The 44,057-nt window shown below is 74.1% G+C and carries 35 protein-coding genes; 26 read left to right on the forward strand and 9 right to left on the reverse strand.

All coding sequences use genetic code 11. From position 1 onward, the window contains the following. Positions 1–56: 56 nt before the first annotated feature. Positions 57–2,690 (reverse strand): ATP-dependent helicase HrpB, encoded by a 2,634-nt coding sequence (gene hrpB / locus QC029_RS24025; protein ID WP_279557858.1) that lies wholly within the window; start codon positions 2,688–2,690, stop codon positions 57–59. Between the two features lie 50 nt (positions 2,691–2,740). After that, a complete protein-coding gene (locus tag QC029_RS24030; protein ID WP_279557859.1) occupies positions 2,741–3,556 on the reverse strand; it encodes a class I SAM-dependent methyltransferase in 816 nt (271 codons plus the stop codon). Positions 3,557–3,947: 391 nt separating this feature from the next. On the opposite strand from QC029_RS24030, the gene rpsA reads away from it, so the two are divergent. The 8 genes from rpsA (at position 3,948) to QC029_RS24070 (ending at position 11,864) form a co-directional block, all read left to right on the forward strand. After that, a complete protein-coding gene (gene rpsA, locus QC029_RS24035; protein WP_279557860.1) occupies positions 3,948–5,456 on the forward strand; it encodes a 30S ribosomal protein S1 in 1,509 nt (502 codons plus the stop codon). Between the two features lie 282 nt (positions 5,457–5,738). Continuing rightward, positions 5,739–6,710, forward strand: coding sequence for a PAC2 family protein (locus QC029_RS24040; RefSeq protein ID WP_279557861.1), 972 nt, complete (start codon positions 5,739–5,741; stop codon positions 6,708–6,710). A 120-nt stretch (positions 6,711–6,830) separates the two neighbouring features. Then, complete coding sequence (gene coaE, locus QC029_RS24045) at positions 6,831–7,436, forward strand: dephospho-CoA kinase (protein ID WP_279557862.1); 606 nt, start codon at positions 6,831–6,833, stop codon at positions 7,434–7,436. A gap of 252 nt (positions 7,437–7,688) precedes the next feature. Continuing rightward, complete coding sequence (locus QC029_RS24050) at positions 7,689–8,060, forward strand: tetratricopeptide repeat protein (RefSeq protein ID WP_279557863.1); 372 nt, start codon at positions 7,689–7,691, stop codon at positions 8,058–8,060. A 41-nt stretch (positions 8,061–8,101) separates the two neighbouring features. Next, positions 8,102–8,347, forward strand: coding sequence for a hypothetical protein (locus tag QC029_RS24055; RefSeq protein ID WP_279557864.1), 246 nt, complete (start codon positions 8,102–8,104; stop codon positions 8,345–8,347). A 626-nt stretch (positions 8,348–8,973) separates the two neighbouring features. Next, complete coding sequence (locus QC029_RS24060) at positions 8,974–9,738, forward strand: HNH endonuclease family protein (protein ID WP_279557865.1); 765 nt, start codon at positions 8,974–8,976, stop codon at positions 9,736–9,738. Between the two features lie 235 nt (positions 9,739–9,973). Next, positions 9,974–11,218 carry a peptidoglycan DD-metalloendopeptidase family protein gene (locus QC029_RS24065; protein WP_279557866.1) on the forward strand — a complete coding sequence of 415 codons (1,245 nt, stop codon included), beginning with the start codon at positions 9,974–9,976 and terminating at the stop codon, positions 11,216–11,218. Positions 11,219–11,417: 199 nt separating this feature from the next. Then, complete coding sequence (locus tag QC029_RS24070) at positions 11,418–11,864, forward strand: hypothetical protein (RefSeq protein WP_279557867.1); 447 nt, start codon at positions 11,418–11,420, stop codon at positions 11,862–11,864. A 592-nt stretch (positions 11,865–12,456) separates the two neighbouring features. Here the strand turns inward: QC029_RS24070 and QC029_RS24075 are convergent. Continuing rightward, positions 12,457–13,134, reverse strand: a complete 678-nt coding sequence (locus QC029_RS24075; protein ID WP_279557868.1) for an AIM24 family protein — start codon at positions 13,132–13,134, stop codon at positions 12,457–12,459. Positions 13,135–13,243: 109 nt separating this feature from the next. On the opposite strand from QC029_RS24075, the gene QC029_RS24080 reads away from it, so the two are divergent. Continuing rightward, positions 13,244–13,708: a type II toxin-antitoxin system PemK/MazF family toxin gene (locus QC029_RS24080; RefSeq protein ID WP_279557869.1), complete on the forward strand. Its 465-nt coding sequence runs from the start codon at positions 13,244–13,246 to the stop codon at positions 13,706–13,708. Between the two features lie 81 nt (positions 13,709–13,789). After that, positions 13,790–14,506, forward strand: a complete 717-nt coding sequence (locus QC029_RS24085; RefSeq protein ID WP_279557887.1) for a PIG-L deacetylase family protein — start codon at positions 13,790–13,792, stop codon at positions 14,504–14,506. Between the two features lie 71 nt (positions 14,507–14,577). On the opposite strand, the gene QC029_RS24090 is transcribed toward QC029_RS24085, so the two are convergent. The 3 genes from QC029_RS24090 to QC029_RS24100 form a co-directional block, all read right to left on the reverse strand. Further along, positions 14,578–15,819: an MFS transporter gene (locus QC029_RS24090; RefSeq protein ID WP_279557888.1), complete on the reverse strand. Its 1,242-nt coding sequence runs from the start codon at positions 15,817–15,819 to the stop codon at positions 14,578–14,580. A 235-nt stretch (positions 15,820–16,054) separates the two neighbouring features. Continuing rightward, positions 16,055–16,615 carry a methylated-DNA--[protein]-cysteine S-methyltransferase gene (locus QC029_RS24095; RefSeq protein WP_279557870.1) on the reverse strand — a complete coding sequence of 187 codons (561 nt, stop codon included), beginning with the start codon at positions 16,613–16,615 and terminating at the stop codon, positions 16,055–16,057. Between the two features lie 55 nt (positions 16,616–16,670). Then, a complete protein-coding gene (locus QC029_RS24100; RefSeq protein WP_279557871.1) occupies positions 16,671–17,732 on the reverse strand; it encodes a glycerophosphodiester phosphodiesterase family protein in 1,062 nt (353 codons plus the stop codon). 140 nt (positions 17,733–17,872) lie between these two features. Between QC029_RS24100 and uvrB the strand changes: the two genes are divergently transcribed. The 4 genes from uvrB (at position 17,873) to QC029_RS24120 (ending at position 24,051) form a co-directional block, all read left to right on the forward strand. Further along, positions 17,873–20,029: an excinuclease ABC subunit UvrB gene (gene uvrB, locus QC029_RS24105; RefSeq protein ID WP_279557872.1), complete on the forward strand. Its 2,157-nt coding sequence runs from the start codon at positions 17,873–17,875 to the stop codon at positions 20,027–20,029. Between the two features lie 153 nt (positions 20,030–20,182). Continuing rightward, the gene (locus QC029_RS24110) at positions 20,183–20,761 is read left to right on the forward strand and encodes a TerD family protein (RefSeq protein WP_279555508.1); all 579 of its coding nucleotides are present in this window, start codon (positions 20,183–20,185) and stop codon (positions 20,759–20,761) included. 147 nt (positions 20,762–20,908) lie between these two features. Then, positions 20,909–22,846 carry a TerD family protein gene (locus QC029_RS24115; protein WP_279557873.1) on the forward strand — a complete coding sequence of 646 codons (1,938 nt, stop codon included), beginning with the start codon at positions 20,909–20,911 and terminating at the stop codon, positions 22,844–22,846. Positions 22,847–23,064: 218 nt separating this feature from the next. After that, the gene (locus tag QC029_RS24120) at positions 23,065–24,051 is read left to right on the forward strand and encodes a TerC family protein (RefSeq protein ID WP_279557874.1); all 987 of its coding nucleotides are present in this window, start codon (positions 23,065–23,067) and stop codon (positions 24,049–24,051) included. A 65-nt stretch (positions 24,052–24,116) separates the two neighbouring features. Here QC029_RS24120 and QC029_RS24125 read toward each other — a convergent pair whose 3' ends face one another. From QC029_RS24125 to uvrA, 3 genes are all read right to left on the reverse strand, one after another. Continuing rightward, positions 24,117–27,398: a phosphodiester glycosidase family protein gene (locus tag QC029_RS24125; RefSeq protein ID WP_279557889.1), complete on the reverse strand. Its 3,282-nt coding sequence runs from the start codon at positions 27,396–27,398 to the stop codon at positions 24,117–24,119. Positions 27,399–27,771: 373 nt separating this feature from the next. After that, positions 27,772–28,200 carry a Rieske (2Fe-2S) protein gene (locus tag QC029_RS24130; protein WP_279557875.1) on the reverse strand — a complete coding sequence of 143 codons (429 nt, stop codon included), beginning with the start codon at positions 28,198–28,200 and terminating at the stop codon, positions 27,772–27,774. A gap of 23 nt (positions 28,201–28,223) precedes the next feature. Further along, positions 28,224–31,070, reverse strand: a complete 2,847-nt coding sequence (gene uvrA, locus QC029_RS24135) for an excinuclease ABC subunit UvrA (protein ID WP_279557876.1) — start codon at positions 31,068–31,070, stop codon at positions 28,224–28,226. Positions 31,071–31,258: 188 nt separating this feature from the next. On the opposite strand from uvrA, the gene QC029_RS24140 reads away from it, so the two are divergent. The 12 genes from QC029_RS24140 (at position 31,259) to pgi (ending at position 43,963) form a co-directional block, all read left to right on the forward strand. After that, a complete protein-coding gene (locus QC029_RS24140) occupies positions 31,259–32,008 on the forward strand; it encodes a maleylpyruvate isomerase family mycothiol-dependent enzyme (protein ID WP_279557877.1) in 750 nt (249 codons plus the stop codon). A gap of 49 nt (positions 32,009–32,057) precedes the next feature. Continuing rightward, positions 32,058–32,714 carry an MBL fold metallo-hydrolase gene (locus tag QC029_RS24145; RefSeq protein ID WP_279557878.1) on the forward strand — a complete coding sequence of 219 codons (657 nt, stop codon included), beginning with the start codon at positions 32,058–32,060 and terminating at the stop codon, positions 32,712–32,714. 89 nt (positions 32,715–32,803) lie between these two features. Beyond that, positions 32,804–34,867, forward strand: coding sequence for an excinuclease ABC subunit UvrC (gene uvrC / locus QC029_RS24150; RefSeq protein WP_279557879.1), 2,064 nt, complete (start codon positions 32,804–32,806; stop codon positions 34,865–34,867). A gap of 51 nt (positions 34,868–34,918) precedes the next feature. Beyond that, the gene (rapZ, locus tag QC029_RS24155; protein ID WP_279557880.1) at positions 34,919–35,875 is read left to right on the forward strand and encodes an RNase adapter RapZ; all 957 of its coding nucleotides are present in this window, start codon (positions 34,919–34,921) and stop codon (positions 35,873–35,875) included. 17 nt (positions 35,876–35,892) lie between these two features. Then, positions 35,893–36,891: a uridine diphosphate-N-acetylglucosamine-binding protein YvcK gene (gene yvcK, locus QC029_RS24160; protein ID WP_279557890.1), complete on the forward strand. Its 999-nt coding sequence runs from the start codon at positions 35,893–35,895 to the stop codon at positions 36,889–36,891. Next, positions 36,882–37,859 (forward strand): DNA-binding protein WhiA, encoded by a 978-nt coding sequence (whiA, locus tag QC029_RS24165; protein WP_279557881.1) that lies wholly within the window; start codon positions 36,882–36,884, stop codon positions 37,857–37,859. Before yvcK ends, whiA begins: the two co-directional genes overlap by 10 nt. A 279-nt stretch (positions 37,860–38,138) precedes the next feature. Beyond that, positions 38,139–39,143, forward strand: a complete 1,005-nt coding sequence (gene gap / locus QC029_RS24170; RefSeq protein ID WP_279557882.1) for a type I glyceraldehyde-3-phosphate dehydrogenase — start codon at positions 38,139–38,141, stop codon at positions 39,141–39,143. Between the two features lie 112 nt (positions 39,144–39,255). Next, positions 39,256–40,458 (forward strand): phosphoglycerate kinase, encoded by a 1,203-nt coding sequence (gene pgk / locus QC029_RS24175; RefSeq protein ID WP_279557883.1) that lies wholly within the window; start codon positions 39,256–39,258, stop codon positions 40,456–40,458. Between the two features lie 7 nt (positions 40,459–40,465). Next, positions 40,466–41,242: a triose-phosphate isomerase gene (gene tpiA / locus QC029_RS24180; RefSeq protein WP_279557884.1), complete on the forward strand. Its 777-nt coding sequence runs from the start codon at positions 40,466–40,468 to the stop codon at positions 41,240–41,242. Between the two features lie 150 nt (positions 41,243–41,392). Further along, entirely contained in the window at positions 41,393–41,629 is a 237-nt protein-coding gene (gene secG / locus QC029_RS24185) for a preprotein translocase subunit SecG (protein ID WP_279557885.1), read from the forward strand. 199 nt (positions 41,630–41,828) lie between these two features. After that, on the forward strand, positions 41,829–42,164 hold the full coding sequence (locus QC029_RS24190) for an RNA polymerase-binding protein RbpA (RefSeq protein WP_076971064.1): 336 nt from the start codon (positions 41,829–41,831) through the stop codon (positions 42,162–42,164). Between the two features lie 134 nt (positions 42,165–42,298). Next, entirely contained in the window at positions 42,299–43,963 is a 1,665-nt protein-coding gene (gene pgi, locus QC029_RS24195) for a glucose-6-phosphate isomerase (RefSeq protein WP_279557886.1), read from the forward strand. The last annotated feature ends 94 nt before the right edge of the window (positions 43,964–44,057 follow it).

Raw genomic sequence — 44,057 nt, forward strand, 5'->3', positions numbered from 1 at the left:
GACCCGGCGTACCCGCCGGGTCCGGGTCCGCCGGGACCGCCTGCCGGGGAGGAGCGTCAGCGCCCCCGTCCGGACGCCCCGCGCGCCGCGGCGGACGTACGCCCGGTCGGCTCCGCGGTCGCCGGGTCCTCGGGCCAGGGATGCCTGGGGTAGCGGCCGCGCAGCTCCGCCCGCACCGAGCGGTAGCCCTCGCGCCAGAACGACGCCAGGTCCGCGGTCACGGCGGCCGGACGCCCCGCGGGCGACAGCAGGTGCACCAGCAGCGGCACCCGGCCGCCCGCCAGCCGGGGCGCCTCCTGCCACCCGAACAGCTCCTGGAGCTTGACCGCCAGCACCGGTCGCTCCCCGCCGTAGTCCACCCGTATCCGCGAGCCGGAGGGCACCTCGATCCGCTCCGGCGCCAGCTCCTCCAGCCGGGCGGCCTCCCCGGTCGCCCACGGCAGCAGGGCGCTCAGCAGCCGCCCAGCGTCCGCGCGCTCCAGGTCGGCCCGCTGCCGGGCCGGCCCCGGCAGCCCGCCCAGCCACTCGTCCGCCCGCGCCAGCAGCGCCTCGTCGGACACGTCCGGCCACGGCCCGCCCAGCTCCCGGTGGAGGAAGGCCAGCCGCTGCCGCAGCGACACCGCCTCCCGCGTCCAGCGCAGCAGCCCCACGCCCTCGCGCCGCAGCCCCTCCAGCAGGGCCGCCCGCACCGCTGCGGGATCGGGGTCCCGGATCGGGCGGGAGGACAGCTCGACGGCGCCCAGCCGCTCCACGCGCCGGGCCACGACGTCGCGCCGCTCGGCCGACCACAGGACCTCCTCGGCGTCCGCGTACAGCGCCCCCGCCGCCTCCCGCACCGTGTCCTCGTCGGTCACCGCGGCCAGCCGCACCCGCGCGGAGGCCGCCCCCACCGGCCGGTCCGCGACGGCGACCGCCAGCCAGGGGGCGTCGCGCAGCCCGGAGCCGGGGGCGAGCTCGGCCCGGGTGCCGGAGACCATCAGATACGCGCGCTCACCGCGCGAGCGCGCCACCCGCTCGGGGAAGGCCAGCGCCACCACCAGGCCGGCGGCCGCCTCGTCGGACACACCGGACGCACCGGGCACACCGCCGGACGCTCCGGACGCGTCCGCGGGGCCCTTCCGCCCGCGAAGGCCGCCGGGGAGGCTCCCGGACAGCGCGCCCTCCAGACGGCGCGCCTCCCGGCGCCAGCGGGCGGCGTAGGCGTCCCCGCCCCGGCGCGCGGCGCGCCACACCGCCGCCACCTCGTCGCCGTACTCCCGGGGCGGCTCCTCGCTCAGCAGCGCCACGACCTCCGCCGCCCGCCGCGCGCCCACCAGGGGCGCTCCGTCCAGCAGGGCCCGCGCCAGCCGGGGGTGCAGGCCGAGCGCGGCCATCGCCTCCCCGCGCCCGGTCGCCCGCCCGGCGCCGTCCACGGCGCCGATCGCGCGCAGCACCTTGCGGGCCGCGGCCATCGCCCCCTCGGGCGGCGGGTCGGGCAGCGACAGCCCGCGCGCCTCCGGATCGCCCCAGCAGGCCGCGCGCAGCGCGAAGGCGGTGAGGTCCGCGACGGCGATCTCGGGGGAGGGGAAGCGCGGCAGCCGCTCGTGCCCGGCCTCGGGCCAGCAGCGGTACACCACTCCCGGCGCCTCGCGTCCGGCCCGTCCGGCGCGCTGCCGGGCCGACGCCTTCGAGGCCCGTACGGTCGTCAGCGCGCTCAGGCCCCGGGCGTGGTCGGTGCGCGGCTCGCGGGCCAGTCCCGCGTCCACCACCACCCGCACCCCGGGCACGGTCAGGCTGGACTCGGCGACCGACGTCGCCAGCACCACCCTGCGCCGTCCGCCGCCACCGGCCAGCACCGCGTCCTGGACGGCCGCCGGGGCCCGCCCGTGTACCTGGAGCACCTCGGCGCCCGCGCCCGCCCCGCCGTCCAGCAGTGCGGCCACCCGCGCGATCTCCCCGACCCCGGGCAGGAAGCACAGCACGTCGCCGTCCTCCTCCCGCAGGGCCCGGCGCACCACGTCCGCGACGTGCTCCAGCAGGGCCGGGTCCACCCGCGTCCCGTGGGCGGGACGCACCGACCGGGGGCCGGGGGGCGGCGCCCACACCACCCGCACCGGATGGGCCGCTCCGGGCGCCTCCACCACGGGCGCGTCCAGCAGCCGGGCCCAGGCCCCGGCGTCGGTGGTGGCCGAGGCGGCGACCAGCCGCAGCTCCGGCCGCAGCGCGGCGCGCACGTCCAGCAGGAAGGCGGCGGCGGTGTCCGCGTCCAGATGGCGCTCGTGGCACTCGTCCAGCACCACCGCGTCCACCCCGGCCAGCTCCGCGTCGCGCTGGAGCCGCTGGAGCAGCACCCCGGTGGTCACCACCTCCACCGCGCACCCGGGGCCGACCGCGCGCTCCCCGCGCACGGTGAAACCGACCCGCCCGCCCACGTCCTCGCCCAGCAGCCAGGCCATCCGCCGCGCCGCGGCCCGCGCCGCGATGCGGCGCGGCTCGGCGACCACCACGCGCCGCACGGGGGCCCCGCCGGTCCCGCCGTCCTCGCCTGCCGGCCCGACCAGCCCGGCCAGGGCCAGCGGGACCAGGGTGGTCTTGCCCGTGCCCGGCGGGGCGCACAGCACGGCCGCCCCGCGCCTCTCCAGCGCGTCGGCCAGAGCGGGCAGGGCGGAGCGTACGGGGAGCTGGTGGAGGACGTCGGTCCGCAGGGCCATGCCCCCATCCTCGCAGCGACCCGGAGGGCCTCCGGGCCGTGCCGGCCGCGTCAGTCGCGCTCGCAGACGAAGATCGCCGTGCCCGGGATCAGCCGGCCGCGCAGCGGCGACCAGCCGCCCCACTCCTGCCGGTTCCACCCGGGCCACTCCGGCTCCACCAGGTCCACCAGGCGGAACCCCGCGGCGACGAGGTCGCGCACGCGGTCGCCGAGGGTGCGGTGGTGCTCGACGTAGACGGCGCGCCCCCGCTCGTCCTGCTCCACGTACGGCGTGCGGTCGAAGTAGGAGGCGGCCACCGTCAGCCCCTCCGGTCCCGGCTCGTCGGGGAAGGCCCAGCGGATCGGGTGCGTCACCGAGAACACCCAGCGACCGCCCGGCCGCAGGACGCGGTGCACCTCGCGCAGCACCCGCACCGGATCGGCGACGAAGGGCAGCGCCCCGTACGCGGAGCAGGCCAGGTCGAAGGAGCCGTCGGCGAAGGGCAGCGCCCCGGCGTCGGCCTGGACCAGGGGGAACGCCGGGGAGGAACCGCCGCCGATGCGCAGCGCGTGCTGGAGCTGCCGGTGCGAGATGTCCAGGGCCACCGGGCGCGCCCCCCGCGCCGCCAGCCAGCGCGAGCACTGCGCCGCCCCCGCGCCGACCTCCAGCACCGAGCGGCCGGCCAGCCCCTCCGCCGGGCCCAGCAGGCCGGCCCGCTCCTCGTCCAGGCCCTCCGGGCCCCACACGAAGCGGTCGTCGCCGAGGAAGCCGCCGTGCTCGCGCTGGTAGTCGTCGGCGTTCCGGTCCCACCAGCCGCGGCTGGCGCGGCTGCTCTCCGTGCCGTCCGCGTCGCGGCGGGCGACCTCTGGTTCGCTCTCTTGGTTCATGCTGCCCGTCGTCGTAGCCTTCGGTTCCGGCGCGCGGCCGGAGGAAACGGGGAGGGACCCCCGGGAGAGCCCCGGCGGAGGGGGAGGACGGGACGTGACTCCGGCGACTTGTGCCGGATATGGGATTCAAGTCCCGTGTGTCCTTGTTCGTGCATTGACCCTGCCCGGCCGCCCCCGTATGCTACAAGTTGCGCTGCGGGCCTGCGCGCCTCGGACGGAGCAGGTCGCGCTCGCATCTGTTGTATGTCCCCTCGGTTGTCGAGGTGCTCGTGGTTTCCTCGGAGATCTTCGGTGAAGCACCTCTCAGGCTGTCCGGCTTCGGCAGTGCGATACGGGCTCTCGGCGTAGCAGTACCTACGACTTCAATGTCCGTACCGGAGCCCTTTTCCACATGACGAGCAGCACCGAGACCACCGTGACCACCCCGCAGGTTGCGGTTAACGACATCGGTTCCGAGGAAGCCTTCCTCGCCGCGATCGACGAGACGATCAAGTACTTCAACGACGGCGACATCGTCGACGGCGTCATCGTGAAGGTCGACCGGGACGAGGTCCTGCTCGACATCGGTTACAAGACCGAAGGCGTCATCCCTTCCCGAGAGCTGTCGATCAAGCACGACGTCGACCCGAACGAGGTCGTCGCCGTCGGTGACGAGATCGAGGCCCTGGTCCTCCAGAAGGAGGACAAGGAGGGCCGCCTGATCCTCTCGAAGAAGCGCGCCCAGTACGAGCGTGCCTGGGGCACCATCGAGAAGATCAAGGAAGAGGACGGCATCGTCACCGGTACCGTCATCGAGGTCGTCAAGGGTGGTCTCATCCTCGACATCGGCCTCCGCGGCTTCCTTCCGGCCTCCCTGGTCGAGATGCGTCGTGTCCGCGACCTCCAGCCGTACGTCGGCAAGGAGCTCGAGGCCAAGATCATCGAGCTGGACAAGAACCGCAACAACGTGGTCCTCTCCCGCCGCGCCTGGCTGGAGCAGACCCAGTCCGAGGTCCGCCAGACCTTCCTCACCACCCTCCAGAAGGGCCAGGTGCGGTCCGGCGTCGTCTCCTCGATCGTCAACTTCGGCGCCTTCGTGGACCTGGGCGGCGTGGACGGTCTGGTCCACGTCTCCGAGCTGTCCTGGAAGCACATCGACCACCCCTCCGAGGTCGTCGAGGTCGGCCAGGAGGTCACGGTCGAGGTCCTGGACGTCGACATGGACCGCGAGCGCGTCTCCCTGTCGCTCAAGGCGACCCAGGAAGACCCGTGGCAGCAGTTCGCCCGGACCCACCAGATCGGCCAGGTCGTGCCCGGCAAGGTCACCAAGCTGGTGCCGTTCGGTGCGTTCGTCCGCGTCGACGAGGGCATCGAGGGCCTGGTCCACATCTCCGAGCTGGCCGAGCGCCACGTGGAGATCCCGGAGCAGGTCGTCCAGGTCAACGACGAGATCTTCGTCAAGGTCATCGACATCGACCTGGAGCGCCGCCGCATCAGCCTCTCGCTGAAGCAGGCCAACGAGTCCTTCGGCGCCGACCCGATGGCGGTCGAGTTCGACCCGACCCTGTACGGCATGGCCGCGTCCTACGACGACCAGGGCAACTACATCTACCCCGAGGGCTTCGACCCGGAGGCCAACGACTGGCTGCCGGGCTACGAGAAGCAGCGCGAGGAGTGGGAGCGCCAGTACGCCGAGGCGCAGCAGCGCTTCGAGCAGCACCAGGCGCAGGTCCTCAAGTCCCGCGAGGCGGACGCCCAGGCCGAGGCCGAGGGTGCCGGTGCGGGCGGCGGCCAGCAGGGCGGCGGCGCCGGTGGCGGCGGCGGCTCGTACTCCTCGGAGTCGAGCGACAACTCCGGCGCCCTGGCGTCGGACGAGGCCCTGGCGGCCCTCCGCGAGAAGCTCGCGGGCGGCCAGAGCTGACCCGTCGGTGACCTGCCGGCCGCTCCGGCCGGCACACGGTGACCCGCGGTAGCGCGCAGACGCAGGGCCCCCTCCCCGTCCGGGGAGGGGGCCCTGCGGCGTTCCCCGGCCCCCCGGGGAAGGCCGAGGGGGCCGCCCCCGGTGCCCGGCGCGGCGCCGGACGTGGCACCATGCGTGATCACGGAGGTCTTCCGGTCACCCGACCCCTCACCCGACCACGGGAATGCGTGCACGGCGACGGACGTTGCCGACAGACGGAAGCGACACGGAGGAGCGGTAGCAGTGCTGGACCCACAGGGTTTGTACGCATGGGATCCGTCCGGCCTCGAGGAGGCCGAGGCGGCCGTCGGCGAGCCGGGCGGCGCCGGGCCCGTCATGCTCTACCACTTCGAGGGCTTCATCGACGCCGGCGAGACCGGCGGCCAGATCGTCGAGCGGCTGCTGGACCGTCAGCCGCACACGACCGTCGCCCGCTTCGACGCGGACCGCCTCATCGACTACCGCGCCCGCCGCCCGGTGATGACCTTCCGGCGCGACCACTGGGCGTCCTACGACACCCCCCGGCTGGAGCTGAGGCTGCTGCGGGACGCCACCGGCGCCCCCTTCCTGCTGCTGTCCGGCCCCGAACCGGACGTGGAGTGGGAGCGGTTCACGGCAGCCGTGCGCGAGATCGTCGAGCGGCTGGGGGTGAGGCTGTCCGTCGGTTTCCACGGCATCCCCATGGGCGTCCCGCACACCCGCCCCGTCGGCCTGACCCCGCACGGCAACCGCCTGGACCTCACCCCCGTGCGGCAGACCCCCTTCGACGAGGCCCAGGTGCCCGGCAGCGCCGCCGCGCTGCTGGAGCTGCGGCTGGCCGGGGCCGGTCACGACGTGCTGGGCTTCGCCGCGCACGTCCCGCACTACGTGGCCCGCTCCACCTACCCCGAGGCCGCCCTGACCGTCGTGGAGACGATCACCGCGGCCACCGGCCTGGTGCTGCCGGAGGTCACCCACGCGCTGCGCACGGACGCGCACCGCGTACAGGACGAGATCGAGCGGCAGCTCGCGGAGGGCGACGGCGAACTGGTCGCGGTCGTCCGGGGACTGGAGCAGCAGTACGACGCCATGGCCGGGGCCGAGACCCGCGGCAGCCTGGTCGCCGAGCCCACCGAACTGCCCTCCGCCGACGAGCTGGGCGAGGTCTTCGAACGCTTCCTCGCCGAGCGCGAGGGCGGGGACGGCGCCGGGGACACCGGCGGCCCCCGCCCCTGACCCGCCCCGCCCGCCGCGCTTGGGTAGGGTGACGGCAGCCGCGGCGGGCGACCCCGCGCGCGGCGCGCGGCCCCGCCGTACGGCGCGGGGCGCGGGTACCGGACGTGTGGAGGCGCGGCCATGCTCTCCGTGGGGCTGACGGGCGGAATCGGCGCGGGCAAGAGCGAGGTCTCGCGGCTGCTGGGCGGGTACGGCGCCGTGATCGTCGACGCCGACAGGATCGCCCGCGAGGTCGTGGAGCCCGGCACCGAGGGGCTGGCCGCGGTGGTCGCCAAGTTCGGCCGGGAGGTCCTCGCGCCGGACGGCTCCCTGGACCGGGCCCGGCTCGGCTCCATCGTCTTCGGCGACCCGGAGAGGCTGAAGGCCCTCAACGCGATCGTCCACCCGCTGGTCGGGGCGCGCTCCGCCGAACTCCAGCAGGCGGCGGGCGACGACGCGGTCGTCGTCCACGACGTACCGCTGCTGGCCGAGAACGGCCTGGCCCCCCTCTACGACGTGGTGGTCGTCGTCGACGCCTCCGCCGAGACCCGGCTCGACCGCCTGGTGCGGCTGCGCGGCATGGCCGAGGAGGAGGCCCGCGGCAGGATGGCCGCCCAGGCGACGCGCGAGCAGCGGCTGGCGGTCGCGGACGTCGTGATCGACAACGACGGCCCCCTGGAGAAGCTGGAGCCCCAGGTCGCCGAGGTCTGGCGGCGGTTGCGCGAACGCGCCGACGGACGCGCCTGAACCGCCGGCGGCGGACCCCGGCGCCCGCGGCGGACCGCGCGTGCTTGACCGGTGTCCGCGCCGGGAAGACTCCCCCGCACCAGGGCGCGAGGGAATACGCCCGCGCGACGGCGCGTTGCCGTGGCGGTACACCACGACGTCCGTGACGTCCCGCAGACGTCCCGTGACGCCCCCGGAACCACCATTCGTACCCGAGGACCCGTGGTCCCGCGTCCGCGTGACGCGGCCGATCCCGGTCGAGGAGGCGTCGACGTGCACGAGGCCACGCCCGAGACCCATGTCATCCAGTACCGCGCGGCGGAGCAGCTGCTGGCCGCCCGTGACCCCAGGGGGGCGCTGAAGCTCCTGGAGTCCGTGGTCGAGACCTTTCCGGAGAAGACCTCCGTCCGCCTGCTGCGCGCCCGCGCCTTCTTCCTCAGCGCCCAGCTGCGCGCCGCCGAGGAGGAGTTCCAGGTCGTCCTGGAGCGCGAGCCGGACAACTCCTTCGCGCACTTCGCGCTCGGCCGCACCCTGGAGCGCGCGGGCCGCGACGACGAGGCGCTGCGCCACTTCCGCCTGGCGGCGGCGCTGGATCCCCGGCCGGACTTCTGGGAGGCCGCCCGCTTCGGCGACCGCGCCGCCTGACGCGGCCCGCCCGCCGGGGACGCCGACCGTACGAGCCGGTCATGAAGAACGCCCCGTCCACCCACTGGCCGGGCACCGGGTCGTGCGGGAGCTGGGCTCCGGCGGCGGCGACGTCCACCTCGATCCCGCCGATCGTGCGCACCCGCAGGCGGTGGAAGACCTCGCCGCTGATCTCGCTCTCGGTGCGCTCGGCGGCCACCACGCACCCCGCGAACAGCGCGTGCGCCGTCGGCGCCCACTCCCGGCCGGCGTCGTCGGGGCGGAACAGCCCGGCGGGGATGAGGTAGTCCGGCGCGAACTTCGGCTCGCGCTCCTCCTGCGCCGCGTCGTACGCCTCCTGATCCGGGTACAGGTCGATCCGCTCGGCGAGCGCGCTCAGCCGCAGGCGGCCCTCGGTGGGCGCGCCGTCCCTCCCGCGGCCCAGCGCGCGCAGCTCCACGCGGTCGGTCAGCTCCACCGGCAGCGGGCACAGCATCTCCCCGCCCTCGCCGTCCAGCAGTTCCACGTGCGCGGTCCCGTCCGGCGCCAGGGCGACGCCGCGCACCGGGACCGGCGCGCCCCGCGGCACCAGGGCGGGCAGGACGTACGCCAGCGCCCCCTCCGCGTCGATCTCCAGTTCGACGCGCGCACCGCCCTCGCCGGTCCACACCACCCGCACCGCGCCCCCGCCGACGGGTTCCGCCCGCCCGAGGCCGTACAGTCGCCGCAGCAGCTCGCCGTACTCCTCCCGGTCGCCGATCTCGAGACCGATGGCTCCGAAGTGACTGGTCATGACACGCACCCCCGTGGGAATGATCGATTCGACAGCCCCCACCGTCCTCCGCCCGCCCGGGGAGGGCAATCGGATTTCGCGCGGGGCGCCGGGGAACGATGGACGGTGGACCCGCCCCGACCCCGACCCCCTGGACCGCCCGTGACACTCCGAGACTCCCGCCCGGTTCCCGCCGCCGCCCTCGCGCTGACCGCCGCCCTGCTCCTGGCGGGCTGCGAAGCCGCCGAGACCGGGGATCCGCCGACCGGTCCGGAGCCCGCCGCGTCCGGCGGACGGGCCGTCAGCCCGCTGGAGAACGAGGAGGGGACCGGTCCCGGGCTGGCTCCCGTCTCCTCCGGGGCGGACCGGGAGAAGGCGCGCGGGATCATCGAGGAGGTCGTGACCAAGGGGCGCGGACCCAGGACCGGTTACGACCGGGACGAGTTCGGATACGCCTGGATGGACACCGCCGACGGCGTGCCGCTGGCGCGCAACGGCTGCGACACGCGCAACGACCTCCTCGCCCGCGACGGCCGGCGGCTGCGCTTCCGCTCCGGGTCCGACTGCGTGGTCGTCTCCATGACGCTGGCCGACCCGTACACGGGCGAGGAGATCGCCTGGAAGAAGCGGGACGCCGCTGAGGTGCAGATAGACCATGTGGTGCCGCTGTCGTACGCCTGGCAGATGGGCGCCTCCCGCTGGCCGGAGGACAAGCGCGAGCGGTTCGCCAACGACCCCCTCAACCTGCTGCCCGTGGACGGTTCGGCCAACAGCGCCAAGGGCGACTCCGGCCCCGCGGCCTGGCTGCCCCCCAGCAAGCGGATCCGCTGCGCCTACGCGGTGCGCTTCGCGCAGGTCGCCCTGGAGTACGGGATGCCGGTGACGGCGGCGGACAAGCGGGTGATGCTGCGGCAGTGCGGGGGCTGAGCCGGGCGCGGAGTCCGCGGACCCGCCGGCCGGGTCCGCGCGCCCCGTCCGGCGGCACGGACCGTCCGTCAGCACGGACCGTCCGGGCGGGCAGGGAGCCGGGCCGCCGGCCCTCCGCGCCCGGGGGCGCCGGAGGCGTACTTGGCAGGGGAGCCCCCGGCCCCTACTTTGACGATGTCCATTCAAATCGGGGGTGTCGTCACGGGCGGTGCCTCCGGCTGCCGAGGAGGACCGCATGTTCGGCTGGAGAAGACCGGTGACCCGCCGGGCCGCCGCCGTCACCACCGCTCTGCTGACGCTGGCGGGGGCGCTGTCCCTGGCCGCCCCGGCGGGAGCCGCCACCGGTGAGCGGCGGGGCGCCGATCCGTCGGACGCCGTGGCCGAACGCCTGCTGGAACGCGGGCGCGCCGAGATCGGGGCCGCCGCGGCGCACGACGCTACGCGCGTCAACATCACCCGCGGCGCGAACGGCTGGGCCTTCGGCACGGCCGTGCTGGCCACCGAGCCGGGCTCGGAGCGGATGCCCCGCGGCTGGCTGTTCCTCGCCGAGCGGGAGAGCGGGCAGTGGCGGGTCGCCCTCGAGGGCGAGGACCGGTTCGCCGAACTGTCCCGGCGCTCCCCGCTGGTCAGGGCGGCGGAGAAGCCCCTGTTCGCCCGGCTCGGCGGCCCGCGGCAGGACGCCCCCGCACCGGGCGGCCCGGACGGCGGGGACGAGGTCGTCGCGTACGGCGCCGGCGACTACCGCACCGGCATGGCGCTGCCGACGACCGTCGGCGCCAACACCGTCATGACCAGCGGCCCCCACGGCTGGAGCGGCAGCGCGGCGCCGTGGAGCTCGCTGGACTTCGCCGGGGGCGACGAGGTGGTCCGCGCGGCCCGGCAGGGCACGGCCTACACCATGTGCCGGGGCTGGGTACGGGTCGTCCACGACCGCGGCTACGCCACGGACTACTACCACCTGTGGAGCAACATCAGCACCAACGGCGGCTGGGTGAACGCCGGCGCCTTCCTCGGCTACACGGGCACGGACGTCACCTGCGGCGGCGCCGCCTACGGCCGCCACGTCCACTTCGGCCTGATCCAGAACGGCTCCTACATCGGGATCGCGGGCCACAACCTGGGCAAGTGGGTGATCTACAACGGCGGCGCCGCCTACCAGGGATCGGCGATGCACGGCAGCCGGCAGGTCGGCGCCGGGGGCACCCTGTACAACCACGGCGCGCTGGGCCTCGACCAGGCCGTGGTCGACGCCAACGGGGGCACCTCCGTCAACAAGCGCTCCGGGCCCGGCACCGGTCACGCGGTGAGGGGCTCGGCGGCGGACGGGGCCACGGTGACCGTCTCCTGCTCCGCCAACGGCACCTCGCACACCGGCCGCTACGGCACCACGAGCCTGTGGAACCGGCTGAGCGACGGCACCTGGATCAGCGACGCCTACGTGTGGACGGGCGTCAACGGCCCGATCAACGGCTGGTGCTGAGGCGCCCGCCGCCGCCCGCACCGCCGCCGCACGCCGCCCTGTCACCCGCCCGTCACCCCGCGGCGCCGGCGCACCGGCGGGGTGCGAGCGCCTCACCGCGGTCGTAGACGGCGTACGCCATCGATGCCCCGGCGAAGGGACGAACTGACGGGATTTCCCCGGAAGGACAGCGGTATCCCCGCACACCACCATTGCCGCAGTGACGGCGGCGGTACTGTGCGTCGCCGAACCGAACGGACTGGAGGCGGGGGTCGTGAGCACGACACGGCGAGCGGTTGTGACCGCGCTGGTGGCGGCCGGTGTGCTGCTGCTGGGCGGCTGCGGCCAGACGGACGGCACCGAGGGACCGGGCGGCGGTGCCCGGGGGGAGACCGGCGCCGGAGGCGGGCAGCGCATCCCCTCGGAGCTGGTGGGGAGCTGGAGCACGGACAGCTCCTTCAACTTCGACCCGACCGTCTTCAGCTTCTACGAGGACGGCTTCTTCACCCAGGAGGTCGGGGCGAGCAGGGCCGCGGGCCGGTACGAGGTCAAGAACGGCACGCTCCTGACGCTCCCCGAGGGGGGAGAACCGAAGGCCTACGCATGGCGGCTGGGAGAGGGCGGCTGCCTGTACCTCGACGACGTCAAGCACTGCCCGTACTCCTGAGGGCGGCCTTCCGAAGGGACGCGCTCCGCACCGCTTCCGCGGGGCGGCGGGCCGGACACCCCGCCGCGGAAGCGGTGCGCCCGGCCCCCTACCCCTCCCGCGCGGCGCGCGGCCGTACGCACGCGGTGCGCGGGAGGGCGGGCGTTCTCAGTGGGACACGGGCGGGGGCGGGGGCGGCAGGTGGCCGCACAGCCGCCGGCAGACGACGGTCCGCCCGGAGCCCGTCCCGGCCCTGGCCGCCGGTCGTCCGGCGTGCCCTCTTCCCGGCGACGGACGGCACCGCGCCCGGACCGGACGCCGGTGGAGCGATTCGTTGAAGCAGCAGAGCCTGGGCGGGGATTGGGACGGAAAGCGGGGGGAAGACAACACGCCCACACCGTATCGGCCCCGGCCCGTTTCCGGGCAGGCCGTGTGAGTACCGGCACATCCGCCGGGCGCCCGAGCACGTGCGCGGCCGTTCCGGCCCGTGGGGGAGTCCGGTGCGTCCCGCGCGCCGGCCGCGGCTGCCGCGCCGGCGGCCCGGGGAGCGGCGGGCCGTGAGCGACCGGCGGCGGCCGGCACGGGGCACGGGCCCTGTCCGGAGGGCCGCGCCTCAGCCGGACGCCTGGCCGGCCGGACGCGACTCGCTCGGGCGGACGATCACGAAGCCCTCGCCGTCCAGCCTGAGCTGCACCGCCTCGCCGGAACCGCCGCGGATCATCGAGCCGAAGCTCTGCGACCGGTGCAGGGAGGTGGCGAGCTGCGCGCTCCAGCCGACGACCGCGTCGGTGTCCACGAAGACCGGGCCGCCCGGTGAGACGGGGATGACGATGGGGGAGCCCTCGCAGATCACGCCCAGCCTGCCGTGGCCGGTGAAGAGGCTGTTGAACAGGCCGCCGCCCACCATGCCCGCGCCCTTGACGACCCTTATGTCGTAGCTGAGGGTCGCGTCGAAGCACAGCACGTTGCGCCCGTTGACGGTGAGGCTGTCGCCGGGGTCGATGTCGACGATGAAGCAGTTGGCGGCGTCGTGGGCGAACCAGGCCTCGCCCCGGCCCCGGACGGACATCAGGGCGAGCCCCTCGCCGGTGACGGAGCGCTTGAGGAAGTTCCCCACCCCCTGGCCCTTCCTCTCGAAGCTCAGGTCGCCGCGGAAGGCGACCATCGCGCCCTGCCGGGCGTAGCACTCGCCGTCCACCACGTACCGGATCGACTTGGCGTTCTGCAGGGACATGCCGGGGGCGGTGGCCGGCCGGACCATGTTCTCGGAGGCGAAGAGATCACTGCGCATGAGCCGTATGCTCCCCCCGCTCCGGCGCCCGGCCAAGACGCCGCGCGCGGAACGCCGGGCGCCGGTCCCGGGCCGCCCGGGCGCCGGGCGGTGCCGCTAGCGTGTGCCCATGGCGACGGACGAGACGCGGACGGCCGGCGGACTCCGGGAGGCCCCGGGGAGGTGGGGGGCCACCGCGACCACACAGGCGCGGGCGGACGAGGTGGGCGCGGTACGGACGGCCTACGCGCCCGCCCCGGACGGCGATCCCGACCCCGGCGAGATCGTCTGGACCTGGGTGCCGTACGAGGAGATGGACGGACGGGGCAAGGACCGGCCCGTCCTGGTCGTGGCGCGCGAGGCGGCCGGCACCCTGCTGGCCGTACAGCTCTCCAGCCGGCGGCGGGAGGGCGAGCACGACTGGGTGCCGCTCGGGTCCGGCCCGTGGGACCGCTCCGGGCGGGACTCGTGGGTGGACCTGGACCGGGTGCTGCGCGTCCACCCGGAGGGGATGCGGCGCGAGGCGTGCGCGCTGGACCGGGCGAGGTTCGACCGGGTCGTGCACAGCCTCCAGCGGCGGTACGGCTGGCGCTGATCCGCTCGCATACTGGCCCGGTACGCACCGACGCACAGCCCTGCCGCCGAGGAGGCCACCGTGGACGGTCAGCTCAGCCCCATGCCCGAGGACTGGAGCCGCGCGCTCGCGATCGTCGCGCACCCGGACGACCTGGAGTACGGGGCCGCCGCCGCCGTCGCGCGGTGGACCGCCGCCGGACGGGAGGTCGCGTACCTGCTGGTGACGCGCGGCGAGGCCGGGATCGACACCATGGAGCCGGAGCGGGCGGCGCGCGTGCGGGAGGCGGAGCAGCGGGCGAGCGCCGCCGTGGTCGGGGTGGACACCGTGGAGTTCCTGGACCACCGGGACGGGGTGATCGAGGAGGGCGTCGCCCTGCGCCGCGACCTGGCCGCCGCGATCCGCCGCCACCGGCCCGAACTGGTCGTCACCCTCAACCACCACGAGACCTGGGGCGGCGTCAACTGGAACACCCCCGACCACCGGGCCGTCGGCCGCGCCGCGCTGGACGCGGCGGGGGACGCCGGAAACCGCTGGATCTTCACCGACCTGGCCGGGGAGGGGCTGGAGCCCTGGGACGGGGTGCGCTGGGTGGCGGTCGCCGGATCGTCGGAGCCGACGCACGCCGTGGAGGTGACGGAGGAGGACGTGGACCGGGCCGTCGCCTCGCTCGCCGAGCACCGCGCGTACATCGGGGCGCTCAGCGACAAGGAACCCGCCGAGTACGCCCGGGAGTTCATCACCGGCATGATGGACATGCTCGCCGAGCGCACCGGCGGCCGGCGGGCCGTGGCCTTCCAGGTGTACCCGCGGGGGTGACGGGCGGGACGCCGCCCCGTCCCGCCCCGTCCCGGACGCGTCCGCGGCCGGGGTGGCCGGGCCCGTACGCGTCACCGGCCGTCCGCGGCCGGGCGGCGGAGGCGGACGAGCAGGGCGAGCGCGGCGACCGGCAGGATCAGGGCCGCGCCCATCGCGTTGAGCCAGCCGTAGCCCGCCTGCGCGACGACCAGGCCGGCGAGCGCGCCGCCCGCGCCCGCCGACGCGTTCATGGACAGGTCGGACAGCCCCTGGACGGCCGCGCGGGCGTCCTGCGGAACCGAGTCGGTGAGCAGGGTGGAGCCGCCCACCAGCCCCGCCGACCAGCCCAGGCCGAGGAGGAACAGGCCCACCGCGCTCTGGACGTGGTGGCCGTCCGCCGTACCGGCCGTCAGCGCCGCGCACGCCAGCAGCGCGGTGCCGGCGAGGATGACGGAGACCCGGCCGACGCGGTCGCACAGCCAGCCCATCAGCGGGGAGAAGGCGTACATGCCCGTGATGTGGCCGCTGATCACCAGGCCGATCAGTTCGATGCCGGCGCCGTGGTGGTCGAGGTCGACCGGGGTCATCACCATGATCGAGACCATGGTGGTGTGGGAGCCCGCGACGGCGACCAGGGCCAGCCGGGCGCGCGGCGAGGCGGCCACGGCGGCGAGCCCGGCGCGCAGCGAACGGCTCTCCGCGGACGCCGGGGCGTCCCGGTCGGCGGCGGCCAGGGCACGGGCGGTGAGCAGGGGGTCCGGGCGCAGCAGGGCGAACACCAGCGCGGCGGCCACCAGGAAGACGCCCGCGCCCCACAGGAACGGGCCCGCCGCCTCGGGAACGCCCAGCCCCGCGACGCTGCGTCCGGCCGGGGCCGCGATGTTCGGGCCGAGGACCGCGCCGACGGTCGTGGCCCACACCACCGTGGAGATGGCCCGGCCGCGGTGGGCGGGCTCGACGAGGTCGGCGGCGGCGAAGCGGGCCTGGAGGTTGGCGGAGGAGCCCGCGCCGAAGGCCGCCATGCCCAGCAGGAGCAGGGGGAAGCTGCCGAGGACGGCGGCGAGGACCACCGCACCGCCGCCCGCGGCGCCGACCAGGTAGCCCAGGGCGAGACCGGCGCGTCGGCCGCGAGCGGCCGTCAGGGCGGCGAACGGCAGGGACAGCACGGCCGTGCCCAGGACCGACGACGTCGCCGCCAGGCCGGCGAGCCCCTCGGAGCCGCTGACCTGCTCGGCCAGCACGGCGGCCAGCGCGATGCCCGTGGCCACCCCCAGCCCGCCCAGGATCTGGCTGGCCACGAGCACGGCGGCGGTACGGCGGCGCAGCGCGGCCAGGCCGTCCTCGCGGGGCGCCCCGGCGGTGGCGCCCGGGGGGCTGTCAGCCGCGTCGGCGGTTTGGGAGGTGTCCGTCACGAGCGGCAGTCTGCCAGCCGGGGGCGGCCGGGGAATCCCCCCGGGGGAGGTTCGCCACCAGGGGAAGCGGGAGGCACCGCCGGAGCCTCCGGGACGCCCGGGACGGGACGCCCAGGACGGTGCGCACGGTGCGCCCGGTGTGCTCGGAACGGGGCGCTCAGAACAGCGGCGCCGGGAGGACCCCCTCCAGCGCGAGCAGCGCCCGCTTGGTCTCCAGCCCGCCGCCGAAGCCGCCGATCCCGCCGCCGCTCTCCACCACCCGGTGGCACGGCACCACCACCGGCAGCGGATTGGACCCCATGGCGACGCCCACCGCGCGCGCCGCGCCCGGCTCGCCGACGCGGTCGGCCAGGGTCCGGTAGCCGACGGTGCTGCCGTAGGGCACGGAGTCGGCCAGGGCCCGCAGCACCCGCCCGTTGAACCCGGACGTCAGCGACCAGTCCAAGGGGACGGAGAACTCCCGCAGCCCGCCCCGGAAGTACGCCTCCAGCTCCCGGACCGCCCCGGCCAGCACCGGATCGCCGTCGCCGCGCGCCGGCTCGGCGCCCAGCCGCCCGGTGAGCCGGGCCAGGGACCGGCGCACCGTCCGCTCGCCGGCGTGGAAGACGACGGTCACCAGCCCGCGCCCGGTCGCCGCGAGCAGCAGCGGGCCGATCGGAGTGTCCCGTACGGTCCAGTTCCAGGCCGGGGCCGCCGGCCCGGCCGAAGTCTCGGTCATGTGACGAGCCTAAGGGCCGGCGCCGACAGCGTGCGCGGCCCGGCGGCAGCCGGGTTCAGCCCCGCAGGGAGGCGACCAGGTCGGAGACGTTCCGCCGCTCCCTCCCGGCCTCCTCGCGGGCCTCTTCCCGCGCGTCCTCGCCGGCTTCCTCACGGGCCTCCTCCGGCGCGTCCTCGCGCTCCCCGCCCGCGGCGGCTCCGGCAGCGGGCCGTGTGGCGTCCCGGACGACGTCCGGGTAGTTGGAGATGATCCCGTCCACGCCCATGTCGGCGACCCGGCGGGCCGCCGCCGCGTCGTTCACCGTCCAGGTGAAGACCTCCATCGGCCTGCCGTGGGGACCCTTCAGCGCGTGGACCTGCCGCACGTACTCCGCCGTCAGGGTGGTGTGGGGCGGGTTGATCTGGTCGCTGAACCGCGCGTAGTCCGGCAGCTCGGCGACGGCCGGAGTGCCCAGGAAGCCGGTCCTGACGGCCGGCGCCTGGTCGTGCACGGCCCGCACCGAGTCGGCCCCGAAGCTCTGGATGACCAGCTTGCTCCGCACGTGCTGCCGGTCCAGCCATCCCTCGCTGCGCAGCTCGCCGAGGACGTCGGCCTCGATGCCCGGGTAGAGCTCGGGCCTCTTGATCTCCAGCAGCAGGTTCTGGCGGGTGCGGTTCAGGTGCCGCAGGTACTGCTCCAGGGTGGGCACCCGCTCGCCCGCGTACAGCGGGTCGAACCAGCTTCCCGCGTCCAGCCGGGCGATCTCGGCGGCGGTGAAGTCCGCGACCCGCCAGGGCGCGCGGTCCGGGAAGAGCTCCTCGACGTCCGTGGTGCGGCTCAGGGTGGCGTCGTGCATGACGACCAGCTCGCCGTCCCTGGTGCGCTGCACGTCGTTCTCCACCCACCTGACGCCCAGGGCGTGGGCCGCGTCGACGGCGGCCAGGGTGTTCTCGGGGGCGTAGCCGGAGGCGCCGCGGTGCGCGATCGGGAGGGGGGCCTCGGCCCGCGGCGCGGCCTGGGCGGGGACGGCGGCGAGGACGAACGCGCAGAGGCCGGCGAGTGAACCGGTGACGGCGGCAGCGGGGCGTAGGGACACGGGGGACTCCTCACGTCTTCGGTGCACTGACCCCAAGAGCATTCCGGCATCGCTGTTCGGTTACATGGGCGAGAAGTGGACAGAACCTGAACGCCTCACGGAAGCCCCTCGCCCGTGGGCAGGCCCGGCCGGGGCCCGCAGACCGGCCCCGGTTGTCAGTGGGGGGACGTACCGTGGTGCACATGCGGCCCGAGACTCAGATCGAACGCAGGACGGCACCCTTCGAGGTCGTCAGCCCCTACCGGCCCAGCGGCGACCAGCCGGCGGCCATCGACGAGCTGGAGAAGCGCGTCACGGCAGGCGAGAAGGACGTCGTCCTGCTGGGCGCGACCGGCACCGGCAAGTCGGCGACCACCGCGTGGATGATCGAGCGGCTCCAGCGGCCGACCCTGGTGATGGCGCCGAACAAGACGCTGGCCGCCCAGCTCGCCAACGAGTTCCGCGAGCTGCTGCCGAACAACGCCGTCGAGTACTTCGTGTCGTACTACGACTACTACCAGCCCGAGGCGTACGTCCCGCAGACGGACACCTACATCGAGAAGGACTCCTCCATCAACGAGGAGGTCGAGCGGCTGCGCCACAGCGCGACGAACTCGCTGCTCACCCGGCGCGACGTCGTCGTGGTCGCCTCCGTCTCGTGCATCTACGGCCTGGGCACGCCGCAGGAGTACGTCGACCGGATGGTGCCGCTGAGGGTCGGCGAGGAGATCGACCGGGACCAGCTGCTGCGCCGCTTCGTCGACATCCAGTACACCCGCAACGACATGGCGTTCACCCGCGGCACCTTCCGGGTGCGCGGCGACACCGTCGAGATCTTCCCGGTGTACGAGGAGCTGGCCGTCCGCATCGAGATGTTCGGCGACGAGATCGAGGCCCTCTCCACGCTCCACCCGGTCACCGGCGAGGTGATCTCCGACGACCGGGAGCTGTACGTCTTCCCCGCCTCCCACTACGTCGCGGGCCCCGAGCGCATGGAGCGGGCCATCGCGGGGATCGAGGCGGAGCTGGAGGAGACCCTCGCCCGCATGGAGAAGCAGGGCAAGCTGCTGGAGGCCCAGCGGCTGCGGATGCGGACGACGTACGACATCGAGATGATGCGGCAGATCGGCACCTGCTCGGGCATCGAGAACTACTCGCTGCACATCGACGGCCGTGAGAAGGGCTCGGCGCCGCACACCCTGCTCGACTACTTCCCCGACGACTTCCTGCTGGTCATCGACGAGTCCCACGTCACCGTCCCGCAGATCGGCGCCATGTACGAGGGCGACGCCTCGCGGAAGCGGACGCTGGTCGACCACGGCTTCCGGCTGCCGTCCGCGATGGACAACCGGCCGCTGAAGTGGGAGGAGTTCCAGGAGCGCATCGGGCAGACGGTCTACCTGTCGGCGACGCCGGGGCAGTACGAGCTGTCGCGCGCCGACGGAGTGGTGGAGCAGATCATCCGCCCCACCGGCCTGGTGGACCCGGAGGTCGTGGTCAAGCCCACCGAGGGCCAGATCGACGACCTGGTGCACGAGATCCGCACCCGCACCGAGCGGGACGAGCGCGTCCTGGTCACCACGCTGACCAAGAAGATGGCCGAGGACCTGACCGACTACTTCCTGGAACTGGGCATCCAGGTCCGCTACCTGCACAGCGACGTGGACACCCTGCGCCGCGTGGAGCTGCTGCGCGAGCTGCGCGCCGGCGAGTACGACGTCCTGGTCGGCATCAACCTCCTGCGCGAGGGCCTGGACCTGCCGGAGGTCTCGCTGGTGGCCATCCTGGACGCCGACAAGGAGGGGTTCCTGCGCTCGGGCACCTCCCTGATCCAGACCATCGGCCGCGCGGCGCGCAACGTCTCCGGCCAGGTGCACATGTACGCCGACAAGATCACCCCGGCGATGGCCAAGGCCATCGACGAGACCAACCGGCGCCGGGCCAAGCAGATCGCCTACAACGAGGCGAACGGCATCGACCCGCAGCCCCTGCGCAAGAAGATCGGCGACATCGTGGCGACGATCGCGCGCGAGGAGGTCGACACCCGGGAGCTGCTGGACAGCGGCTACCGCAAGGCGGGCGCGGGAGAGGAGCGCAGGGCCAAGGCCCCGGTGCCCGACCTCGGCCGCGCGGCGGCCGGGGACGGCGACGGCGCGCGGGGCAGGGGCGGCAGGAGCAGGGGGGCCGCGCAGCCCACCGACCGCCCCGCCGCCGAACTCGCCGAGCTCATCGAGGAGATGACCGAGCGCATGCGCGCCGCGGCGGCCGAGCTGAAGTTCGAGGTGGCCGCCCGGCTGCGCGACGAGGTCGGCGAACTGAAGAAGGAACTGCGGCAGATGAAGGAGGCGGGCCTGCGGTGAGATGACGGCCCACGAGGAAGTGTTGCAGGAACGACACAAAGCCCGCCCGTCCCGTCCGCGCCGTCGGCCTCGGTGCGTAGGCTGCGGGGCAGCCGCCGGTGACGGCGGGCGACGGCAACGGCAACGGCAACGGCAGGAAAGAGGGAAACGCACGTGACGGTCAACTTGTCCAAGGGACAGGCGATCAACCTGCAGAAGTCCGACGGGGGCGCCCTGACCGCGGTGCGGATGGGACTCGGCTGGCAGGCGGCTCCCCGCCGCGGTCTGTTCGGCCGGCGCACCCAGGAGATCGACCTGGACGCCTCGGCCGTGCTCTTCGCCGGACAGCAGCCCGTGGACGTCGTCTTCTTCCGCCACCTGGTGAGCGACGACGGCTCCGTGCGGCACACCGGCGACAACCTCGTCGGCGGCGCCGGGCAGGGCGGTGACGACGAGGCGATCCTGGTGGACCTCCAGCGGGTCCCGGTCCACATCGACCAGATCGTCTTCACGGTGAACTCCTTCACCGGCCAGACCTTCGCCGAGGTGCAGAACGCCTTCTGCCGGCTGGTGGACGAGACCAACGGCCAGGAGCTGGCGCGCTACACCCTCACCGGCGGCGGCCAGTACACCGCGCAGATCATGGCCAAGGTCCACCGCCAGGGCAGCGGCTGGCAGATGACCGCCCTGGGCACCGCGGCCAACGGCCGCACCTTCCAGGACCTGATGCCGTCGATCACCCCCCACCTGTAACCGCCCGCGGCCGGCCGCACGGCGGCCGGGACCGGGCCCGGCGCGGCGCCGCCGCCGGGCCCGCCGGCAGGGGAGGGCAACGGCGCCGGCCGGGGGCGCCGGGGCGCGGCGGGGCACGGGAGAACACACGCAGGAGGGGGCGCGGCGATGACGGCCGAACTGGTCCGCGGGCAGAACCACCCACTGCCCGCGAGCCGTCTGGAGATCCGGGTGTCCGCCGGGAAGCCGGTCGTGGCCGGGGCGACGCTCAACGACCAGGACGGGCGGCTGCGCGAGCCGGACTGGATCGCCCATCCCGGCTCGCCCCGCCTGCCCGGGCTGGAGGTCTCCCGGCAGGCCGCCGCCGACCACCGGCTCGCGGTGGACCTGGACGCGCTCCCCGAGGCCGTGCACCGGGTCAACGTGCTGCTCGCCCTCCCCACCGGAGTCGGCGGGCCCCTCTCCTTCGGCGCCCTCGCCGCCCCCGTCGTGGCCGTCACCGGCCTGGACGGCACCGAGGTCGCCTGCTACACCGTCACCGGGCTCGACGCCGAGTCCGCCGTCGTCGCGGTGGAGCTCTACCGGCGGCAGGGCGTCTGGAAGGTGCGCGCGGTCGGCCAGGGCTACGCGGGCGGCCTCGCCGCCATGCTGGAGGACCAGGGGCTGCCCCGGGCCCGCGAACTGGCCGCCGCCGTCGACGAGGCCGTCGCCTCCGGGCCGGCCTGCTCCGTGGCGCCGCCCGCCCGCGCCGGCGACGGGAACCGCAGCAGACGCACCGCACCGGTCGGCGCACCGGGCGCGGGCCCGGAACCCCGGCCCGCGCCCCCGCCCCGGCCCGCCCCCGGCGGGCCGTCCGCACCCCCGCCGCCCGCCGGCCCGGTGGACTACCGCCACCCCGGCCGCGGCACGACCGCCGCGCCCCCCGCCGGCGCGACGGCCCCGTCCGCACCGCCCCCCGACCCCGGGCGGCCCGCCGGGCCCGTCGCGGGCGACGCCGCGGGCTGGAGCATGGAGGAGCGGCTCTACAACCAGGTCTGGGGCATGTTCGAGGACCTGGCCCGCACCACCGCCGCCTACCGCAGCGCCGTCGACTTCGCCGACTCCCGCATGGAGCAGGAGCTGGACACGGTGCTGTCCGACCCCCGCTCGCGGACCGGCGCCGCCGCCGACGCCGCCCGCGCCCGGGCCCAGGCCCGCCACACCGAGCTCGTCGACCGGGCCCGCGCCGCACTCGAACGCGACCTCGGCCAGCTCACCGCCGAGTCCGACGTCGTCGAGCCCGCCCTGCCGCCGGCCTTCGCCCGCTGGGACAGCCCCGCCTGGCACGCCTACCGGGTGCCCATGGAGACGCCGATGGCGATGCGCCTGGGCGACCTCGGCCTCCCCGAGCACGGCGGCCTGCGCATCCCCATGCTGGTGCGGCTGCCGCTGGAGCGCGGACTGTGGATCGACGCCGGGCGCACCCACTCGGCCGCGTCCCTCACGGTCGATCCGCACGAGCTGCGCCGTCTGGCGGGCGAGCTGGCCACCGCCGTCGCCGGCCGGCTGCTCGCCGTCCACCCGGTCGGCGACTTCACCGTCCACGTGCTCGACCCGGTGGGCGCCGCCGCGCCCACCCTGGCCCCGCTGGTGGAATCCGGCGCGCTGCGCGAGCCGCCCGCCACCGGCCCCGGCGGCGTCGCCTCGGTGATCGCGAGGCTGACCCGCCGCGTCGACCTGGTGCAGATGGCGGTGCGCACCCGCGCCGCCGACGCGCTCCCGCCGGACGTGGACACCGCCGAACAACTGCTGATCGTCCACGACTTCCCGCACGGCTTCGACGACCGCGCCGTCACCCGGCTCCGCTACCTCGCGGACGAGGGACCGTCCGTCGGCGTCCACCTGATGATGGTCGCCGACCGGGAGGAGGCGCAGGGCTACGGTCCCGTGCTCGACCCGCTGTGGCGCTCCCTGCTGCGGATCACCCCCGTGCCCGACGACCACCTCGCCGACCCCTGGGTCGGCCACGCGTGGACGTACGAGCCGCCTCTGACGCCGCGCGGCAGCCTGATCCTGCCCCGGGTCCTGGAGCAGGTGGCCCGGGCCCGCCGGCAATACGGCCGCTGACGGGCCGTGCGCAGCGGGCCGCGGAGCCGCCCCCTCCCCTCCCGCGCTTTGCCTTTCCTTGGTCTTGCTTTACTCTTCCTTGAGCGGAGGGGAGTACTCCCGTGTGCGGCGTCCCCGTCAGTACGGGCCGGGCGTGACCGGTCCCGGGGCGTCGGTCCGTAGGCCGATCGGGCCCGGATGGAGGAGACCTCCGGCAACCAGAGCCGGAGGATTTCCGTATGGACGTTTCCACGACCACCTGGGTGCTGACCGTCGTCGGTCTGTGCGCCCTCATCGCAGTCGACTTCTTCATCGGCGGACGCAAGCCGCACGAGGTCTCCATCAGGGAGGCCGGCACCTGGACGGTCGTCTGGATCGTCCTCGCGATCCTCTTCGGCGCCGGGCTGTACGTCGCCGGTGAGAGCCGGGCGGCGAGCGAGTTCGCCGCGGGCTACATCACCGAGAAGTCGCTCAGCGTCGACAACCTCTTCGTCTTCGTCCTGATCATGGCGAAGTTCGCGGTGCCCACCATCTACCAGCAGCGCGTGCTGATGGTCGGCGTGCTCATCGCCCTGGTGATGCGCGCGATCTTCATCGCGGCCGGGGCCGCGCTGATCTCCGCCTTCTCCTGGGTGTTCTTCATCTTCGGCGGCTTCCTCATCTGGACGGCCTGGAAGCTCGTGCGCGAGGCCCGCGCCGAGGAGCAGGGCCACGAGGAGGAGGCGTACGAGGAGAACCGCCTGCTGAAGATGGTCGAGCGGCGCTTCCCCTCCACCTCGCAGTACCACGGCACCAAGCTGTTCGTCGTCGAGAACGGCAAGCGGCTGATGACGCCGATGCTGATCGTCATGCTGGCCATCGGCAGCACGGACCTGCTGTTCGCCCTGGACTCCATCCCGGCGATCTTCGGTCTGACCCAGGACCCGTACATCGTCTTCACCGCCAACGCCTTCGCCCTGATGGGCCTGCGCCAGCTCTACTTCCTCATCGGCGGACTGCTGAAGAGGCTGGTGCACCTGTCCTACGGGCTGTCGATCATCCTCGGCTTCATCGGCGTCAAGCTGGTGCTGCACGCCCTCCACGAGCAGGGCGTCCACGTCCCGGAGATCTCCACCCCGGTGTCGCTGGCCGTGATCTGCGGCGTCCTGATCGTCACGACGATCACCAGCCTCCGCGCCTCCCGCAAGCTGAGCCGGGAGCAGGAGCCGACCGCGCCGCGCGACTGACCCGGCGCCCGGAAGCGCACAGGGGCGGTACGGCCGGGCCGCGCGCCCGGCCGTACCGCCGCGCCTCACCGCACCACCGCGACCCGCCGCTCCTGCCGCTCGCCGCTCACGGTCACCGCCACGGTCACCGTCCCCGGCCGCAGCCCCGTCAGCGTGCCGGCCGCCGCGTCGAGGACCGCGACGCAGTGCCCGCGCGCCCGCGCCCGCTCCACGTCCCCCGCGCACAGGCCCCGTGAGCCGGACCAGTCGGCGCTCAGCGGCCGGCCCACCGGCACCGTGCGCGCCGCGCTTCCGCGGCCCTGGACGATGGCCGCGGAGACCTTCCCCGGCGCACCGCCCGCCGCCACGGAGTCCGGCGCGGTCAGGGAGAGCCCGTCCACATGGGCGCGGGTCTGGACCGAGATCCAGTCCCGGCCGGTGCCGCGGTCGATCCCGACCAGCGACCAGCCGCTGAAGCCGCCCTCACCGGGGGGCGCGGCCGGCGCCTTGCCCGCGTTGCCGTTGACCAGGTAGGGCACCCCGTCCACCCGGGAGGCGTGGAAGACGCCGGCGTGCGCCCCGACGAACGCCGCGCCCTTGCCGGTGCGGCGGCGGAACTCGCCGAGCCAGTCCTCCAGCAGGTCCGCCTCCAGCCGGTCGGTCAGCCGGCTGCCCTGCTGCGGGGTCGGATCGCGCGGCGGTACGTGCGCCAGCACGACGACGGAGCCGATCCCGTCGTCCTCCGCGGCGTCCTCCAGCCGTTCCCGCAGCCGCCGGATCTGGTCCCAGCCGCCGCCGCGCAGGGTCAGCGAGGAGGTGTCGAGGGTGATGAAGCGCGTGCCCCGGTGGTCGAAGGAGCGGTGGGTCGCGCCGAACTCCGCGCGGAAGCCCTCGACGGAGCCGCCCATCACCTCGTGGTTGCCCGGCACGTAGTACCAGGGCACCTCGCCGCCGAGCTCCTCCTCGAGCATCCGGCGGGCGAAGGCGAGGTCCTCGGGCGAGCCCTCGTCCACCCAGTCCCCGTTGACCACGACGAAGTCGGGCCGGGCGGCCCGCACCTCCCGCAGGGTGCGCCGGGCCTGGCGTGCCGTTTCGCCGTCCGGTTCGCGGGCGACGAACTGGGCGTCGGAGACCACCGCGAACCGCCAGTCGCGGCCCGCGGTGTCGGCGGCCGTCGAGATCAGCGGGTCCCGGTGGGGGTCGGCGGCGGGCAGGGCCACGTCCGGCGGGGTCCGGGCGGTCAGCCCGTCCAGGACGACCTCGCCGCGATACCGCTCGGCGGGCCGGGTCTCGGCCAGGTAGAACCGCCGGACCTTCAGTGGATAGGCCACTCCCTGGGGGACCTCGAAGGCGATCCGCTTCCAGCCGGTCCAGGCGACGTGCGGGCCGCGCAGCACCTGGGCGGTGCCGGCGGCGTCGGTGAGGTGCAGCGAGGGCCAGGCGCCGCGGCCGTCGCCCTTGAGCCACAGGGTGAAGCTCCGAGGCTGGCCGGGCACGGGGATCTCCCGCGGCGGGTTGGCGTAGGCGGCACGGGTCGCGGTGGACTGCGTGAAGTCGTACGTCATCCGCAGCCCGGTGCCGTCGTGCCCGGCGGGGTCGGCGGCCAGGGAGCCGGAGGCGCGGGCGGCGCTGAAGGTCCACTGCCCGGCGTCGTCGAACTCCGCGACGCCCCGGTCCGTCAGGCCCACCGTGACGGCCAGGACCGTCTCCTCGCCCTTCACGACCGCCCTGACCAGGCCGGAGACGGAGTCGGCGCCGTCGGCGGCGGCGACGGTGAAGCCGCCGCGCGCCGGGTCGGGATCGATGCGGAAGAGCGAGCGGTCGTAGTCGAGCGCCACGTCCGACGGCTCGACGGGGGCGCTGTGGCCCTCGGCGTCGAAGCCGGTGAAGCCGAAGGACGCCTCCGTGCCGGGGCCGGGCAGCCCGACCCGCTCCCGGGTCGGGGCGATCCGCTCCAGCGGGCCCAGTACCGTCAGGGTGGTGGAGCCGCGGGCGTGGCCGCGGCGTGCGACGACCTCGGCCGTACCGGTCCTGCGGGCGTGGAAGACGCCGTCGCCGTCCACCCGGCCGACCTCGGGGCGGGAGCTGTGCCAGCGGGGGGCTCCGTCTGCGGGGGCGCCCGAGGGGACGTTCGCGGAGGCGTCCGCGGGGCCGTACGTCTCGTCGTACCCGGCGGCGGTGAGCGCGCGGGTCAGACCGGGGAAGACGCGCTCCGGGTGCCCGCCGGGCACGGTGTCGGCGGAGGGGGCCTCGGCCGGGTCCGCGGCCGTCTCCACCCAGAAGCCCTTCAGCGCCCCGCTGCCGTCGGGGGCGGTGACGGCCAGCCCGTTGGGGACCTCGCGCTCGGTGCCGTCGGAGGGGCTGTTCTCCACCCGCGGGGTGTCCGAGCCGGGCTCGCGGGCCACCAGCGTCGAGGAGCCGCCGCCGTCGAGGTTGAGCGCGTTGTGGGCCCCCAGCTCGTCCATCATCAGGGCCAGTTCGGTGAGGGTGACGCCGCCGGAGGCGGCCTGGCGGCCGTCCACGGTCAGCACGTGCAGGGTGGAGCCGTCCCGGGAGAAGCCGACGGCGGTACGGGGAGCGGCGGCGTTGTTGGGCCGTCCGTCCCAGTTCTGCGGCTCGCCGTCCACGACCAGCACGCCGCGGCCGCCGACCGCCGTGCGCGGCGTCTCGCCCCCCTCGGTGCGCAGCTCGTACTCCCAGCTCACCGCGGAGCCCGGGGCCAGCGCGGCCAGGGCCTTCGCGCCCGCGTCACGGCCGAGCAGCACCGTCGCGCCCTCGGGGACGGGCCCGTCGCCGGGGGCGTCGTCCACGGCGGTGACCCGGCCGCCCACGACGGTGACCTCGGTGACCTCCGCCGCGCCGTCCACGGTCTGGGCGCGGTCGGCCGGGCCCCACCGGGCGTTGTAGGCGCCGATGCCGTCGGCGGGGACGTTCGCCGCGTTGTACGCGGCCAGCGGCTCGGGGCCGCCGGGCAGGGTGAGCGTGCCCTCGAAGTACAGGTCGAGGACGCGGCCCGCGCCGTCCGGACCGAAGCCGACCGCCTCGGTGACCCCGGGGGCCGGGGAGTGGGTGATCTCGCCGTCGTCCACACCGGGGCCGAGCGGGGCGCCGGTCTGGTTGATGTCGAAGAAGTCGGCGTTGAAGGCGGCGACGGTGCGGCGCCCGGCGCCGGGATCGTGCGCGCCGGCCAGCTCCGAGACGGTCGCGCGGCCGGAGACGGTCCCCGGGGACAGGTAGTCGACCTCGGCGCCGCCGTCGAGGTCGACGCTGAGGGCGTCGGCGCGCAGCCACTTGTCCGACTCCAGCCGGTCGAACGAGGTCAGTGTGGTGCCGGGCGCCACGGGGCGCACGGTACGGGACAGCTCCATGCCGTCGCCGTCGGCGACGCCCAGGGCGTCGGCGGGCGGAGCGGCGGAGAGCGCGGGGACGGCGGTCGCGGCGGGACCGGCGGCGGCCGGTGGCGCCAGACCCAGCCCGAGCGCGGCGACGGCCGTGAGGCACACCGCGGCCCGTCCGGGGAGTCTTCTGCCCTGCGGTCCTCGTGACACGACATCACCCACAGACGCTGTAGGGACATGCGCTCTTTGCGCATCCAGCGCCACAGGGTGACAAGGCCGACCGGTTCACACCAGAGGGCGTGCTCGAACACCGCCGGAACAACACGCGTCCCCCGCGCGTCCGTTGGGCCGAACGGACGCACGGGGGACGCGCGGGCGCGGGTACGCGCCGGGTGAGGGGGCGTCAGTCGCCGGGGCCGGCCACGAGCCTGCCGCCCTCCACCTTGACCGGGACCGGGGGCAGGGGTGAGCCCGCCGGGCCCGCCAGCACCTCGCCGGTGGTGGTGTCGAAGCGGCTGCCGTGGCAGGTGCAGTCGGCCTCCAGCCTCTCCACCGAGGTCAGTACGCAGCCCGCGTGGGTGCACACCGCGCCGAACGCCCTGTACTCGCCCTCGGAGGACCGGGAGACCACCAGTCTCTCCTCGCGGTACAGCCTGGAGCCCCCGACCGGTACGGCGTCGGCCGCGCCGAGGTCCACGGGTGCGGTCGGGGTCGCCGGGGCCCGTCCGCCGCCTCCGCCGGAGCCGGAGCAGGCGGTCAGGCCGAGGCCGGCGGCCCCGGCGGCCGCCGCCCCGCACAGCACGGTGCGGCGGCCGGGGGACTGGTCCTTCATGGTCGTGCTCTCCTTACGGCCGCTCACGGCTTCAGCGGCAGGATGTCCTGGAGGAACTTGCCGGTGTGGCTCTCCGGCGCCGCCGCGACCTGCTCCGGGGTGCCCTGGGCGACGACCAGGCCGCCGCCGCTGCCACCCTCCGGGCCCATGTCCACGACCCAGTCGGCCGTCTTGATCACATCGAGGTTGTGCTCGATGACGATCACCGTGTTGCCCTTGTCGACCAGCCCGGACAGCACTTCGATCAGCTTGCGGATGTCCTCGAAGTGCAGACCGGTGGTCGGCTCGTCCAGCACGTAGACCGTGCGCCCGGTGGAGCGCTTCTGCAGCTCCGAGGCGAGCTTCACCCGCTGCGCCTCGCCGCCGGAGAGCGTCGTGGCGGGCTGGCCGAGCCGGACGTAGCCGAGGCCGACGTCGTTGAGGGTGCGCAGGTGGCGGGCGATGGCGGGCACCGCCTCGAAGAACCCCATCGCCTCCTCGATCGGCATGTCCAGCACCTCGGCGATGGACTTGCCCTTGTAGTGCACCTCCAGCGTCTCCCGGTTGTAGCGCGCGCCGTGGCAGACCTCGCACGGCACGTACACGTCCGGCAGGAAGTTCATCTCGATCTTGATCGTGCCGTCGCCGGAGCAGTTCTCGCAGCGGCCGCCCTTGACGTTGAAGGAGAAGCGGCCCGGCAGGTAGCCGCGGACCTTCGCCTCCGTCGTCTCCGCGAACAGCCGGCGCACATGGTCGAAGACGCCCGTGTACGTGGCCGGGTTGGAACGGGGGGTGCGGCCGATGGGGGACTGGTCGACGTGCACGACCTTGTCCACCAGGTCGTCGCCCTCCACCCGCACGTGCCGCCCCGGCACCGACTTCGCGCCGTTCAGCTCGCGCGCCAGATGGGTGTAGAGGATGTCGTTGACCAGGGTGGACTTGCCCGAACCGGAGACGCCCGTGACCGCGGTGAGCACACCGAGCGGGAACGACACGTCGACGTTCCGCAGGTTGTTCTCCTTGGCGCCCCGGACGGTCAGCGCCCGCTTGCGGTCCACCGGGCGGCGCTTCTCCGGCGTCGGGATGGACCTCCTGCCCGACAGGTACTGCCCGGTCACCGACTCCTCGTTGGCCAGCAGCTCCTTCAGCGGGCCGCTGTGCACCACCTCGCCGCCGTGCTCGCCCGCGCCCGGGCCGATGTCCACCACCCAGTCGGAGGTCTTGATGGTGTCCTCGTCGTGCTCGACGACGATCAGGGTGTTGCCCATGTCCCGCAGCCGCACCAGGGTCTCGATCAGCCGGTGGTTGTCGCGCTGGTGCAGGCCGATGGACGGCTCGTCCAGCACGTACAGCACGCCCACCAGGCCGGAGCCGATCTGGGTCGCCAGCCGGATGCGCTGCGCCTCGCCGCCCGAGAGCGTCCCGGCGGCGCGGTTGAGGGAGAGGTAGTCCAGACCGACGTCGACCAGGAACCGCAGCCGCTCGTTGACCTCCTTGAGCACCCGCTCGGCGATGGTCCTCTCGCGGTCGTTCAGCTCCATGGCGCCCAGGAACTCGGCGCACTCGCTGATCGACATCGCGGCGATCTCCGCGATCGACCTCCCCTGCACCGTCACGGCCAGGACGATCGGCTTGAGCCTGGTCCCCTCGCAGGTCGGGCAGGGCACCTCGCGCATGTAGCCCTCGAAGCGCTCCCGGCTGGAGTCCGTCTCCGCCTCCGAGTGCCGCCGCTTGACGAACGGCACCGCGCCCTCGAAGGCCGTGGTGTACGACCGCTCCCGCCCGTAGCGGTTGCGGTAGCGGACCTCGATCTGCGTCCGGTGCCCGTTGAGCAGGGCCTTCTTCGCGCGCTGCGGCAGCCCGCTCCAGGGGATGTCGGTGCGGAAGCCGAGCGCGTCGGCCAGGGCGCCGATCAGCCGCCCGAAGTACTCCTTGCTGTGGCCGTGTGACCAGGGGTGGATCGCCCCCTCGTCCAGCGACTTGTCCTCGTCGGGGACGATCAGCTCCGGGTCCACCTCCATGCGGGTGCCGATGCCGCTGCACTCGGGGCAGGCGCCGAAGGGGGAGTTGAAGGAGAACGAGCGGGGCTCCAGCTCCTCGAACGACAGGTCGTCGTAGGGGCAGTACAGGTGCTCGGAGTACATCCGCTCGCGCTGGGGGTCGTCCTCCTCCAGGTCCACGAAGTCGAGGATCACCATGCCGCCCGAGAGCCCGAGCGCGGTCTCGACCGAGTCGGTCAGCCGCCGCTTGGCGCTCTCCTTCACCGTCAGGCGGTCGACGACCACCTCGATGGTGTGCTTCTCCTGCTTCTTCAGCGCCGGCGGGTCGGAGAGCTGGACCGTCGTGCCGTCCACCCGGGCGCGGCTGTAGCCCTTGGTCTGCAGCTCGGCGAAGAGGTCCACGAACTCGCCCTTGCGCTGGCGCACCAGCGGGGAGAGCACCTGGAAGCGGCTGCCCTCCTCCAGGGAGAGCACCTTGTCCACGATCGCCTGCGGGGACTGCCGGGCGATCGGGCGCCCGCACTCGGGGCAGTGCGGCTTGCCGATCCGGGCGAACAGCAGGCGGAGGTAGTCGTAGACCTCCGTGATGGTGCCGACCGTCGAGCGGGGGTTGCGGGAGGTGGACTTCTGGTCGATGGAGACCGCCGGCGACAGGCCCTCGATGAAGTCCACGTCCGGCTTGTCCATCTGCCCCAGGAACTGCCGGGCGTACGAGGAGAGCGACTCCACGTAGCGGCGCTGCCCCTCGGCGAAGATGGTGTCGAAGGCGAGCGAGGACTTGCCCGATCCCGACAGCCCGGTGAAGACGATGAGGGAGTCGCGGGGGAGGTCGAGCGAGACGTTCTTGAGGTTGTGCTCGCGAGCCCCACGGACGATGAGACGGTCGGCCACGCCGATTGGCACCTTTCGTGTGGGATGAAGGGGGCGGGCGCCTGCCCAGAGCCCCCGCCCAAGGGTATGGGGTAGCGCCGCCGTGATGTCGTGCCCGGTGCGCACAGCGAGCCTATAGCACGTGCATTCGATTTACGGGCGCTCTTCTCCTCCTTCACCCGAAGGAGTGGTGGGGATAGCTTTGGATCATGACTTCGCCTGATGCGGACCCCGCTCCCGATCCCGTTCCCGACCCCACTCCCGACCCCGCCGCCGACACCGCCGCCCTGCGGGAGTCCACCGACCGCCTCCTGGCCGCCGTCCGGAAGCTGGACGACGCCTCCCTGGCCGAGCCCTCGAGGCTGCCCGGCTGGACCCGCGGCCACGTCCTCGCCCACCTCGCCCGCAACGCCGACGCCCTGGTCAACGTGCTCGCCGGCCGCCCGATGTACCCCAGCGCCGAGGCCCGCGAGGCCGACATCGAGCGCGACGCCTCCCGCCCCCCGGCGGTCCAGCTGGAGGACCTGCGCGGCAGTGCCGCCCGCCTGGACGAGGCGATGGCCGCCCTCACCGGGGAGGAGTGGGGGGCCACCGTCGAGCTGCGCAACGGCGTCACCGACCTCGCCTCCTCGATCCCCTTCCGCCGCCGGATCGAGGTCGAGCTGCACCACGTCGACCTCGGCATCGGGTACGAGCTGGAGGACATGCCCGCCTCCTTCACCGACCGGGAGCTGGAGAACATGGCCAGGCGCTTCTCGGGGCACCCCGGCGTGGAGCCCGTCGAGCTGCGCGCCCCGGACGGCCGCGTCCTGCGCACGGGCCGCGCGGCCGGGGAGGGGGAGCCGGCGGTGACCGTCGCGGGCTCGCCCACCGCGCTCGTCGGCTGGCTCACCGGCCGCACCGCCGGCGCCGGGCTCACCGCCTCCGCGCCGGTCCTGCCCACGCTGCCGCCGCTCTGACACACTGATCGCCGGCCGCGCCACCCCCTCGGAAGGAGTCGCAGAACACATGCCGTACACAGGAAAGGTCGCGGTCGGCGGCCCGCCGGACGTCCACGAGCTGACCGACCTGGTGATCTCCAAGGTCGCGGTCGGCCCCCTGGAGAACAACGCCTACCTGCTGCGCTGCCGCGCCACCGGCGAACAGCTCCTGATCGACGCCGCCAGCGAACCCGACACCCTGCTCAACCTCATCGGCGACGACGGCGTCGGCGCGGTCGTCACCACCCACCGGCACCCCGACCACTGGCAGGCGCTCGACACCGTCGTCCAGGCCACCGACGCCCGCACCTACGCCGGGCGCCACGACGCCGAGGGCATCCCCGTTCCCACCGACGTCCCGCTGGAGGACGGGGACGCCGTCACCGTCGGCCGCGTCACGCTCACCACCCGCCACCTGCGGGGCCACACCCCGGGCTCCATCGCCCTGGTCTACGACGACCCCCACGGCCACCCCCACCTGTTCACCGGCGACTGCCTCTTCCCCGGCGGCGTCGGCAACACCCGGGGCGACGCCGAGGCGTTCGCCGTCCTGCTGCACGACGTGGAGACCAAGCTCTTCGGCGAACTCCCGGACGAGACCTGGGTCTACCCCGGCCACGGCGCCGACACCACCCTGGGCGCCGAGCGCCCGCACCTGGCGGAGTGGCGCGAACGCGGCTGGTGACGGGCCGGGGGCGGACGGCGGCGGCGAGCGGCCGGAAAGCGCGCCGCCGGCGGCCCCCGGCGCCGCACGCCGCCAGTAGGGTTGACCCCATGGCAGACCCCTCCAGCTACCGCCCCAGGCCTGGAGAGATCCCCGACTCCCCGGGGGTCTACAAGTTCCGCGACGAACACGGCCGGGTGATCTACGTCGGGAAGGCGAAGAGCCTTCGCCAGCGCCTCGCCAACTACTTCCAGGACCTGGCGAACCTCCACCCGCGCACGCGCACGATGGTCACCACGGCCGCCTCGGTGGAGTGGACGGTGGTCTCCACCGAGGTCGAGGCGCTCCAGCTGGAGTACTCCTGGATCAAGGAGTTCGACCCCCGCTTCAACGTCAAGTACCGCGACGACAAGAGCTACCCCTCCCTCGCGGTCACGATGAACGAGGAGTTCCCGCGCGTGCAGGTGATGCGCGGGCCCAAGAAGAAGGGCGTGCGCTACTTCGGGCCGTACGCGCACGCCTGGGCGATCCGCGAGACCGTCGACCTGATGCTCCGCGTCTTCCCGGTGCGCACCTGCTCGGCCGGGGTCTTCAAGCGCTCCGCCCAGATCGGCCGCCCCTGCCTGCTGGGCTACATCGGCAAGTGCGCCGCGCCCTGCGTCGGCCGGGTCGACGCCGAGGAGCACCGGCGGCTGGCCGAGGAGTTCTGCGACTTCATGGCCGGGCGCACGGGCGCCTACCTGCGCCGCCTGGAGCAGCGGATGCACCGGGCCGCCGAGGAGATGGAGTACGAGAAGGCCGCCCGGCTGCGCGACGACATCGAGGCGCTCCGGCGCGCGATGGAGAAGAACGCCGTCGTCCTGGCCGACGCCACCGACGCCGACCTGATCGCGGTCGCCGAGGACGAGCTGGAGGCCGCGGTCCAGATTTTCCACGTCCGCGGCGGCCGGGTGCGCGGCCAGCGCGGCTGGGTCACCGACAAGGTGGAGGAGGTCGGCACCGCCGGGCTCGTCGAGCACGCCCTCCAGCAGCTCTACGGCGAGGAGAGCGGCGACGCCGTGCCCAGGGAGGTGCTGGTCCCGGCCCTGCCGGAACCGGTGGACCCGGTCGCGGCGTGGCTCGCCGGCCGGCGCGGCGCGGCCGTGGACCTGCGCGTGCCGCAGCGCGGCGACAAGCGGGCCCTGATGGAGACGGTGCAGCGCAACGCGCAGCAGGCCCTCACCCTGCACAAGACCAAGCGCGCCTCCGACCTGACCACCCGCTCCCGGGCGCTGGAGGAGATCGCCGAGGCCCTCGGGCTGGACTCGGCGCCGCTGCGCATCGAGTGCTTCGACATCTCCCACCTCCAGGGCGAGGACGTGGTGGCCTCGATGGTGGTCTTCGAGGACGGCCTGGCCCGCAAGAGCGAGTACCGCCGCTTCCAGATCAAGGGCTTCGCCGGCCAGGACGACGTCCGCTCCATGCACGAGGTGGTCTCCCGCCGCTTCCGCCGCTACCTCCAGGAGAGGCAGCGCACGGGGGAGTGGGCCGCCGGAGAGGGTCCCGAGGGTCCCGAGGGGTCCGGGAGCACGGCGGACGGCACGGTGGACGGCGTGAACGGTGCCGACGGCGTGAACGGTGCGGACGGGCCGGCCCCGGCCGAGGAGCGGGGCGGGAACCGGCCGCCGAAGTTCGCCTACCCGCCGCAGCTCGTCGTGGTCGACGGCGGGCAGCCGCAGGTGGCCGCCGCGCGGCGGGCCCTGGACGAGCTGGGGATCGACGACGTCGCCGTGTGCGGACTGGCCAAGCGCCTGGAGGAGGTGTGGCTGCCCGGCGAGGACGACCCGGTGGTCCTGCCCCGCACCAGCGAGGGCCTGTACATGCTCCAGCGGGTCCGCGACGAGGCCCACCGCTTCGCCATCCGCTACCAGCGCGTCAAGCGGTCGCGGTCGCTGAAGGCGAGCCCGCTGGACGCCGTCCACGGACTCGGGGAGTCCCGCAAGCAGGCCCTGATCAAGCACTTCGGCTCGGTCAAGCGGCTGCGCGCCGCCACCGTCGAGCAGATCTGCGAGGTCCCGGGCGTGGGACGCAAGACCGCCGAGGCCGTCGCCGCGGCCCTGGCGCAGGCGGCTCCGGCCGCCCCGGCGGTGAACACCGCCACGGGTGAGATCCTGGAAGACCGGGAAGACCGGTAGGGCATCGGTGACCGGGAAGCGGAACGGCACAGGTCAGCGGGGGAGAGCGTGATGAGTGAGCACACGGGAGACGGAGCGCAGGTGGCCACGGGCACGAGTACGGGTACGGCGACGGACACCGGAGGAAACGGAAGCGACGGGAGCGCCGCCATCCCCGAGCTGGTGATCATCTCCGGCATGTCCGGCGCGGGCCGCAGCACCGCCGCCAAGTGCCTGGAGGACCTGGGCTGGTTCGTGGTGGACAACCTGCCGCCCGCCCTGATCCCGACCATGGTCGACCTGGGCGCCCGCTCCCAGGGCAACGTCGCCCGGATCGCCGTGGTCGTCGACGTCCGCGGCCGCCGCTTCTTCGACAACCTGCGCGAGTCCCTCGCCGACCTCGACGCCAAGAACGTCACCCGCCGGATCGTCTTCCTGGAGGCCTCCGACGAGGCCCTGGTGCGCCGCTTCGAGTCGGTGCGCCGCCCCCACCCGCTCCAGGGCGACGGGCGCATCGTGGACGGCATCGCCGCCGAGCGCGACCTGCTGCGCGAGCTGCGCGGCGACGCCGACCTGGTCATCGACACCTCCGGCCTCAACGTCCACGAGCTGCGCGCCAAGCTCGACGCCCAGTTCGCGGGCGAGGAGGAGCCCGAGCTGCGGGCGACGGTGATGTCCTTCGGCTACAAGTACGGCCTCCCCGTCGACGCCGACCTCGTCGTGGACTGCCGCTTCCTGCCCAACCCGCACTGGGTGCCCGGACTGCGGCCGTACACCGGCCTCAACGACGAGGTCTCCCAGTACGTCTTCAACCAGCCCGGCGCCAAGGAGTTCCTGGACCGCTACGCCGAGCTGCTCCAGCTCATCGCCGCCGGCTACCGGCGCGAGGGCAAGCGCTACGCAACGATCGCGGTCGGCTGCACCGGCGGCAAGCACCGCAGCGTCGCGATGTCCGAGAGGCTGGCCCGCCGGCTGGCCGCCGAGGGCGTCGAGACCGTCGTCGTGCACCGGGACATGGGACGCGAGTGACCGTCCGCACCCGAAGACTGCGGCGCCTGGTCACCACCCGCAGGGCCCGCGGCGGGACCCCCAAGGTGGTGGCGCTCGGCGGCGGCATGGGCCTGTCCGCCTCGCTGGCCGCGCTGCGCCGGATCACCCGCGACCTGACCGCCGTGGTCACCGTCGCCGACGACGGCGGCTCCAGCGGGCGGCTCCGCGACGAGCTGGGCGTCCTGCCCCCCGGCGACCTCCGCAAGGCCCTGGCCGCGCTGTGCGGCGACGACGAGTGGGGCCAGACCTGGGCGCGGGTCATCCAGCACCGCTTCGTCAGCCGGGGGGACCTGCACGAGCACGCGGTGGGCAACCTGCTGATCGTCGCCCTGTGGGAGCAGCTCGGCGACCACGTCCAGGCCCTGGACCTGGTCGGGAAGCTGCTGGGCGCGCACGGACGGGTGCTGCCGATGTCCGCCGTCCCGCTGGAGCTGCGCGCCCTGGTGCGCGGCCACGACCCGGCGCGCCCCGAGGAGGTCGCCACCGTCCGCGGCCAGGCCACCGTCGCCCTCACCCCCGGCGAGGTGCAGCAGGTGCACCTGGTCCCGCACGACCCGCCCGCCGTCCCCGAGGCGGTCGAGGCGGTCCTCGACGCGGACTGGGTGGTGCTCGGCCCCGGCTCGTGGTTCTCCTCGGTCATCCCCCACCTGCTGGTCCCCGAACTGCTCCGGGCGCTCACCGAGACCAGGGCGCGCCGGGTGCTGTCGCTCAACCTCGCACCGCAGCCGGGCGAGACCGACGGCTTCTCCCCGCAGCGTCATTTGGAGGTTTTGGCCCGACACGCCCCTAAACTCGCCTTCGACGTGGTGCTGGCCGACCGGGCCGCCGTGCCCGACGAGGATGGCCTCCGCGACGCCGCACGGCGCCTGGGCGGCACCGTCGAGCTGGCGCCGGTGGCCGCCCCGGGCCGGGTGCCCCGGCACGATCCGGAGCTGCTGGCCGCCGCGTACGACCGGATTTTTCGAATGCATGGAAGGATCGGCCCATGGCGATGACGGCAGCGGTGAAGGACGAGATCTCCCGGCTACCCGTCACCCGGACCTGCTGCCGGAAGTCGGAGGTCTCGTCGATCCTGCGGTTCGCGGGCGGACTGCACCTGGTGAGCGGCCGCATCGTGATCGAGGCCGAGCTGGACACCGGCATCGCGGCCCGCAGACTCCGCAAGGACATCCTGGAGATCTTCGGGCACGCCTCCGACCTGGTGGTCATGGCCCCCGGCGGGCTGCGCCGCGGCAGCCGCTACGTCGTACGGGTGGTGGCGGGCGGCGACCAGCTCGCCCGCCAGACCGGGCTGGTCGACGGCCGCGGCCGCCCGGTGCGCGGCCTGCCGCCGCAGGTGGTCTCCGGGGCCACCTGCGACGCCGAGGCCGCCTGGCGCGGCGCCTTCCTGGCGCACGGCTCGCTCACCGAGCCCGGCCGCTCCTCCTCCCTGGAGATCACCTGCCCCGGCCCCGAGGCCGCCCTCGCCCTCGTCGGCGCCGCCCGCCGCCTGCAGATCGCCGCCAAGGCCCGCGAGGTGCGCGGCGTGGACCGCGTCGTCGTCCGCGACGGCGACGCCATCGGCGCGCTGCTGACCCGGCTGGGCGCCCACGAGTCCGTACTGGCCTGGGAGGAGCGGCGGATGCGCCGCGAGGTGCGGGCCACCGCCAACCGCCTGGCCAACTTCGACGACGCCAACCTGCGCCGCTCGGCCCGCGCGGCCGTCGCCGCCGGCGCCCGGGTGCAGCGCGCCCTGGAGATCCTCGGCGACGAGGTGCCCGAGCACCTGGCCGCCGCCGGCCGGCTGCGCATGGAGCACAAGCAGGCGTCCCTGGAGGAGCTGGGCGCGCTGGCCGACCCGCCGCTGACCAAGGACGCCGTCGCCGGCCGCATCCGGCGGCTGCTCGCCATGGCCGACAAGCGCGCCGCCGACCTGGGGATCCCCGGCACCGAGTCGAACCTGACGGAGGAGATGGTCGGCTGACCGCGCCTCCCGCGTCCCGGTCGCCGCTCGCGTCCCTCCCGTCCCTCCCCGGGCCCTCCGCGCCTCCGACGCCCCGCCGTCCGCCGCCCCCGCGGGGCCGCCGCACGCCTGCCCGGCGCCTTCGCGGGTACGTCCTGCCACCGGCGCGCCACACCGCACACGGCGGGTGGCCGATGTCACTCGCGGGCACCCGGCGCGGTAGGGTCGGAAGTGGTCGGGGACATCCCAAACAGATTTCGTCGGTGTCCGCACCGGCGTACCTAACGAGGAGATCGGTTCGTGACGATCCGCGTAGGCATCAACGGCTTTGGCCGCATCGGTCGCAACTACTTCCGCGCTCTCCTGGAGCAGGGCGCGGACGTCGAGATCGTCGGTGTCAACGACCTGACCGACAACGCGACCCTGGTTCACCTGCTGAAGTACGACAGCATCCTGGGCCGCCTCAAGCAGGAGGTCAGCCACACCGCCGACACCATCACGGTGGGCAACCAGACCTTCAGGACGATGGCCGAGCGCGACCCGGCCGCCCTCCCGTGGGGCGAGCTCGGCGCCGACATCGTCATCGAGTCCACCGGCATCTTCACCAAGCGCGAGGACGCCGCCAAGCACCTCGAGGCCGGCGCGAAGAAGGTCCTCATCTCGGCCCCGGCCAAGAACGAGGACATCACCGTCGTCATGGGCGTCAACCACGAGTCCTACGACGCCGAGAAGCACCACGTCGTCTCCAACGCCTCCTGCACCACCAACTGCGTGGCGCCGATGGCCAAGGTCATGGACGAGAACTTCGGCATCGTCAAGGGCATGATGACGACCGTCCACGCGTACACCAACGACCAGCGCATCCTGGACTTCCCGCACAAGGACCTGCGCCGGGCCCGCGCCGCCGCCGAGAACATCATCCCGACCTCGACCGGCGCCGCCAAGGCCACCGCCCTGGTCCTGCCGCAGCTCAAGGGCAAGCTGGACGGCATCGCCATGCGCGTCCCGGTCCCGACCGGCTCGGTCACCGACCTCGTGCTGGAGCTCGACCGCGAGGTCGGCAAGGACGAGATCAACGCCGCCTTCCAGAAGGCCGCCGAGGGCCAGCTGAAGGGCATCCTGGAGTACACCGAGGACCCGATCGTCTCCTCGGACATCGTCAACTGGCCGGCCTCCTGCACCTTCGACTCCTCCCTGACCATGGTCCAGGGCAAGCAGGTCAAGATCGTCGGCTGGTACGACAACGAGTGGGGCTACTCCAACCGCCTCGTGGACCTGACCGTCTACGTCGGCGAGCGGCTCTGACCGCGCTGCCGGACGGCAGAGCCGACACATGTGACACGGCGGGGCTCGCAGGACGCGACGGCGCGTCCGGCGGGCCCCGCCTCACGATGACCGAACACCACGGAGTCGCAGCATGAAGACGATCGACGACCTCGACGTGGCCGGCAGGCGGGTCTTCGTCCGCGCCGACCTGAACGTGCCGCTCGACGGCGAGACCATCACCGACGACGGCCGGATCCGCGCCGCCGTCCCGACGATCACCAAGCTGGCCGGGGCCGGCGCCAGGGTGATCGTCGCCTCCCACCTCGGCCGCCCCAAGGGCGCCCCGGACCCGAAGTTCTCCCTCGCCCCCGTGGCGAAGCGGCTGGGCGAACTCCTCGGCGCGGACGTGGCGTTCGCGACCGACACCGTCGGCGAGTCCGCCGAGTCCACCGTCGCGGACCTCGGCGAGGGCCGGGTGGCGGTGCTGGAGAACCTGCGCTTCAACGCCGGCGAGACCAGCAAGGACGACGCCGAGCGCGCCGCCTTCGCCGACCGCCTCGCCGCGCTCGCCGACCTCTACGTCGGCGACGGCTTCGGCGCGGTGCACCGCCGCCACGCCTCCGTCTACGACCTCCCGGCGCGGCTGCCGCACGCCGCCGGCGACCTCATCGCCACCGAGGTCGGCGTCCTGCGCAAGCTCACCGACGACGTCGAGCGCCCCTACGCCGTCGTCCTGGGCGGCGCGAAGGTCTCCGACAAGCTCGGCGTCATCGACCACCTGCTGGAGCGCGCCGACCGCATCGTCGTCGGCGGCGGCATGGTCTTCACCTTCCTGAAGGCGCAGGGCCACGAGGTCGGCGCCTCGCTCCTCCAGGAGGACCAGATCCCGGCCGTCCGGGGCTACCTCGAGCGCGCCAGGGAGCGCGGCGTGGAGTTCGTCCTGCCCGTCGACGTGGTGGCCGCCGCCGAGTTCCCGGACCTGAAGACCAAGGCGCCCTCCGAGCCCGCCACCGTCGCCGCGGACGCCATCCCGGCCGGTCTGATGGGCCTGGACATCGGTCCGCGCAGCCAGGAGCTGTACGCCTCGAAGCTCGCCGACGCCGCCACCGTCTTCTGGAACGGCCCGATGGGCGTCTTCGAGCACCCGGACTACGCCGCCGGCACCCGGGCCGTGGCCCAGGCGCTGGTCGACAGCCCCGCCTTCACCGTGGTCGGCGGCGGCGACTCCGCCGCGGCCGTCCGCATCCTGGGCTTCGACGAGGAAGCCTTCGGCCACATCTCCACCGGGGGTGGCGCCAGCCTCGAGTACCTCGAGGGCAAGACACTTCCCGGCCTCGCCGCACTGGAGGACTGACCCGCTCATGGCAACCCGCACCCCGCTGATGGCGGGCAACTGGAAGATGAACCTCAACCACCTCGAGGCCATCGCCCACGTCCAGAAGCTCGCCTTCGCGCTGAACGACAAGGACTACGAGGCCGTCGAGGTCGCGGTCCTGCCGCCCTTCACCGACCTGCGCTCGGTGCAGACCCTGGTCGACGGCGACAAGCTGAAGATCCGCTACGGCGCCCAGGACCTGTCGGCGCACGTCTCCGGCGCGTACACCGGAGAGGTCTCCGGCGCGATGCTGGCGAAGCTCAACTGCACCTACGTGGCCGTCGGCCACTCCGAGCGCCGCCAGTACCACAACGAGACCGACGAGCTCTGCAACGCCAAGGTCAAGGCCGCCTACCTGCACGACCTGACCCCGATCCTGTGCGTCGGCGAGGGCCTGGAGGTCCGCAGGGCCGGCGACCAGGTGGCCCACACCCTCGCCCAGGTGGACGGCGCGCTCAAGGACGTCCCCGCCGAGCACGCCGCCCGCATCGTGATCGCCTACGAGCCGGTGTGGGCCATCGGCACCGGCGAGGTCGCCACCCCCGAGGACGCCCAGGAGGTGTGCGGCGCGATCCGGGGCCGCCTGGCCGAGCTGTACGACCGCGAGCTGGCCGACGGGGTCCGCATCCAGTACGGCGGATCGGTGAAGTCCGGGAACGTCGCCGCGATCATGGCGCAGCCGGACGTGGACGGCGCCCTGATCGGCGGGGCCTCGCTGGACGTGGACGAGTTCGTGAGGATCGTCCGCTTCCGCGACCGGTAGGGCCGGCGGCGCCCGCCGCCACCGAGTGACGGCGGGCCGCCCACGTCGTACCCTGTCGGGGCCGGGAGCGAGCACGCGCGGCGCCTCCCGGCCCCGTACCCTGCAAGTCCGACAGTTTCCCGTCATCCGTCCGAGAGAGTTGGTCCAGCCGTGATCCTGGGGTTCTCCATCGCCCTCATCGTCTTCAGCCTGCTGCTGATGCTGCTCGTGCTGATGCACAAGGGGAAGGGCGGCGGCCTCTCCGACATGTTCGGCGGCGGCATGCAGTCCTCCGTCGGCGGCTCCTCGGTCGCCGAGCGCAACCTCGACCGCATCACGGTCGTGGTCGCCGTGATCTGGTTCGCCATCATCGTGGCGCTCGGCATCCTGATGAAGCTCGACGTCTGACGCCCGCCGCCCGGCGGCGGGCGACACGACCTGACGCCGCGTCGCGTTCCCGGCCTATCATGAGGCTCGCGTCCACGTGACCCACGGGGGCTGTAACTCCGGTCTCTGGACGTGCGTTGGGCCCTACGTACACTGGGGCACCCGCGGCGGAGCGTTCCGTCGATGCTCCGCGGCACCGTGAAGGCAGGGAGTTACGACCGTGGCAAGTGGCAACGCGATCCGGGGAAGCCGGGTCGGAGCGGGGCCGATGGGGGAGGCCGAGCGAGGCGAGTCCGCGCCGCGCCTGCGCATCTCCTTCTGGTGCTCGAACGGGCATGAGACCCAACCCAGCTTCGCCAGCGACGCGCAGATCCCGGACACCTGGGACTGCCCGCGCTGCGGCTTTCCGGCCGGCAAGGACCGGGACAACCCGCCGGACCCGCCGCGCACCGAGCCGTACAAGACGCACCTCGCGTACGTGCGCGAGCGGCGCAGCGACGCCGACGGCGAGGCGATCCTCGCCGAGGCGCTGGCCAAGCTCCGCGGGGAGATCTGAACGCCGATCGACCCGCCGGACAACGGCGAACGACGGCCCGGCCGTACGCCCCCACGGGGCGCGCGGCCGGGCCGTCGTTCCATTAGGTTGGGGTGCGGCGGGGCCCGTACGAGAGGAATGGACTGATTTCGCAGATGAACGCTGAAGGCCGCGGCAGGCTCGACCGAACGCCGCAGTGGCAGGCGCTGGCCAGGCACCGCGAGGAACTGGGGGAGGTGCACCTGCGCGAGCTGTTCGCCGCCGACCCGCGGCGCGGCGAGCGCTACGGCGTCCGGGTCGGCGACCTGTACCTGGACTACTCCAAGAACCTGGTCACGGACGAGACCCTGCGGCTGCTGCGCGAGCTGGCCGAGGCCACCGGCGTCGCAGAGCTGCGGGACGCGATGTTCCGCGGCGAGAGGATCAACACCACCGAGGACCGGGCCGTACTGCACACCGCCCTGCGCGCCCCGCGCGACGCGGTGGTCGAGGTGGACGGCGAGGGCGGCGGGAACGTCGTGCCCGCCGTGCACGCCGTGCTCGACCGGATGTCCGCCTTCGCCGAGGCGGTGCGCGCCGGCAAGTGGGTCGGCCACACCGGGCGACCCGTCAGGTCGGTCGTCAACATCGGCATCGGCGGCTCCGACCTGGGGCCGGCGATGGCGTACGAGGCGCTGCGCGCCTACACCGACCGGAACCTGGACGTCCGCTTCGTCTCCAACGTGGACGGCGCGGACCTGCACGAGGCCCTCCAGGGCCTGGACCCGGCCGAGACGCTCTTCGTCGTCGCCTCCAAGACCTTCACCACGATCGAGACCATCACCAACGCCACCTCCGCCAGGAACTGGCTGCTGACCGGTCTGGGCGCGGACCGGGACGCGGTGGCCAGGCACTTCGTGGCGCTGTCGACGAACGCGGAGGCGGTCGCGGAGTTCGGCATCGACACCACGAACATGTTCGAGTTCTGGGACTGGGTCGGCGGGCGCTACTCGTACGACTCGGCCATCGGCCTCTCGCTCATGATCGCCATCGGCCCGGACCGCTTCCGCGAGATGCTCGACGGCTTCCGCACCGTCGACGAGCACTTCCGCACCGCGCCGCCGGAGGAGAACGCCCCGCTGCTGCTGGGCCTGCTGGGCATCTGGTACGGGGCCTTCTTCGACGCGCAGTCCCACGCGGTGCTGCCCTACAGCCACTACCTGTCGAAGTTCACCGCCTACCTCCAGCAGCTCGACATGGAGTCCAACGGCAAGTCGGTGGACCGGCAGGGGAGGCCGGTGGACTGGCAGACCGGCCCGGTGGTGTGGGGCACGCCCGGCACCAACGGCCAGCACGCGTACTTCCAGCTGCTGCACCAGGGCACCAGGCTGATCCCGGCGGACCTGATCGGCTTCGCCCGGCCCGTGGCCGGCCTGGAGCCCGCGCTGGCCGGACAGCACGACCTGCTGATGGCCAACCTCTTCGCCCAGGGCCAGGCGCTCGCCTTCGGCAGGACGGAGGAGGAGGTCCGCGCGGAGGGGGTCGCCGAGGAGCAGGTCCCGCACCGCACGTTCCGGGGCAACCGCCCGACGACGACGATCCTGGCCTCCGAGCTGACCCCGTCGGTGCTGGGGCAGCTGGTCGCGCTGTACGAGCACAAGGTGTTCGTCCAGGGCGCGGTGTGGGACATCGACTCCTTCGACCAGTGGGGCGTGGAGCTGGGCAAGGTGCTCGCCAAGCGCGTCGAGCCCGCGCTGACCGAGGGCGCCGAGGTGGAGGGGCTGGACGCCTCCACGGCGGCCCTGGTGGCCCGCTACCGCTCGCTGCGGGGCAGGGACTGACCCGGGGGCGCGCGTAACGGCCCACGGGCGCCCTGAGGGCTGTGGGCCGTACGCGCGCTCCACGACGGACGGCGGCGGCTCCGCCCCCGAGGGG

The organism is Streptomyces sp. DH37, assembly GCF_029813835.1.
Classification (GTDB): Bacteria; Actinomycetota; Actinomycetes; order Streptomycetales; family Streptomycetaceae; genus Streptomyces.

Bases quoted from the DNA above. Each gene is read 5' to 3' on its own strand.
- hrpB (WP_279557858.1), bottom strand. From the start codon at position 2,690: ATGGCCCTGCGGACCGACGTCCTCCACCAGCTCCCCGTACGCTCCGCC.
- QC029_RS24080 (WP_279557869.1), top strand. From the start codon at position 13,244: ATGGCGACGGACGAGACGCGGACGGCCGGCGGACTCCGGGAGGCCCCG.
- QC029_RS24140 (WP_279557877.1), top strand. From the start codon at position 31,259: ATGACTTCGCCTGATGCGGACCCCGCTCCCGATCCCGTTCCCGACCCC.
- QC029_RS24100 (WP_279557871.1), bottom strand. From the start codon at position 17,732: ATGCTCTTGGGGTCAGTGCACCGAAGACGTGAGGAGTCCCCCGTGTCC.
- uvrC (WP_279557879.1), top strand. From the start codon at position 32,804: ATGGCAGACCCCTCCAGCTACCGCCCCAGGCCTGGAGAGATCCCCGAC.
- QC029_RS24085 (WP_279557887.1), top strand. From the start codon at position 13,790: ATGCCCGAGGACTGGAGCCGCGCGCTCGCGATCGTCGCGCACCCGGAC.
- coaE (WP_279557862.1), top strand. From the start codon at position 6,831: ATGCTCTCCGTGGGGCTGACGGGCGGAATCGGCGCGGGCAAGAGCGAG.
- QC029_RS24115 (WP_279557873.1), top strand. From the start codon at position 20,909: ATGACGGCCGAACTGGTCCGCGGGCAGAACCACCCACTGCCCGCGAGC.
- whiA (WP_279557881.1), top strand. From the start codon at position 36,882: ATGGCGATGACGGCAGCGGTGAAGGACGAGATCTCCCGGCTACCCGTC.
- rpsA (WP_279557860.1), top strand. From the start codon at position 3,948: ATGACGAGCAGCACCGAGACCACCGTGACCACCCCGCAGGTTGCGGTT.
- pgi (WP_279557886.1), top strand. From the start codon at position 42,299: ATGAACGCTGAAGGCCGCGGCAGGCTCGACCGAACGCCGCAGTGGCAG.
- QC029_RS24145 (WP_279557878.1), top strand. From the start codon at position 32,058: ATGCCGTACACAGGAAAGGTCGCGGTCGGCGGCCCGCCGGACGTCCAC.
- QC029_RS24130 (WP_279557875.1), bottom strand. From the start codon at position 28,200: ATGAAGGACCAGTCCCCCGGCCGCCGCACCGTGCTGTGCGGGGCGGCG.
- QC029_RS24125 (WP_279557889.1), bottom strand. From the start codon at position 27,398: ATGGAGCTGTCCCGTACCGTGCGCCCCGTGGCGCCCGGCACCACACTG.
- QC029_RS24065 (WP_279557866.1), top strand. From the start codon at position 9,974: ATGTTCGGCTGGAGAAGACCGGTGACCCGCCGGGCCGCCGCCGTCACC.
- tpiA (WP_279557884.1), top strand. From the start codon at position 40,466: ATGGCAACCCGCACCCCGCTGATGGCGGGCAACTGGAAGATGAACCTC.
- QC029_RS24055 (WP_279557864.1), top strand. From the start codon at position 8,102: ATGAAGAACGCCCCGTCCACCCACTGGCCGGGCACCGGGTCGTGCGGG.
- pgk (WP_279557883.1), top strand. From the start codon at position 39,256: ATGAAGACGATCGACGACCTCGACGTGGCCGGCAGGCGGGTCTTCGTC.
- QC029_RS24095 (WP_279557870.1), bottom strand. From the start codon at position 16,615: ATGACCGAGACTTCGGCCGGGCCGGCGGCCCCGGCCTGGAACTGGACC.
- QC029_RS24030 (WP_279557859.1), bottom strand. From the start codon at position 3,556: ATGAACCAAGAGAGCGAACCAGAGGTCGCCCGCCGCGACGCGGACGGC.
- QC029_RS24075 (WP_279557868.1), bottom strand. From the start codon at position 13,134: ATGCGCAGTGATCTCTTCGCCTCCGAGAACATGGTCCGGCCGGCCACC.
- rapZ (WP_279557880.1), top strand. From the start codon at position 34,919: ATGAGTGAGCACACGGGAGACGGAGCGCAGGTGGCCACGGGCACGAGT.
- QC029_RS24120 (WP_279557874.1), top strand. From the start codon at position 23,065: ATGGACGTTTCCACGACCACCTGGGTGCTGACCGTCGTCGGTCTGTGC.
- uvrB (WP_279557872.1), top strand. From the start codon at position 17,873: ATGCGGCCCGAGACTCAGATCGAACGCAGGACGGCACCCTTCGAGGTC.